The sequence below is a fragment of the Alteromonas sp. IB21 genome (assembly GCF_016405965.1).
GTDB lineage: Bacteria > Pseudomonadota > Gammaproteobacteria > Enterobacterales > Alteromonadaceae > Alteromonas.
In genome coordinates, this window is sequence record NZ_JAEFCD010000009.1 from 115,343 (window position 1) to 156,093 (window position 40,751).

The 40,751-nt window shown below is 44.2% G+C and carries 33 protein-coding genes; 15 read left to right on the top strand and 18 right to left on the bottom strand.

The window, feature by feature from the left end:
• Nucleotides 1-166: 166 nt before the first annotated feature.
• Nucleotides 167-1,105, bottom strand: coding sequence for a malate dehydrogenase (gene mdh, locus JC525_RS08385; RefSeq protein ID WP_159120450.1), 939 nt, complete (start codon nucleotides 1,103-1,105; stop codon nucleotides 167-169).
• Nucleotides 1,106-1,342: 237 nt separating this feature from the next.
• Here mdh and argR point away from each other — a divergent pair, with 237 nt between their 5' ends.
• Nucleotides 1,343-1,807, top strand: coding sequence for a transcriptional regulator ArgR (argR, locus tag JC525_RS08390; RefSeq protein ID WP_198815417.1), 465 nt, complete (start codon nucleotides 1,343-1,345; stop codon nucleotides 1,805-1,807).
• Between the two features lie 133 nt (nucleotides 1,808-1,940).
• Here the strand turns inward: argR and JC525_RS08395 are convergent, their stop codons facing one another.
• Together JC525_RS08395 and JC525_RS08400 are read right to left on the bottom strand one after the other, a co-directional pair.
• Complete coding sequence (locus tag JC525_RS08395; protein WP_105930398.1) at nucleotides 1,941-2,624, bottom strand: type 1 glutamine amidotransferase domain-containing protein; 684 nt, start codon at nucleotides 2,622-2,624, stop codon at nucleotides 1,941-1,943.
• Nucleotides 2,625-2,817: 193 nt separating this feature from the next.
• Nucleotides 2,818-5,991: a TonB-dependent receptor gene (locus JC525_RS08400; RefSeq protein ID WP_198815418.1), complete on the bottom strand. Its 3,174-nt coding sequence runs from the start codon at nucleotides 5,989-5,991 to the stop codon at nucleotides 2,818-2,820.
• Between the two features lie 382 nt (nucleotides 5,992-6,373).
• Between JC525_RS08400 and JC525_RS08405 the strand changes: the two genes are divergently transcribed.
• The 5 genes from JC525_RS08405 (at nucleotide 6,374) to JC525_RS08425 (ending at nucleotide 11,265) form a co-directional block, all read left to right on the top strand.
• The gene (locus JC525_RS08405) at nucleotides 6,374-7,267 is read left to right on the top strand and encodes a hypothetical protein (protein WP_198815419.1); all 894 of its coding nucleotides are present in this window, start codon (nucleotides 6,374-6,376) and stop codon (nucleotides 7,265-7,267) included.
• Complete coding sequence (locus JC525_RS08410) at nucleotides 7,267-8,220, top strand: hypothetical protein (protein ID WP_198815420.1); 954 nt, start codon at nucleotides 7,267-7,269, stop codon at nucleotides 8,218-8,220. Before JC525_RS08405 ends, JC525_RS08410 begins: the two co-directional genes overlap by 1 nt.
• 188 nt (nucleotides 8,221-8,408) lie before the next feature.
• Nucleotides 8,409-9,032, top strand: a complete 624-nt coding sequence (gene udk, locus JC525_RS08415) for a uridine kinase (protein WP_105930445.1) — start codon at nucleotides 8,409-8,411, stop codon at nucleotides 9,030-9,032.
• Between the two features lie 12 nt (nucleotides 9,033-9,044).
• Entirely contained in the window at nucleotides 9,045-10,256 is a 1,212-nt protein-coding gene (locus JC525_RS08420) for a NupC/NupG family nucleoside CNT transporter (RefSeq protein ID WP_120963514.1), read from the top strand.
• Between the two features lie 169 nt (nucleotides 10,257-10,425).
• Entirely contained in the window at nucleotides 10,426-11,265 is an 840-nt protein-coding gene (locus tag JC525_RS08425) for an isopenicillin N synthase family dioxygenase (protein WP_198815421.1), read from the top strand.
• A gap of 55 nt (nucleotides 11,266-11,320) precedes the next feature.
• Here the strand turns inward: JC525_RS08425 and JC525_RS08430 are convergent, their stop codons facing one another.
• Entirely contained in the window at nucleotides 11,321-12,478 is a 1,158-nt protein-coding gene (locus tag JC525_RS08430) for a tetratricopeptide repeat protein (RefSeq protein ID WP_198815422.1), read from the bottom strand.
• Nucleotides 12,479-12,762: 284 nt separating this feature from the next.
• On the opposite strand from JC525_RS08430, the gene JC525_RS08435 reads away from it, so the two are divergent.
• From JC525_RS08435 to JC525_RS08445, 3 genes are all read left to right on the top strand, one after another.
• On the top strand, nucleotides 12,763-13,269 hold the full coding sequence (locus JC525_RS08435; RefSeq protein ID WP_198815423.1) for a fasciclin domain-containing protein: 507 nt from the start codon (nucleotides 12,763-12,765) through the stop codon (nucleotides 13,267-13,269).
• 151 nt (nucleotides 13,270-13,420) lie between these two features.
• A complete protein-coding gene (locus JC525_RS08440; RefSeq protein WP_198815424.1) occupies nucleotides 13,421-13,840 on the top strand; it encodes an MAPEG family protein in 420 nt (139 codons plus the stop codon).
• A 118-nt stretch (nucleotides 13,841-13,958) separates the two neighbouring features.
• A complete protein-coding gene (locus JC525_RS08445) occupies nucleotides 13,959-14,900 on the top strand; it encodes a GGDEF domain-containing response regulator (protein ID WP_198815425.1) in 942 nt (313 codons plus the stop codon).
• A gap of 79 nt (nucleotides 14,901-14,979) precedes the next feature.
• Here the strand turns inward: JC525_RS08445 and JC525_RS08450 are convergent, their stop codons facing one another.
• The 4 genes from JC525_RS08450 to JC525_RS08465 form a co-directional block, all read right to left on the bottom strand.
• Nucleotides 14,980-15,660, bottom strand: coding sequence for a 3'-5' exonuclease (locus JC525_RS08450; RefSeq protein ID WP_198815426.1), 681 nt, complete (start codon nucleotides 15,658-15,660; stop codon nucleotides 14,980-14,982).
• 5 nt (nucleotides 15,661-15,665) lie between these two features.
• Nucleotides 15,666-17,507, bottom strand: a complete 1,842-nt coding sequence (locus JC525_RS08455; RefSeq protein WP_198815427.1) for a DUF294 nucleotidyltransferase-like domain-containing protein — start codon at nucleotides 17,505-17,507, stop codon at nucleotides 15,666-15,668.
• A 177-nt stretch (nucleotides 17,508-17,684) separates the two neighbouring features.
• Complete coding sequence (locus tag JC525_RS08460) at nucleotides 17,685-19,391, bottom strand: sodium:solute symporter family protein (RefSeq protein ID WP_159120440.1); 1,707 nt, start codon at nucleotides 19,389-19,391, stop codon at nucleotides 17,685-17,687.
• A 3-nt stretch (nucleotides 19,392-19,394) separates the two neighbouring features.
• A complete protein-coding gene (locus JC525_RS08465) occupies nucleotides 19,395-19,661 on the bottom strand; it encodes a DUF4212 domain-containing protein (protein ID WP_105930411.1) in 267 nt (88 codons plus the stop codon).
• 256 nt (nucleotides 19,662-19,917) lie between these two features.
• Between JC525_RS08465 and JC525_RS08470 the strand changes: the two genes are divergently transcribed.
• Entirely contained in the window at nucleotides 19,918-23,361 is a 3,444-nt protein-coding gene (locus JC525_RS08470) for a PAS domain-containing hybrid sensor histidine kinase/response regulator (protein WP_198815428.1), read from the top strand.
• 63 nt (nucleotides 23,362-23,424) lie between these two features.
• Here JC525_RS08470 and JC525_RS08475 read toward each other — a convergent pair whose 3' ends face one another.
• Nucleotides 23,425-24,048: a mechanosensitive ion channel family protein gene (locus tag JC525_RS08475; protein WP_198815429.1), complete on the bottom strand. Its 624-nt coding sequence runs from the start codon at nucleotides 24,046-24,048 to the stop codon at nucleotides 23,425-23,427.
• A gap of 273 nt (nucleotides 24,049-24,321) precedes the next feature.
• Between JC525_RS08475 and rimK the strand changes: the two genes are divergently transcribed.
• The 4 genes from rimK (at nucleotide 24,322) to JC525_RS08495 (ending at nucleotide 27,802) form a co-directional block, all read left to right on the top strand.
• Nucleotides 24,322-25,227: a 30S ribosomal protein S6--L-glutamate ligase gene (rimK, locus tag JC525_RS08480; RefSeq protein WP_198815430.1), complete on the top strand. Its 906-nt coding sequence runs from the start codon at nucleotides 24,322-24,324 to the stop codon at nucleotides 25,225-25,227.
• A gap of 46 nt (nucleotides 25,228-25,273) precedes the next feature.
• Complete coding sequence (locus JC525_RS08485; RefSeq protein ID WP_198815431.1) at nucleotides 25,274-26,305, top strand: succinylglutamate desuccinylase/aspartoacylase family protein; 1,032 nt, start codon at nucleotides 25,274-25,276, stop codon at nucleotides 26,303-26,305.
• A 17-nt stretch (nucleotides 26,306-26,322) separates the two neighbouring features.
• Complete coding sequence (locus tag JC525_RS08490) at nucleotides 26,323-26,757, top strand: ATP-dependent zinc protease family protein (protein WP_198815432.1); 435 nt, start codon at nucleotides 26,323-26,325, stop codon at nucleotides 26,755-26,757.
• Between the two features lie 91 nt (nucleotides 26,758-26,848).
• Nucleotides 26,849-27,802: an amino acid ABC transporter substrate-binding protein gene (locus tag JC525_RS08495; RefSeq protein WP_233095070.1), complete on the top strand. Its 954-nt coding sequence runs from the start codon at nucleotides 26,849-26,851 to the stop codon at nucleotides 27,800-27,802.
• Here JC525_RS08495 and JC525_RS08500 read toward each other — a convergent pair.
• Nucleotides 27,762-28,406, bottom strand: a complete 645-nt coding sequence (locus tag JC525_RS08500; RefSeq protein ID WP_198815434.1) for a response regulator transcription factor — start codon at nucleotides 28,404-28,406, stop codon at nucleotides 27,762-27,764. The two genes, JC525_RS08495 and JC525_RS08500, sit on opposite strands and share 41 nt — an antisense overlap.
• An 18-nt stretch (nucleotides 28,407-28,424) precedes the next feature.
• Nucleotides 28,425-30,371, bottom strand: a complete 1,947-nt coding sequence (gene acs, locus JC525_RS08505; protein ID WP_198815435.1) for an acetate--CoA ligase — start codon at nucleotides 30,369-30,371, stop codon at nucleotides 28,425-28,427.
• Between the two features lie 256 nt (nucleotides 30,372-30,627).
• Between acs and JC525_RS08510 the strand changes: the two genes are divergently transcribed.
• Nucleotides 30,628-31,791, top strand: a complete 1,164-nt coding sequence (locus JC525_RS08510) for a DcaP family trimeric outer membrane transporter (RefSeq protein ID WP_198815436.1) — start codon at nucleotides 30,628-30,630, stop codon at nucleotides 31,789-31,791.
• 123 nt (nucleotides 31,792-31,914) lie between these two features.
• On the opposite strand, the gene JC525_RS08515 is transcribed toward JC525_RS08510, so the two are convergent.
• The 7 genes from JC525_RS08515 to JC525_RS08540 form a co-directional block, all read right to left on the bottom strand.
• The gene (locus JC525_RS08515) at nucleotides 31,915-33,063 is read right to left on the bottom strand and encodes a Na/Pi symporter (RefSeq protein WP_198815437.1); all 1,149 of its coding nucleotides are present in this window, start codon (nucleotides 33,061-33,063) and stop codon (nucleotides 31,915-31,917) included.
• A gap of 195 nt (nucleotides 33,064-33,258) precedes the next feature.
• Nucleotides 33,259-34,311 (bottom strand): aldo/keto reductase, encoded by a 1,053-nt coding sequence (locus tag JC525_RS08520; RefSeq protein ID WP_198815438.1) that lies wholly within the window; start codon nucleotides 34,309-34,311, stop codon nucleotides 33,259-33,261.
• 204 nt (nucleotides 34,312-34,515) lie between these two features.
• A complete protein-coding gene (locus tag JC525_RS19895) occupies nucleotides 34,516-34,869 on the bottom strand; it encodes a hypothetical protein (RefSeq protein WP_233095071.1) in 354 nt (117 codons plus the stop codon).
• Nucleotides 34,869-35,432, bottom strand: a complete 564-nt coding sequence (locus tag JC525_RS19900) for a hypothetical protein (protein ID WP_233095072.1) — start codon at nucleotides 35,430-35,432, stop codon at nucleotides 34,869-34,871. Before JC525_RS19900 ends, JC525_RS19895 begins: the two co-directional genes overlap by 1 nt.
• A 290-nt stretch (nucleotides 35,433-35,722) precedes the next feature.
• Nucleotides 35,723-35,899: a hypothetical protein gene (locus JC525_RS08530; protein WP_198815439.1), complete on the bottom strand. Its 177-nt coding sequence runs from the start codon at nucleotides 35,897-35,899 to the stop codon at nucleotides 35,723-35,725.
• 281 nt (nucleotides 35,900-36,180) lie between these two features.
• A complete protein-coding gene (locus JC525_RS08535) occupies nucleotides 36,181-37,533 on the bottom strand; it encodes an alkaline phosphatase PhoX (RefSeq protein ID WP_198815440.1) in 1,353 nt (450 codons plus the stop codon).
• A gap of 173 nt (nucleotides 37,534-37,706) precedes the next feature.
• A complete protein-coding gene (locus JC525_RS08540) occupies nucleotides 37,707-40,265 on the bottom strand; it encodes a sensor domain-containing protein (RefSeq protein WP_198815441.1) in 2,559 nt (852 codons plus the stop codon).
• Between the last annotated feature and the right edge of the window lie 486 nt (nucleotides 40,266-40,751).

Below are 40,751 nucleotides of genomic sequence, written 5' to 3' on the forward strand. Positions count from 1 at the left end.
CTTACTTTTCCCCAATTAATGAGTTTGTCAAAGGTTGTTGGGTGACGTATTGAGTTGGGGGAAGTTTGATAAGTAGGCTCTCCACCGCAGGGATGCGGTGGCGAAGCCTACATGGACGTATTCACGGCGGGTCTGCGTTCAAAGTTCCGCCAATGATGTTATCCGATTAGCCGTTTACAAAATCAACGCCTAGCTTGATGTCGCCACGTAGGCCTTCAAGCATGTCGTTTTTCGCTTTTTCTTCAAATGCGCTTAGCTCGCCGTATGGCAAGATTTCTTCAACACCGTTTGCACCTAGGCGAACTGGGTGTGCGAAGAATGCTGCGTCGTCGCTGTCGTCAGTTTGTACGTAAGTGTACTCAACTACGTTTTCACCTTGCATTGCTGCAACTAGAGATAAACAGAAACGTGCTGCTGCTTGACCCATAGATAGGGTTGCAGAGCCGCCGCCAGCTTTAGCTTCAACAACTTCAGTACCCGCGTTTTGGATACGAGTAGTTAGGCTAGACACTTCTTCGTCAGTAAACTCAACGCCTTCAACTTGTGAAAGTAGAGGAAGGATAGTTGTACCAGAGTGACCACCGATTACCGGTACGTGCACTGAAGATACGTCTACACCTTTAAGTTCAGCAACAAAGGTTTCAGCGCGGATAACGTCAAGCGTAGTTACACCGAAAAGCTTGTTCTTGTCGTAAACGCCTTTTGCTTTTAGCGTTTCAGCTGCAATCGCAACAGTAGTGTTAACTGGGTTAGTGATGATACCAACACACGCGTTCGGGCAGTTATCAGCTACACCTTCAATTAGGTTTTTAACAATGCCGGCGTTGATGTTGAACAGATCAGAACGATCCATACCTGGCTTACGAGGCATACCTGCTGGAATAAGAACAACGTCTGCTCCAGTAAGTGCACCAGCAAGGTCATCTTTACCGTGACCGGTTACTTTTACCGCAGTGGGGATGTGGCTCAAGTCAACAGCAACACCAGGAACAACTGGCGCAACGTCGTAAAGCGCTAAATCTGAACCTGCTGGCAATTGTGTTTTCAACAACAAAGACAGCGCCTGACCAATACCGCCGGCAGCACCTAACACGGCTACTTTCATACCATTTCTCCTATGGGATTACTTCACGTATTTAAACGGAACGTCACACTAATGCAACGCGGGGGAAAACTCAATCACCGGATCGTCTTATTAACGTTATTTATGGCGATTTTTATTCGATATTCATTATCATGAATGATTATGCAAAGAAATTGCGCAAAGTCCACCTGTACGGCACAATATACGCATACTAAATATAATTCCTAACGATAACCCTCAGAAAAGAAAAGAGCGCTAATGGCAAACGCAAAACAAGAGCAACTCATCAAAGCTTTTAAAGAGATTCTCAAAGCGGAAAGTTACGGTTCGCAAGGCGAAATTGTAGATGCTTTGAAGTCACAAAGCTTTGACAATATCAGCCAGTCAAAAATTTCAAGAATGTTGAGCAAATTTGGTGCGGTAAGAACGCGTAATGCCCGCGGTGACATGGTTTATTGTCTTCCCCCTGAGTTGGGTATGCCAACGGCTAAAAGTCCGTTAAAACAGCTTGTACTAGACATTGTGCATAACAATGTAATGGTGATTATCAGAACGAGTCCAGGTGCTGCACAGCTAATCGCGCGCTTACTAGATTCTCTTAGCAAAAAAGACGGTGTATTGGGCACCATTGCCGGCGACGATACAATATTTATTGCCCCTGCCGATGTAGCTGAAATAGAAGAGTTAAGACAGCGGGTTGAAGACCTGTTTGAAAATGTCTAATTAGGCTGCTTTTGCTTATTAATGCGCCGCAAAGCTATATAAACTGAAAGCTTTTCGAACGAAATCTTTACGTCACTAGACAAAGAAACCGCATATAAAATGCGGTTCCTCAATTTTAGGGTTTGAGTACGTATTAAGACAGAAGCTTAATGAGCGCGTCTGCTGCTGGGCGTGACGATGGCGGATTTTGACCGGTAACCAACAGCCCATCTGTACAAACCTTCACAGCGAAATCATCTGCACTTTCATAATTGCCGCCTTTTTTCACTAACTCATCTTCGACAAGATAAGGCACTACATCAGTGAGTTCCATCGCGGCTTCTTCGCTATTTGAAAAACCGGTTACGGCTTTGCCGTCTACTAAATACTTGCCATCAGGGGTTTTTACATCCTTCAGCACGATTGGAGCGTGACAAACCGCTCCGACTGGCTTATTAGCGGCAATAGTCTCTTCAATCAATTTGATAGAGTGCGCATTATCTGAGAGGTCCCACAATGGTCCATGACCGCCAGGATAAAATACCGCGTCGAATTCTTCAGCACGAACATCTTCAAGTGGAATAGTTGACGCTATTGCACTACGTGCTAATTCATCTTTCGTGTATCGAATTGCATCATCTGTCATGGCATCGTCAGATAGACTGTTAGGGTCAATCGGAACCTGCCCTCCCATCGGCGAGGCCAATGTAATTGTGTAACCTTGGTCTTTAAATGCGTAATAAGGTGCGGCGAACTCCTCTAGCCACATACCTGTTTTCTCACCCGTGTCGCCCATAATTTCGTGAGACGTCATTACCATTAACATACGTTTTGACATAAGCCCTCCTTGCGAGCATTTAAAAAATGTAACGCCAATTAATTCGTGTGGTGGAGGGTCTTAGATCATAAAAGAAGAGAAGGATCGATTAGTAGCAAATGAGTGAGATAAATCGCGGGCATAAAAAAGTGCCACTTCCTGTTAAGGAGAGTGGCACCTAACACTACAACTTGTAGTTAATGTTTACTACTTCTTAGAAGCGGTAGTTAACACCTACGCGGATTTCCCAAAGAGATGGACCGCGAGATACGCTTTGATCTGGTCTTGAGAACGCACTGTACTCGTATTGACCTGCATCGTTGAAGTCAGCAGCAATAACTTCATCACCACCGAAGCTACCCTGACGGAAGTCGCCCCACTGGTCGTTGATTAAGTTAGTCAAGTTTTCAATTACGAAAAATGCGCTTGCTGTATGGCCTTCGTAGAAGCCAGGAAGTTCTTGAGATACACGTAGGTCAGCTTTAAACCACCAGTCTGCAGATTCACTGTTACGCTCAAGAATTTCACCGCGTTCGAAGCCATTATCTTCAACCCAACGGTTAAATGCAGCTTCAGCAACTTCAGCTGTTTGAAGTACATCACCATCACGGTTAGTTTGGTCTACAAACACTACGTTCGGGTCATTTACTTCAGGAATGTAAATAAGCTGACGAGCAAATACACCATCCCATGGGAATGCTGAGTTGTTGCTGTGAACATAAGAGAAAGGCTTACCTTCGTTAGCCGTTGCAAACAAGTTGAAACGCGTTGCATAACCGTCAAAGAACTCAGCAGTGTAGCCTAGAGATAAGTTAAAACGGTTGCCAACAGCGTAGTCAGACGTTGCTGCAGATGGATTGTTAGGATCGCTAGTTGCGAAGTTCGCGTAGTTCGAGAATGCAACTGCGCTTGTCATCGGGTTAGCATCTTCAGCATCAACATAAGCATATGATGCGGCCATGTCGAAACCATTATCCCACTCTTTGCTTACGCCAATTGAAAATACAAGCGAGCTACCGTCGTCACTTGAATCCACGTTACCAAGGATAAAGTCTGACGTCTCGTTACGGTCTGCGTCAATGCGCTCGTAAATTGGACGACCATCAAAACGGTTTTGACCTGAGTAAACGATGTTTGCGTCTCTAACAATCGCTGAGTCTTGGCGATCGGTGTAGATCATATCAGCATTAATTAGGTAGTCGTTCTCAGTTACGTAGGTGAAGCCTAACGCGTATTTCCACTCAGACGGAATTTCAAAGTCTGGGTCAGTTGCGTTAGTGTTACCGTCACCATCCGTTAGGCTAGTGTTTGCTACTTCGTCAAATAGATCTTGTGGTACGTCGAAGATTGGACGACCTTGGCCCGTTAGCGCTAAGTCAAACAATGAAGTAGTACCGCTTACGAAACCATCAATTTGTCTTTCACGTGTACCAATGTTCGTTACACCATCGTTAGAGTACGCATTTGAGATCCAAACGTTCGGGTTACCACCAGAGTAAAGACCTAAACCACCGCGTAGCTCTAAGCTTTCATTAACTGTGTAAGTAAAACCGAAACGCGGCTGAAGAAGGTCAATGCCGTCAACGTTAGCCGTGTTGGCAAAACCGTAACGCTCAGTGAAGTTTTCGTTCAAACGAGGTGTATCGTCAGAGCCGTATGTATCATAACGAAGACCTGCCATAATTTTTAGGTCGTCAGTTAGATAGAACTCGTCCTGTACATAGAACGTGGTTACGTCAAACGCAAAAGAAGCACCTGCATCAGCTGGGTTGTTCGTGCCCGCTGAGTTGTTGTAGTAAATACGGTCAACTAGGCCTGCTTCAAAGTCTTCTATGCTTCTGAAACGGTATTCACCTACCGTTTGCTGCATGAACAAGTTAAATACGTCAGTTTCTTCATATTCAACACCAGCTGTAACTTCGTGGTCACCCCAGAAATAAGTACCAGCAAGCTTGAAGTTAAACACTTCGTAGTTAAGGTCGTTAGACTGACGAGAATCATCAGGACCGATATAGATACGACCGCCGCCGTCTGTTTCGATTTGCGCTTCAGCAAAACCAGAAGCCGCGTCTAGTGACTGCTGACGATTATCTAGGTCAGTGTGACCGATACGAAGTTCTGTCGTAAAGTCGTCTGTCCAGTTTGAGTATAGTGAACCAACAATCGTAGTTAGCTCAGCGCCACGCTCGTAGAAGTGGTTGCTAAGAGAAAGGTTACTTGAACCACCATCTGACTGGCTTACGCTGAAACCGTCGTTCCAGTTGTATACTAATGAAGCACGGTGATCAGCATTAATGTTCCAGTCTAGTTTGATTAGAATCTTTTCATCTTCAACTGGTGCAGAACCTGGTGTGCCACCAACATCGTAGCCGTAAACGTTTTGCGCAATTTGTGATACGCGGTCGATGTCGTCTTGAGTTACACGGCCACCTAGCGCGTTATAATCATACAACTGAACGCCTTCAAGCTTCTCATATGCAGCAAAAAGGAAAAGGCTATCTTTAATTAGTGGAAGACCAACGTTGAACCCGTAACGTCTTTCAGTGTAGTTACCGTTGTCACGCTCTACGCTGTCAACTTCGTCGCCGCGGTAAGAGTCAGACGTAAAGTCATAGAAAACACCACCGTGAACTTCGTTTGTACCTGATTTGGTTACTGCGTTGATATTACACGCAGTGAAGCCGCCGTATTCTACGTCGAAAGGAGCAAGCTCAACCGCTACTTGTTGAATTGCATCGTAAGAGAAAGGCATACGCTCAGTTGGGAAGCCATTGCTGTTTAGACCAAAGTTGTCATTCATTCGAATACCATCTAGGGTCAAGCTGTTGTTACGCGGGCTCGCACCACCACAACTAATTGAGTCGTTGAAGCTTTCATCAACGAAAACTCGAGGGTCAACACGAACGATATCGCCGATGCTACGGTTAATAGCAGGAGTATTTTCTAGCGCTTCAAGATTAAATACCGTCTGTGGCCCCGTTGCGCCAAACGCTGTTGCAGCTAATGAACTACCGCTAACAGAGATAACTTCGATATCACTTGCATCTTCTAGAGTAAGGTTAACGCCAAATGGGTTACCTAGCTCTAGGAATACGCTGTCGATTGTGGTGTCTTGGTACTCGTCAGAATCAACAACAATTCTGTAAGGTCCACCAACGCGAAGACCGCGAAGGTTAAACGTACCGTTAGCACCCACAGTTACTTCACGGGCTGTACCAGTAGGTTCGTGAATTACTGTAACAGATGTTCCCGCAGCAGGTGCACCTGTAGGGGTAAGGATGCGGCCTTCCATTGCAGATGACGTTTCTTGCGCCATTGCAGTGGTCGACAAACCGATTGACAGCGCAACCGCAGCCGCGATGCGACTGAACTTAGCTGATGAGCTCATGTGTGTGTTTCCCTTATTTGTTTAAAATTCTTTTTTCGGCTAAAGACTGCACATAAATTACGCAGTGTGCTTGCATCTTAACCGGAACCCGATGAATTGTCGTCAAGGTTCATGTCATTTTTATTACACTTTTACATTTTTATTTAACAGCAATCGTACGAGAATACTGAGTTTGTAAATTTTTTCTTGACCACATGGTCAAGTTAATTTACTTGTTATTATTATTGCTGACCCGCTTCGATTTGCTGGGCCTATTCTTGACAGACGGGCAACTAATAAACAGCGTTTAATAAAAATCAGGTTTACTCATAAAAAACCTTTAATTTTCAATTTTTTAGCACATTAAAATAAACTTACCTATTGCAATAAATAACCTTAACTGATGAAATCACATTATAAATCGTTAATTCATTCGGTCGTTTTTTTGACTAATTTCAGAATTGTTGCTTCAGGAAAATGGATAATTTTTATTTTGGCCGCTGTTAGTTGTGGTTCGATAAACTATTTTCTAAATTCTGCATCGTATGGCGATATTGCGCCACAAACTGGTCATTACATAACCTGCAAGACTGGTCTTGAGGGTAACAATGATGTTTTTTCTGTTTATGTTACTGATGGCAGAATCGCAGAAATGGCAAGCATGCGTTTGTGTGATGATAAAATCATCAAGCGTCAATATGGCGAGGTCAAGGTAACTATCGGTCAAAGCGACTATGACACCTTCCGCTACATTAACCACGGTGTGGTTAACTTGGCGCTGGTAAAGAGTAATGTGGTTGATGCGTTTGGCGCAGATCAGATATATGGATTAACGAAACTAGCTTCCCATCCAGATTATTCAGCGTTTTTTATTGCCTTGAGAGAACGACCACAGCTGTCAAAGGAGTACTTGCTAGGAAAAAGCATTGGACTTTTAGATTATCCGAGCAGCCGTTCTGGCCACATTGTGCCGAAGACCGTGATACAAAACATAGGATTAAGTGACAGCAACGTAAACATTGTTTACTACAGTTCTCATCAAGAATTAAGGCGAGCATTACTCGCCGGAGAAATCGATATAATTTCGTCCTACTGGGCTGAAGAAGATAGTGAGAACTTTTCTAGAAACTATGCAACGCCACTTCAAGAGGATGTTAGCGGCATGCAATGGTACTTAAAAATGCTGACGCAAAACACGGATCTATTTTGCGCCATGCAAACGGTTGTAAACGAGATAGCGATGTCACATCCAAGGCCTTATTACAAGACGATTACACTTGAAGAAGGCTGTAACTAATGAGTAATAAACCTCTCAACTGGAAGCCAAAGCCTTTTACCTTTTTTATATTCTTCTCACTTTTTGTGTGTATACAGTGTGTGGCTCTCATTGCACAATACTGGTCTCATCAATCTTCAATTCATCAAGCAGTCGATAAGGTAGAACGAAGAATAAGCTTGGATAGCGCCTTTCTTGACGTAGGAAACCGCACGCTAAATACCCCCGTAAATCAATTTGCAATCATTAGGTATCTAAAAAAACTCAACAAGGCGCTCAAAGAAGGTGGTTATCCAGTCCTTGTAAAGAGTATTCAGACTGTTGAGGACGATAAAGAAGACTTTACATCTTACAGTTCTGTTATTAATGCTAAATTCGAGAACGCAGAACAAACGATTACCGCAGAAATTCGAGCCGTTGGAACGCTAAGTGCGCTCTCTTTTAGCTGGACTGCACTACTGTCGTCACTACTATTGACCCCTATTTTCAGTGTTTCAAATAAGGTTAAAAAGAAACCGACGTCGCTAGAAGAAGTGATTCCTCCTTCACCGAAGCTGGTAATTAATCTTCAGGAAAAAACAATTTCAAATGGTATCGACGATAAGGTTGTTACCCTGCAAAACAAGCCACTTTGCTTTTACACTGCACTGGTTAAATATTGCATTGAACATCCCGGTGTACCACTCCCCCCGCACAAAGATGTGCCAAGTGAACTACTAGCCCTTGCAAATAAGAGTTTCGGTCGCTTAATTGAACTTGGCCACACAAAACGTAAACGCCCAGATTTCAACGCAAATCTTGACAAGACGTTAAGCGAAATTAGAGCAGCTCTAGACGAAGTATTCTCTTCATTCAGCGAAGAGAAAGAAACGTATTACCCACCGCGGGCTCAGGGCGAGGGTTCTCGGTCTAAACAACACTCTTACGCAATACCGTCTATCAAGCAAGAGGATATAACAATCATTGGTAACTAACTAAAAACTGACCACTTGGAGAGCTTTTTGTCATTTTTTGCTAATTAAGTAAACAGCCTGCAATGCCTTGAAAATACAATAAAGTTCTAGCAAAGACCGATCCAAAAACAGATAACTTGTGAATATATCATTGATTCGCGAGGCCTAAACGCGTATCTTTGCACCAACAAAACCAGCTTTATAGTACTATGCAATCGCCACTTATTATTGCCATTTCTGGGGCTTCAGGCTCTGGGAAGTCTCTTTTTACAAAAAATTTGTTCAACGGCTTCAGTGCTCAGGGTCGTCCTGTTCAAGTGCTGCGTGAAGATCATTATTATCGTGCGCAAGACCATCTCCCGATGGAACAGCGCGAGAAAAATAATTACGATCACCCTAATGCCTTTGAACACGAACTACTAAAAGCACATCTGCAAGCTTTGCGCGAAGGTCAGCCGATTGATTATCCGCACTACTGCTATAAAACGCATACTCGATTACCTGAAACAGAACGCCTTAATCCGGCTCCTGTTATCATTCTCGAGGGTATTATGTTGTTGGCTCGAACAGATTTGCTCCCTCTTTATGACGTTAAGATTTTTATTGATACGCCTCTAGATATTTGTCTGATGCGCAGGATGATGCGTGACCTTAAAGAACGTGGTCGCAGTATCGAATCTGTTGCTAAACAGTACGAAGAGACTGTAAAGCCTATGTATCATCAATTTATCGAACCAAGCCGCTTCACTGCCGACGTAGTAGTGACGCAAGGTGGCAAAAACCAAATTGCATTAGATGTGATCAAATCACACATTCAGCAAGCGCTTCTTTAAGGGAACATTTCTATGGTAAGTTTACTGGGCATTGCAGTCCTTCTGGGTATTGCTTTTGCGTTATCATCAGCGAAACGCAGTATAAATTTGCGCACCGTAGGTGGCGCATTTGCTATTCAAGCATCCGTTGGCGCATTTGTCCTGTATTCTGAACCTGGAAAAGAGGTTCTGTTAGCTTCAACAGAGTTTGTTGCCAATATTATTGCTTATAGCCAAGATGGAATTAACTTTTTGTTTGGCCCTATTGGCGACAAATCTATAGCCTTTATATTTGCGTTCAATGTACTTCCGGTTATCGTATTTTTCTCCTCATTGATTGCGGTTCTTTATCATTTAAAAGTGATGAATATCGTTATAAAGATCATCGGGGGTGCGCTACAAAAGCTATTGGGAACAAGCAAATCGGAATCAATGTCTTCGGCCGCTAACATCTTTGTTGGGCAAACTGAAGCACCATTAGTCGTGCGTCCTTTTATCCCAAATATGACTACATCTGAGCTATTTGCAGTTATGGTGGGTGGATTGGCTTCTATTGCGGGCTCGGTAATGGCCGGATATGCTGGTATGGGTGTGGAGTTAAAATACCTACTTGCAGCAAGCTTTATGGCTGCTCCTGGAGGGTTGCTTATGGCAAAAATAATATTGCCAGAGACAAACACTGCCAGTATAGAATCTAAAAATGTGGAAGCGGAAGATACCGCTTACGCTAATGTGTTTGACGCTGCCGCCAGTGGCGCATCGTCAGGCATGCAGCTTGCGCTAAACGTGGGCGCAATGCTACTCGCTTTCATTGCACTTATAGCAATGCTCAACGGCCTTATAGGCTGGAGTGCAGGACTATTTGGCTATGAAAACGTAACGTTTGAAGGGATCCTGGGTTATGTACTTCAACCTCTTGCATGGGCAATCGGCGTCCCATGGGAAGAAGCACAACTTGCAGGCAGCTTTATTGGTCAGAAAATGGTGGTGAACGAATTCGTTGCCTACCTTAACTTCTTGGAAAACCAAGCACAGCTATCTGAAGCGTCTCAGGCCATTATCACCTTTGCTCTTTGTGGTTTTGCAAACTTCTCTTCTATCGCAATCTTGATGGGTGGAATTGGTGTAATGGCACCAACACGCAGAAATGAAATTGCGCGATTAGGATTAAAAGCAGTTATCGCAGCTACGCTATCTAATTTAATGAGTGCCGCATTGGCAGGCTTTTTCCTCTCTCTGGGTTAAAGATCATTAAATTAGACCAGATGGTCAAGAAAAAACTAGACTAACTAGTCAGGTTTCTGTAAATTACGCGCCAATTCATCGCGGGGTTGATTTATGTCAATTTCTGCGACTTTTTTCTGTAGCCCGTCTACCTTTATAATGCCGCAGTCAAAATATACGGGATAAAGTTATGCAATTAGTTGCTGTTGATTACCAAGCGGAAAACGCACAAGAAGAATTCGTGAAGTCACTTCGCGAGACGGGGTTCGGTGTTTTAAAAAATCACCCTATCCAACAGTCATTAGTTCAAGGTATTTACGACAATTGGCAGGGCTTCTTCGACAGTGAAGAGAAGAATGATTACCTGTACAACAAAGGTAAACAAGACGGATTTTTCCCTCAGAGCGTATCTGAGGTAGCTAAAGGCTTTACGAAAAAAGATATTAAAGAGTATTACCACTTCTATCCATGGGGTCAGTGCCCTGAAGCACTACGTCCTCAAATTTCTCAATATTATGAGGAAGCAAACACGCTAGCGAAAGAGCTGTTGGGTTGGATAGAAAAGCATTCTCCTTCAGAGGTGAGTGATAAGTACAGTCAACCGCTAGGCGAAATGATCAAAGATTCTGATCAAACCTTGCTACGTATACTGCACTACCCACCACTGAAAGGTGATGAAGAAGTAGACGCAATTCGCGCCGCTGCGCATGAAGATATTAACTTGATTACTATCTTACCTGCGGCTAACGAGCCAGGATTGCAAGTACAAGCTAAAGACGGTAGTTGGATTGACGTTCCTTGTGATTTCGGGAACTTAATTGTGAATATTGGCGACATGCTTCAAGAAGCATCAGGCGAATATTTCCCATCAACTACCCATAGGGTTGTAAACCCAGATGGTGCAGATATGACGAAATCTCGTATCTCGTTGCCACTGTTTTTACACCCAAGACCGGATGTTGTTCTTTCAGAACGTCATACTGCAGGGTCATACCTGCAAGAGCGCCTTCGTGAGCTGGGCGTTATATAAATTAAGTTCCTTTTGTAGTGTTATTCTTTTGCCGCAGCTAGTCTGCGGCTTTTTTTTACCTACTAGCTATCGCTGCAAGCTTTGAAGTATAGCGTTGCCTATCCTGCTCGTTGGGTGAATGCTTAACGGCCTGCTGTAAATAACGCTGGGCTTCACTCACATCCCCTAACTCATGATGTGCTTTCGCCATGCCAAAGAATAACTCATGACGGCTTTTATCGAGCCTTAGCCCTTTTTCGTAGTGGCTAATTGCTATCTCGATATCACCAGAATCGAATGCTTGTTCTCCCAAGATATAATGGTAAAAAGGATTGGTTTGGCGCTTTGTTTCTACCATTTGCGTAATGCGGGAAGCTTCAACGTCTCTGTCTTGATAAATATAAAGAATAGATAAATTTTCCCACGCTGTTAGGTTATCGTCATTAAGCGACAGCGCATGTTTATAGGCTATTTCTGCTTGTTCGTATTCATCGACCATGCGATACAACACGCCCAAGTTAACCCAGCTTTGCTGTAACTCTGGCGATAGCTTCGCCGCTGCGCGAAAATAACTGTAGGCTCGGGTGTAACTATTGGCCACCAGAGCGTCCGCTCCCTTATTGTTGTAGTACATTGATATCACTTTGTTAAGAGATACGGCGTTACGCGGAAAATAATTTCGTAACATCTGAGGGTCGAAATCGACATCAGCCCAAGCGCCGCCAAGGGATGCAACTACACTATCGTTAGGCACTGATACTCGCAAATTAATATGGCCGTTGAGCAGGCTATATCCGTCTCGACGCGTCCAGTATTCGGGGATATCTACCTCGTAGAATGTCGCATTGAGACCCACATGCTCAGCAAGAGCGTAAGTCATAATTGACAATGAAAGGCAATTTGCCGCGCGGTTGTGGAAAGTAGTATTCGCAGTAGTGTTTGCGCTGTTGCGATAAAGCATACCCTGATCAGCATGATCGAATATTGCCTTAACCAAGCCTTTCACATTCTTTTGTAAGATGCTCTTCTCATACACTGCTTTTTCCGCAAAGCGCTTTGCGTCTTCATCTAAGAAAAAAATCTCTTCAGGGGTTTCAATGGAAAACAAGCTGTATGTAGGGAACAGACTGTCATTAAGTAAGGTGGGCGCAGCGTCAGTCGTTTCTGTTTCAGTAGACTTACACGCCCCTATTATAAGACAAAGCATTAATAAGGCAGTTACTCGAGCATTCATTACAGGCACCTTTTTTGTGTACTCGATGCCATAAGTATAGCTCACCATCTGATTTTTACATTTTATTTACATCCTGACTTTTATATATTCGGCGCAAATCTTCATCTCGTGCTTTCCGAGGCGAAACAAGCCTTTTATAAGATTACGGAAAGTTAATTATCAATTATTACCTTTCTACCGTAACCATTGACAGTTCAGTAACGCTCGCTAGCTGAATGAAGTGGCAAGTAACTAGAGAGCACATAATTTAGTGTTAAATTTTGTAATCATGTATAGGAAATAGTATGAAAAAGTTAATTAGTGCGTTTGTCGTTATTCTTTTTAGTGCTTCAGTATTCGCTGGGCATCACAAAGATACTGAAAATATGGACATCGTAGATACCGCAGCTGGTAACAAAATGTTCTCAACCCTTGTCACCGCGGTAAAGGCAGCTGATTTAGTGTCGACGTTAAAAGGTGACGGCCCTTTCACAGTTTTTGCTCCTACTGATGAAGCATTTGCGGCCCTACCAGCTGGTACCGTTGAAATGTTGTTGAAGCCAGAAAACAAGCAAACGCTTGTTCAAATTCTCACTTACCACGTTGTAGCAGGTAAAGTGACGGCAGAAGACGTATCAACGCTTTCTAATGCAACAACGGTAGAAGGTAGTCAAGTAGACATCTCTGCGAAGATGGGCGACGTTATGATCAACAATGCGAAGGTAATTAAAGCGGATATCATGACAAGCAATGGCGTAATTCACGTGATTGATACTGTATTGTTGCCTGCTGAAGTAGCGGCTGCATTATAATACAAAGAAATTAAAAAAGACTCTGAAGCACTGATACGTCAGTGCTTCCGTTTTTTTAAACGCTCGATCCAATCCTTTATACTTCTCGTACAAATTCACTTACTAGATGCTAAACAAATTAAACGTTACAAAAGTCTGAAAAGGAGTTCTTATGTTTTCGGTATATACCTATAGCATTGCTGGTTTACTGGTTATTTGTTTGACCGTTTTTGTACAGAATATCGTGGCTGCGATTGCACATCGAAAACAGTCAACCTACATCCCGGGTAAAGTAAGCGAAGAGCTAAGTCACGACAGTTTTGTTTTTAGAAGTCACAGAACGTTTCATAATTCGTTAGAAAACGTGCATCAATTTACACTTCCCGCGCTGTTTTGTATTTTTTTAGGTGCGCCGACCAACATCTTGGCATCGCTCATTTGGTTGTATGCACTGTGCAGAATTATCCACATGGCCCTTTACTATGCTATTGCGACTGAAAAGAATCCTAGCCCGAGAAGCTATTTCTACATGATTGGTATGCTCTGCAACCTTGCCGTTTTCATTCTCGCCTTCTTCCAAGTGTTTACTTAAAATCATTTCGATAGACCAGAAGTAAATGTTGTTATATTCAACTTATGTTTAATCCACTTTTGAAGCTTACAGGAGTAATGTGTGGGGTAGATGGTTCCTCCCGCAGATAGGACTGAGTGTGTATAATAAACAGGTCGGCGAACGCACTTTAGATGATTGCACTGTGTTAATTGTCGACGACCAAGCGAGCAGCAGACTGGTGCTAGTAACGCTACTCGAAGATATGGTTTCTTGCGTTTCTGTAGCCTCAGGACAAGATGCGATCGATTATTGTAAATTTCGCACACCAGACTTAATTTTAATGGACGTATCTATGCCTGAACTAGATGGGCATGAGACAACGCTATTGTTAAGAAAAAAACCTTCCCTTGCTAACATTCCTATTATTTTTGTCACCTCTTCTAGCTCTGATGAAGAAGAAAATAAATGCTGGGATTCTGGATGTGTCGATTTCGTTTTAAAGCCAGTAAACGCATGCACCTTGCGCAATCGGGTAAAGTCACACCTAAACCACAAGTTAAGATATGATTTACTTGAAAAGCTTATCTACATTGACAAACTCACCGGCGCCTACAACCGACACTATCTAGATGACTATCTTCCGCGTTTAGTAAAAGATGGGCTCCGCAATGTTTGTCCTCTTGCCTTAGTCATATTCGATGTGGATTATTTCAAGTTATACAATGATATGTATGGGCACTTAGACGGAGATAGCTGTCTATGGAAGGTAAGCAAAACCATCAATGAAGCGCTGCTACGACCCATGGATAAGTTGGTAAGGATCGGGGGAGAAGAGTTTTTGGTAATATTGCCTAACACTGACTTAGAAGGTGCTAGGTTGGTGACAGAGCGCTTACTCACCACTGTCTACGATCTCAACCTACCTCACGCAGCCTCTGAATACGAACGCGTTACACTGAGTGCAGGGTTAGCGATTAAACATGCAGACGATAATAAAACCGTCGATTACGTTATGTTGGAAGCAGATAAAAATTTGTATTTGGCAAAAACAGGGGGACGAAACCGATTGAAGATGCCCTCTTTAACAAAAAGCTCGTAAGTGTTTTGCTCATCTCGGATGCATTAATTAACATTGATAGACACCACACGTTGCTAAACCGGTCCGCGATAAACGGGCCCTAGCCTAGCTGATAGCTTCCCACTGCTTTTGTATGTAAAAGCGTTTCTAACGTATCTTCCTGAGTAATGCCTAATTCATTCAATTGTGCAAAAAACAACTGCAAGGTGGCGAGGGCATCGTCCAGTGCATTATGAGCGGGAAATGCGGGTAAATCTAAACGCTGTCGGCATACGGTAAGTGTTGCGCTATTATTTGGTAGCACCTGATGTTGTTTGTTTAATTGGTACAATGCTAATTGCAGGGTGTCGATATAAGTGATCTCGATTTGAGGAAGTTGGCATTGCTTGAACGCAGAGTTTAGCGCCATAAGATCGAGTCTGGCGTTGTGAAAAAGTAAAATATTATCCTTAAATAACGAAGATACGGCAGCTAGCCCTTCTGCTATGTCTTCACCCTCTGACAGAATATCTTGCGTTAACCCATGAATGACTGGGCTTTGCCCCAAGTCCCCGTTTGTTTTAATAATATGATAGCCGCTAGAAGCAAGGGAAATGTGCCCTGCTCTACCCGCCACATAGCCAATTGATGTAATATGTGAACTGGCTGCCTCTAACGAAGTAAGCTCTAAATCTAGCGCTGCAAACGTGGTATCGCGGATATGTCTATCGCGTAGATAATACCTAAACTTATTTCTCTTAAAAATCGCCGACGTACAAGCGTGTATTAATTGCTTTATCATAGCGATTAGCTTATTCCGCCAGAAAACTTCATCACCATGGCTTGATTAGTTCGATCAATAGCCTTAAAAGCGGCTTTTAACTGATGCTTTTCTATCGAAGATAGCATAGATACCGACACTCTATTGTCCGTGACTTTGTTTTCTAACTGATGACGCCAGCGCAAGCGATTTAAGAAAAGCCAGATGTCTCTAAGGTTAGCTGCATCACGCTTAGAAAGCTGAGAATTTGATGAGAGCGCGTCCAAACGAGCGAGCGTATTAGGCAGCGATATGCCGTCTGCAAGGGCGTAAATACGGGCAATATTATTAATTAGTGCCACCGCTCTGGTTTTAAGATCAATAACGTCCTTTTCCTTGCGCTTGTCGTTTTTGGCTTTTTCATAAATAAATTTTTGAAACATCGATAAAGGAACCGATATTTCATTACTGTGTCTGGCCAAGGCTGCTAAAAACATATTTTGCTGCATTAAAGGGGCTCTGCGCTTTTGTAGCTGTTTAAATAAACTGACATCACCTGCTGCACATCGCACATCAAGAAAAATATTAAAATGCATAATGGCATCTTTTGTAGGCGCATTAACCCATTGCTTCGCCTCTTCCACTGCCTCATCTAGCGATAAGCGAAGCGTGGGGTTACTGGCCATAATATTACCATCACATAATTTTATACCGCATTTCGCAAGCCCGTTGCAGACATACTCTGCCATAGCAGCAAAGTAGTCTGCCTGAGACTCTGTAGGGCGATTTGCAAGCAATAAACCGTTATCTTGATCAGACCCCATAGTCTGATCTTCCCGGGCTTGAGAACCATAAACCAGCCACGAAAACATCATGGGTGCTTTGCCATTGTCCTGCTGAAAAAAACCGATCAACTTTCTGGTCATGATGTCTGTTGCCTGAGACAAAATTTTTCCCGCAATGTCATAATCGCCGGCTTTTTTTGCATGCGCCGAAAAATAATGAGGAAGCTGCCAAGATAAACGAGTTAATTCATATAAATTCTCTGCTTTGCTCAGTTCGCCGATAATAAAAAGAACGTTTCCTCGTTGGTGGCGAATAATATCACTTGCCGTAACCATACCTAATGGCACAAGCGACTGATGATCAATGACGGGTAAATGATGAATATTGCGTTCAGTCATTAACGCTAACGCATCGAATAATGTTCTGTTTCCCATTATTTGGGCAGGGTTAGGCGTCATTATGTGGTCAACCGACAACGACGTATCTAATGACGTGGCAACCACTCTTGATCTAAGATCCCGATCGGTCACAATGCCGATAAGTTTGTCTTCTTTAGTTACCAGTAAGGATGAAACTTTCTGCTCTGTCATCAGCTGAGCAGCCGCTGATATTGACGTTATTTCCTCCACCGAAACGGGCGATTTTTCGATAACATCTGAAAGACCTTTATACAACCACATGGAATTGGTATCAGATATCGCATGATTTTGCAGGGCATTATTTCGAAGTCCATCAAAGAAATGGCGTATCGCGGTATCTTCAAATAATGGCTCAATCACGGCAGCATCAAAACGATAAACTAACCCCGGACTATCCACGCTAATATTTAAGGAAAATGGACGTTTTTCCATGATGCTAGCATAGCCGAAGTAATCCCCTTCACTTAGATGACGTAGGGGCGCATCTGAATCCTGCACAGAAAATTGACCACTTTGAATTAAGAAAAGCGCCGGAGCACCTTGCTGAAGTTCAGCAACAATATCAGCCGTCACGTAGATTAAATCTGCGTGTTTAACTAATTGCAGCTTCTGTTCGCTATCGAGGGTATCAAGCGGCGCCGACGTATTCAGAAAGTCTTCAACTTGTTTAGCCATTGCAGTCATAGAAATCGTCCAGTGATAGGGTTTGTTCGCCTTCGCTGTGTAAATTTTAGCCCACATACACAACAAAAATGAGCTCGTCCCTCAAAAAAACAAAAAACAAAAGAAAAAACCAACCTATTCACGTTCGCCAATAGGTTGGTTTCATTTTGCTATCGCCTATCTTTAGGCTGTATCAGGTTAGTGAGCTGATGCTTCACCTGCACCTTTTGGATAGCGAATGCTTTCTACTAGCTCTTGAATTTCTTCAGGCGCTTCATCGGTAGCTTTGAACACTAGGAAAGCCACGATAAAGTTAACCATCATACCTAGCGTTCCGATGCCTTCTGGCGAAATACCGAACCACCAGTTGTCAGGGGTGTTAGCTGCAGGGTTTACAAACTTGAAGTAAATGATGTAAGCCGCAGTAAACGCGATACCTGATATCATTCCCGCAATGGCACCTTTGTCGTTCATGCGCTTGCTGAAGATACCCATGATGATTGCCGGGAAGAAGCTCGATGCCGCCAAACCGAAGGCAAAGGCCACGACCTGCGCAACAAAGCCGGGCGGATTGATACCGAAGTAGCCTGCAATAACAATTGCAACCCCCGCCGCTAAACGTGCGTACATCAACTCTGCTTTATCGGTAATATTTGGCATAAAGTTTCGTTTCAACAGATCGTGAGACACGGATGTTGAAATAACTAACAATAAGCCCGCAGAGGTAGACAAGGCTGCTGCCACACCACCCGCTGCTACTAGTGCAATTACCCAAGCTGGTAGGTTAGCAATTTCAGGGTTAGCCAATACCATGATGTCGCGGTCAACTTTCATTTCGTTGCGCTCATCACCCGAATAGAACATCTTGCCGTCGCCATTTTTATCTTCATAAACGATAAGGCCGGTTTGTTCCCAATTTTTAATCCACGACGGCGCTTCTTCATAGCTTGTGCCTGTCATCTCTGGGCCATTAATGGTTTCAATCATATTTACGCGAGCAAATGCAGCAAGAGAAGGTGCTGTTGTATATAAGATTGCAATGAACGCCAGTGCATAACCTGCTGATTTACGCGCATCATGTACCTTAGGTACGGTAAAGAAGCGAACGATTACGTGAGGAAGACCCGCTGTACCCACCATTAGTGCAAAGGTAATGAAGAATACGTCTATGGTACTTTTGGTGCCCGATGTGTATTCGTTAAATCCGAGTTCGACGGATAAATTATCGAGTTTTTGCAGCAGGTGCATCCCCGACCCGTCGGCGAGCGTTGCTCCAAAGCCTGTTTGCGGCAGGATGTGACCTGTGACCATCATTGATATAAATACCGCTGGTACGATATAGGCAAAGATCATTACGCAATACTGCGCTACCTGTGTATAGGTAATACCTTTCATGCCACCAAGCACTGTGTAGAAGAACACAATAACCATACCGATGACTACGCCGGTTACAATATCTACTTCTAAGAAGCGGCTGAATACTACGCCCACGCCACGCATTTGGCCGGCAACATAGGTGAAGCAAACAAAAATTGCACAGAATACGGCAACCGTACGTGCAGTTTGAGAGTAGTAACGATCTCCGATAAAATCAGGCACCGTGAATTTGCCGAATTTACGCAAGTAAGGCGCTAAACATAAGGCTAGCAATACGTAACCGCCAGTCCACCCCATTAGGTAAACCGCGCCGTCATACCCCATAAAAGAGATGAGACCTGCCATCGAAATAAACGATGCAGCCGACATCCAGTCAGCGGCAGTAGCCATACCATTCATGACCGGAGGCACACCGCCACCAGCTACGTAGAAGTCATTGGTAGATCCTGCACGAGCCCAAATTGCAATTGCGATATATAGCGCAAATGATGCGCCAACGATAATAAACGTTAATGTTTGAACGTCCATGATTTACTCCTCATCTACGCCGTAGCGTTTATCCATGGCGTTCATCTTCGCCATATAGACAAAGATCAATGCAACAAATACATAAATTGAGCCCTGTTGTGCAAACCAGAAGCCTAATTTAAAGCCAAAAAATTGGATTTCATTTAAGATATCGACAAAAATAATGCCGGCGCCGAATGATACGATAAACCAAACGACTAGCAGTTTAGCGAGTAGAGCGAGGTTTTCGCTCCAATACGCTTTCTTGTCCTCTTCGTTTCTAAATGCCATTGTTTCACCCTCACATCAGGTTAATTGATTGTTATGTTTTTACATATTCCTAACGCCCGGCTTTGTTAACGTTATTGCTACTTAATTGGTAGTTGACTAAAGACAATCACCAGCAGCAAAGTCAAGCACTTAGGAGCTTGCGTATTACTCTAGACCTGGAAGGTGAAATTCAAAATGAGACCATGGTCGTAGGTAGACTATGGTCGAAATGATTATAATAACAACAAAGTTGTTAAAACCTCGTTAAAGGAATCTTATGGTTTTTGGTTGGGTCACACTTGCAGTTTTGTATCTCTTCTTGCTTTTTTCACTAGCAAGTTGGGGAGAAAAAAATTCACCCACCGCGCGAGCGCTGACGTCTCATCCCGCGATTTATTCTTTAGCCCTTGCCATCTATTGCACCGCTTGGACGTTCTTTGGCATGGTAGGCCAAGCAAGCAGGGATACGTGGATTTACCTTCCCATCATGCTGGGGCCTATCCTCGTCTACGTTTTAGGTTACAAGTTTATTTATAAGCTTACGTTCGTCAGCAAGAAGCAACATATTACAACCATTTCTGATTTCATTGCTTCGCGCTACGGTAAACGTCAAACGGTGGCGCTAGTGGTTACGCTTATCGCGCTACTTGCCACTATTCCCTATATTGCGCTTCAGTTAAAGGCAGTAGGCGCCACCTTTCAATTACTGACGCAGCAACCAAACAGTAACGGCATTATCATTGCCGCAACGGGATTTATCGCAGCCTTTGCCATTTATTTTGGTACACGACGAACTGATGTTACCGAGTATCGTCGTGGTTTAATGCTGGCCATTGCTTTTGAATCGACAATAAAATTACTGGCGTTGGTTCTTGTTGCCATTGTTGGTTACAGCGCGTGGAAACGCACTCAAACTGGGCCATTTTTTGAAAGTTTCACTAACGAAATCGCCTTAGCCCAATTTGGCTCGTTTAGCTTTATCGCACAGACCATCATGGCAGCAGCAGCTATCGTCTGCTTGCCAAGACAATTTCACGTGGCGATTATCGACAACTTGAGCTTAGGGCACTTGCGAACCGCGCGCTGGCTCTTCCCCTTATACCTTGCGGTGATTTCCGCAGTGATCCCTATCATTGCCATTGCCGGTAAATCGATATTTGCAGGCCAAGGCATAGAGCCCGACTCTTATGTGTTGTCGTTGGCAATGTTTTCAGAATCAGCTCTGCTCCAAGTTATTGTATTTGTAGGCGGCCTTTCTGCAGCGACAGCCATGATCATCGTAGCAACACTAACCCTTAGCACCATGCTGACCAACGATGTCATCCTTCCTCGCATTTTGGCTTTTACGGGAAATACCGACGACAAGAAAGATATATCGAAAAAAATTCGTTTAATTCGAAGGGTAGTCATTGCCTTTATCTTGCTGATGGCATTTTTGTACCATCAACAAATGACCAGTAGCCGCTCTCTCCATTCTATCGGGTTAATTGCATTCTCTCTGGTTATTCAGCTGATGCCTGCTATTGTTGGCGGGCTTTACTGGAAGCGGGCGCATGCGCACGGCGTGTATGCTGGCCTAATGGTAGGCTTGGTCATCTGGGTGCTATGGCTAGTACTTCCTATCGTGAGTGAACAGGTTTCCCAGATGGAACAAAACGAGCTAATCAGCCAAGGGGCGATGATCAGCTTGGCGGCAAACAGTTTTGTTTATATTCTTTTTTCACATTTCGCGCCTCAACGTCTTATCGACCGAATACAGGCTGAAGCCTTTGTTTCCCCTGCCATCACTGGAAACAACACCGTTAAAACGCAAGCTATTAGTGTTACCGTGTCCGACCTTGTCACCTTGCTTTCAACCTTCATGGGTACAGGTCGTTGTGAACAACTACTTGGACAATACCAACAGTTAAATCACTGCAACCTCGACCACGACAGCACACCAGACGAGTCGTTTTTATCTTTTTGTGAGCGTGCGCTAGGTGGCGTGATAGGGGCATCGAGTGCAAAGGTACTGTTAGACAGTGCTCTGCGTGGTAAAAAAATGGACTTTACCGAAGTGATTAACTTCTTCGACGATACCACCCAGGCCATGCAATTTAACATGACCGCGCTGTTAACCTCACTTGAGAATATGGACCAAGGTATTAGCGTTGTTGATAAACATTTAAATCTGGTGGCCTGGAATAAGCGATATGCCAATCTCTATCCCTACCCTGATAACCTGCTGGCTGTAGGTACGCCTATCGAAAAACTCATTCGATACAATGCTGCTCAGGGAGAATTTGGTACCGATAATGTGGATGACGAAGTTGAAAAGCGCTTAAGCCATTTACGCTCAGGTATGCCACACCGCTTTACTCGTCAGCGTAAAGACGGTCGCGTTATCGAAATGGTGGGCAACCCTCTGCCTGGGGGAGGCTTCGTAACAAGCTTTAACGATATAACCGGCCACGTAGAAATTCAGCAGGCACTTGAAGAATCGAACATTGACCTTGAAGCTAGAATTAAAAAGCGTACAGAAGAGGTGCATTCAATAAACGCCGAACTGCGTCTTGAAATTGAGCGACGCTCCGAAGCTGAAAAGGAACTGATAAGAGCGCGAAAAGCGGCTGAAGACGCCAATGCTAGCAAAACTCGCTTTCTTGCTCTTGCCAGTCACGATGTGTTGCAACCACTGAACGCTGCAAAGCTTTATGTCAGCGCGTTAGAAGAACAAGAGCTTCCAGAATCAGCCCACGCCATTATTCAGAAGCTCGGGCATAGCGTTACCTCGAGCGAAACGCTTATTGGCACACTGTTAGATATTGCACGCTTAGACCAGGGTGAGATGAAACCGGACTTTGAATCTATTGATGTTCGCGCTCTTCTTTCTCCTCTGGTAGACGAGATGGCAATGCGAGCAAAAGAGAAAGGGTTGGGTTTTAAAGCCATAGTACGCCCATGCTGGGTGAGAGCCGACAAGACTTATCTTTATCGAATAGCGCAAAACTTACTATCAAATGCCGTGAAATATACAGAAAGTGGAAGAGTACTGTTTGCCGTAAAACCGATTAACAATACCGTTCATTTCAAAATACTCGACACCGGAATTGGTATATCGAGTGATAAAAAAGACAGCATTTTCGGTGATTTCTTTCGCGCAAATGAGAGCAAAGAGCACGGTATCGGACTTGGTTTGGGCGTGGTGCGCCGATTAAGTTTACAGCTAGATAGCGATATACAAGTAAAGTCGCGAATAGGGAAAGGTAGCTGCTTCACATTCTCTCTTGCGAAAGCTGAATCTAAAGTGGTGTCTAGCGAAACAACCAAACCGCGCTCCACAACATTTACCGGCATGGATGTGCTTTGTGTGGACGACCAGAGAGAAAACCTAGACGCAATGCAAACCTTATTACGAAAATGGGGAATTAACGTTGTGCTCGCTAACAACTGGGATGACGCTCTTAAAGTGTGTGAGACCATTCAGCCCCAAATTCTGCTCATGGATTATCAACTCAGTCACGATAGTGAGAAAAACGGCCTGGCACTTATTGAAGAGATTAGACATAGGTTAAATGTAGTAATGCCGGCTGCGTTGATCACAGCAACGCCAGATGAAAGCTTAGTCACCCAGTGTAAAGCCCAAGGAGTTAATTTCTTGGCTAAACCACTTAAACCGGCAAAGTTAAGGGCCCTACTACAGAGCATGACCCGCTATATCAGGGAAGCGAAAAACGTGTAGTGCTACTTAACGTTATCTTGGCCTTATTTTTTTGGCTGCTCCATTACAACAACGCGAAACCGGCTAAAGCAACTCCTCAAGGGGCTTGTTTTCGTCGGTTTTCGTTACTGGCGATTCAACACTCGATTTAGCCACTACTTTACCCATGGTTCCCCATTTCTGTTTGGGGTTGAGTAACACGGGTCGTGTGAGGATTAAATTATTGGGGTACATCAAGGTTTCACGGTCAGCGGTAACTAATCGGGTGCTGAACGGCCCTAAATCGGCGATTACGCCCTCAATGTAGTTATCGCCATCGAGAATACGCACGTAATTGCCTCTGCGATAGGCAACGTTAGTCAGTAAAATGAAATACGCAGTGATATTGCTGATAAGCGACCAGCTTGCAAAAAGTGCGACGCCTGTTACCGTAATAATAGACGTTGAAAGCACCAATAAACCTGAGAAATCAATGCCCCATGCAAGCAACAGCAAAGCAACGGTAACGGTGGCCACAATTACCCGTGCGGCGAATAAACCTTTTAGCGCGCTGCTCGACTTCAGCTTCGATTTTTCAATATTGGTTTCTAATTTTGGCAGAAGCTTGCGAGACATTGCTAAATAAAATAGTAAAGCCAGACCACTCCACACGACATTTGACTGGTACTGAATCAACCACGCCAAAAACGTATGCCACCACTCGTTCATCAACCTCAACCCTCTCTCATTTTTAATTCTAGCAAACTAAATTTTCAGACCTTTACGACCTGAGTTCCTGCGCCCTACCATGCTAACGTGAATAAAAGGCGAGTTCATGCATTAAAAGCAATCGCCACAACAAGAAATATTCGTAAGACTCTCTTTACCACATACATTAGTATGCGCGCAAAAATGACTTGTCTAATTCAAATTCGCGTTCTAACGTGTTAAAAGACATGTCGATTAGACGACAAACAAAACACAAACTACAGGCTTTTTATAATGCGCATTGCAATACTTTCCAGAAATCCTCGTCTTTACTCTACTTCACGCTTAGTCGAAGCTGGTCAGGCTCGCGGGCATGAAGTTGACGTTATTGACACCATGCATTGCTACATGGATATCACTAGTGCGCGGCCCTCTGTAAGATACCACGGGAAAAAACTGCCTTACTACGATGCCGTTATCCCTCGAATAGGCGCTTCAGTGAGTTTTTACGGCACCTCAGTCGTGCGTCAGTTTGAAATGATGGGCACTTACAGCCTTAACGAGTCAGTGGCGATAAGCCGTTCGCGAGACAAGCTTCGCTCTCTGCAGCTTCTTTCGCGCAAAGGCATTGGCATGCCGAGAACGGGTTTTGCCCACCACCCAGATAAAATTGATGATGTTATCAAAACCGTGGGAGGCGCCCCTGTAGTGATAAAACTACTTGAAGGCACCCAGGGTATCGGCGTTGTACTAGCCGATACACAAAAAGCGGCAGAATCTATTATTGAAGCCTTTATGGGGCTAAACGCGAGTATTCTGGTCCAAGAATTCATCAAAGAAGCGGGCGGCGCGGATATTCGCTGTTTCGTAGTTGGCGGAAAAGTTGTGGCAGCAATGAAGCGCCAAGCGGCGCCGGGAGAGTTCCGCTCTAACCTTCACCGAGGCGGCCAGGCAAGTCTGGTACGCTTAAGCCCTGCCGAACGTAAAACGGCAGTAGATGCGGCAAAAACAATGGGCCTAAACTGCTGTGGCGTAGACATTCTTCGCTCAAATAATGGCCCTGTGGTAATGGAAGTAAATTCATCTCCTGGTTTGGAAGGTATCGAGAAAGCGACTCATAAAGATGTGGCAAGTATGATCATTGAGTTTATCGAAAAAAGCGCTGAGCCGCATAAAACGAAAACCCGTGGCAGAGGCTAGCCCTGTTAACTATTGCTATTAAAAAACCTAGATATGGGAAACGTTAGTGGTAAATAATGTTTTAACAATCGGGGGTGTAAACATTGCACCTGGCGAAACGAAAAAAATTGAGTTGGAAATGCCGCCGTTATACACGGCGACCAATATGAGCATCCCTGTTTATGTGAAACGAGGCAAGCGGCCTGGACCGATTATGTTTGTCAGCGCCGCCATTCACGGTGACGAACTCAATGGAATCGAAATTGTGGGACGACTTATCCGCTCAAAAGCGATAGAGCGTTTAAGGGGAACACTTATTGCGGTGCCAATGGTTAACGTTTACGGTGTTCTCAACCAATCTCGTTATCTACCTGATAGGCGTGATCTAAATCGCAGTTTTCCAGGCAGCAAAAAAGGCTCTTTGGCGGGGCGCTTGGCAAATTTATTTTTCAAGGAAGTCGTGAGTAAATGTGATGTCGGCATCGACCTACATACAGGTGCCATTCACAGAAGCAACCTACCTCAAGTTCGCGCAGATTTAGACGACGCAGAAGTACTTGAAATGGCGAAAGCATTTGGTGTTCCCGTACTTTTGAACGCGGAATTACGGGATGGCTCCTTGCGAGAGGCGGCAAGCGAAAGCGGCGTTAAAATATTGCTTTATGAAGCGGGGCAAGCATTGCGTTACGACGAGTTTTCCATTCGTGCAGGCGTGAGAGGTATCATAAACACCATGCGCCACTTGGGCATGCTTAATAAAAGCCGAAGTAAAGGGCATAACATTGAGCGTTTTATTGCCAGACAAAGTGGCTGGGTAAGAGCGCCTGAAAGCGGCTTTGTTACGCACTTAGCCCAGCTGGGCGATCACGTCGAGAAAGGCGACAAGCTTGCTATTATTGCAGACCCTTTTGGTAATTATCTAGACAGTTTAGAAAGCCCTGCAGAAGGCGTAGTAATTGGTAAACAGAATATACCGCTAACGCAAGAAGGCGAGGCGGTTTATCACATTGCGTACTTCTCAGAACCCGATACGGTTGCAGAACACGTAGAACTATTACAGGATAATTTATTGCCACCAGAGCAGCACCCTATTTCATAAAAATGGTAGAGAAACTGATGAACAATAAGAAAATTGTCGGTGCAGTAGAACTGTGCGATTTACCTAAACTCGCGATTACCGATTTAAATGTGCGTGTGGACACAGGGGCGGCAACCTCTTCACTACATGTAGATAATATCGAAGAATTTGAGCAAGACGGTGAGCTGTGGATTAAATTTGACATCCATCCCGATATCCATAATGTGGATCGCGTCGTGCGAAGAGAAGCGCGCGTAGAAGGTCAGAAACGAGTAAAAAGTTCAACCGCTACACGCGAGAGGCGATATGTGATAATTACGCCTATAATAATGGATGGTTATCAGTGGGATATTCAATTAACCCTTACTGATCGGTCCGAAATGACTTATCTCATGTTGCTTGGACGTGAGGCGATGAGCGGGCAGTTTATCGTGGACCCTGAATATGATTTTCTACTTACCGGGAAAGATTAGTAGTCAAAAGCTCGGCTAAAGGCAGTCATAAGGCATCTTCCTATAAGGCGTGCGTTAATCGCATGAAATAAAACATATGGTAAGGGCAAAAATGTTAGTCGCAGTGTTACTACTGATAAGCGTATTCTCATTTTCCAGTGCTTACGCAACAGAACCAGCATTTGTAAAAGAGAGTAAAGAGTTACCTCACACCCTGATCCGTTTACCCAATATTCATCCTGGAAGGGATAGCGTATACGCGTATGCCAAGGCACTGCTGACTGAAGCGCTTCTTGTGACAGAATCTCAATACGGTACCTTTGACATTATTGTTAGTGGCCAAGAGTCGGCGCAGGAGCGCCAATTGCGTAGCCTTGAACACAACCTTTTAGATGTGACGTGGAGCGTTACTTCAATTGAGCGGGAACGACAGTTCCTCCCTATTCGCATACCAATAATGGCCGGTTTGTTTGGAAAGCGAGCGCTTCTTGTTAAAAAGGGAGATACGCGCCTTAAGGACGTCAAAACCCTTGAAGAACTCAAATCGTTTAGAGCAGTTCTAGGCTATGACTGGCCTGACACAAAAATCTTTCGCGCTAATGACCTGCCGGTTTTAGAAACCACCTATCGCGCTTCTTTTCGTATTGTCTCTGAGGGGTTTGCAGACATATTTCCGCGCAGTGTCATGGAAATTCAAGAAGAGCTCGAAGATAAAACCCTCTCTCGCGGACTTGTTATTGATGACAACCTTATTATTTCTTATCCAAGCCCTATATTCTTCTTTGTGAGAAGCGATAATACCGCGTTGGCCAACCGTATTACTGAAGGCTTACTGATGATGTTTGAATCAGGAAGGTTTCAAGCACTTCTGCTCTCTCAGGATAACTTTCGACAAGGTGTGTCAATGTTAGAAGGCCGAACTGAAATTAAAATTCAAAACCCGCTGTTGAGTGAACCCAGTCGTATTGCTCTTGAAAAGTTTCTCCCTGAGTTTTCCGCGACCCAAACACTGCAGCAATTCAGCCCTAGTGAGCCGGTGGCTCCAGTTCAAGTTGAGAAGCTATAAGTACAGCCTGAGTTCGGTTGTTAATACCAAGCTTTTTGAAGATTGCGGTCACATGCGCTTTCACTGTCGCTTCCGCTATATCTAAATTGAAGCCTATCTGTTTATTTAACAATCCATCCCGCATGTAACATAAGACTTTGTATTGGGAAGGTGTTAGCGACGCTACTTTATCTGCAAGCTCAGAGAACGCTTCATCAACTTCATCAACATTTTCACTGAGATTATCAGGTACCCAGACATCGCCATCTAAAATTGCTTCCACGGCATTCGCAATATCCTGGGCACTTGCAGTTTTAGGAATAAAGCCAAGCGCCCCAACGCTGATAATTTTTGAAATAAGTGTGCTGTCTTCTGTACCTGAAACCACGGCAACAGGAAGTTCTGGGAAGAGCTTTCGAATGTGCAACAGACCAAACAAATCATTGCTCCCTGGCATATGCAAATCCAATAGCAATAAGTCGATATCCTCTTTGCTGAGGATATCGACGGTAGTAGGTAAATCGCCAGCCTCCTTGAGGGTTAAGGCTGGCAGAGACAATGACAAAGCCCCTCTCAGTGCATCGCGATACAGCGGATGATCATCAGCGATCAGAAGAGTTATCATTGTCTATGTCCTTAATGCTTACTTATTTAGACGTTCCTCTATCAGTGTATCAACAACCGACGGATCCGCCAATGTAGATGTGTCACCTAATTGCTCATGCTCATTGGCAGCAATCTTACGTAATATTCGACGCATGATTTTGCCAGAGCGGGTTTTAGGCAAACCATTAGACCACTGAATCATATCAGGGGTGGCGATAGGGCTTAACTCTTGACGTACCCAGGCTTTAAGCTCTTTAGTTAGCGCTTCGTCAGCCTCAACACCTTCATTAGGCGTGACGTAAACGTAAATCCCCTGCCCTTTGATATCATGAGGGTACCCGACTACTGCCGCTTCTGCGACTTTAGGATGGGCGACCAGCGCGCTTTCAATTTCGGCGGTACCTAGGCGATGCCCTGATACGTTCAGTACATCATCTACACGCCCTGTGATCCAATAGTAACCGTCTTCATCACAGCGCGCGCCGTCACCGGTAAAATAAACGCCTTTGTACGCACTAAAGTAAGTGTTTATAAAGCGCTGATGATCACCGTAAACGGTGCGAGCTTGGCTTGGCCAACTGTCTTTTATAACTAGATTGCCCTCTGCAGCACCTTCCAATTCATTGCCATCGGCATCGAATAAGGCAGGCTGAATACCAAAAAATGGACGACTTGCTGACCCTGGTTTTAGCTCCGTAGCACCTGGAAGAGGTAAAATCATGTGCCCCCCCGTTTCGGTTTGCCACCAAGTATCAATGATAGGGCAGCGACCCTTACCGATAACACGGTGATACCACTCCCACGCTTCTGGATTAATTGGCTCACCGACGGTACCGAGTAAACGTAGGGATGACAAATCACACCCTTCTGCTGGCACATCACCATGAGCCATAAGCGCGCGAATTGCCGTTGGCGCGGTATAAAGGCTGTTTACTTTATATTTTTCAACTACCTGCGCAATACGTTTTACATCAGGATAGGTAGGTACGCCTTCAAAAAATACCTGAGATGCAGCGTTCACCATAGGTCCATACACCATATAGCTATGACCTGTGATCCAGCCCACATCAGCCGTACACCAATAAACGTCATCGTCTTTGTAATCAAATGCGTATTTAAACGTCATTGCAGAATAAAGCAGGTAGCCACCGGTTGTATGAACAACGCCTTTAGGTGTGCCCGTTGAGCCCGACGTATAAAGAATAAATAGCGGGTCCTCAGCGTTCATAACCTCAGGTTCACACTGACCTGACATATCCTCGATAGCATCATGCCACCATACATCATGCTCTTCGTTCCAATCTACATCGCCACCCGTTAGCTTGTGAACTAAAACATGAGTAATCGATGGGCACGCGCCGTTCGATAGAGCTTTATCCACATTCGCTTTTAGTGGAATACTTCTGCCCGCACGACGACCTTCATCAGCGGTAATAACCACTTTAGCACTGCTGTCGTTAATGCGATCAGCAATCGCATTTGGTGAGAAACCACCAAATATAACCGAATGCACAGCGCCGATTCGGGCACACGCTAGCATAGCGTACGCCGCCTCTGGCACCATCGGCATGTAAATAGCGACACGATCACCCTTTTCAACACCCATTCCTTTAAGCGCGTTAGCTAATTTACACACTTCATAATGCACTTGTTGATAAGTGATATCTTGACTATCTTCTGGAGAGTCGCCTTCCCAATGGAAGGCAACTTTAGTGGCGTTGTTAGCCAAGTGGCGGTCGATACAGTTGTAACTAGCGTTTAGTTCACCGTCTTCGAACCACTTAATTGAGACATCATTTTCACCGAAAAACGTGTTTTTGATCTTCGTAGGTTTTTGATACCACTCAAGAATAGACGAATGTTCTGCCCAAAACGCTTCTGGTGCTTCTACTGACTGCTTATACATCGCGTCATATTGCGATGCATTGAGGTGGGTAGACTGAAGAATGTTCTCAGGTACAGGATAAGTCTTGCTGGCGCTCATAAGGATTGCCTCCAATATCAATAATGTAAAATTCTTGTTGTATGATGAAACACTCTAGCCATTCAAGCACAAAGCAAAATGAGACTTTGGTCTTAGCAGCACCCTACTTAGGTGCTAGACGTCAGGTATTACGAAAAAGTATTACGACTATGGTCTTATGCGACCATAGGCGTATTTAATTTTTAGATAATACGTACACAATCAGTAATGTTAACGTTGAATTTACATTTATTTAACCACTTTTGGAACAGACACGATGAAAGCTAAAATAAAAAATACGGCTACGGCGGTAGCGCTGTGCCTGGCAGCATCTAGCGGTGCTGCACAAGCAGCAACGATCGGCGATACAAGTGTGAAATTCACAGGCTATGTGAAAGTTGACGCAATGGTCAGTGACTACTCAGACGGCACTATTGCATCGGGTAGCGTTGGCCGAGACTTTTACATTCCTTCACTAACCCCTGTTGGTGGCGTTGACGAAGATCCACAGTTTGATGCGCATATTCGAACTTCACGATTCCGCTTTGCAACGTCTACGCCGACAGCAGAAGGCGATACAATAAACGGTGTATTCGAACTTGACTTCGTTGTTACCAGCGGCGGTGATGAGCGTATTAGTAACTCTTACGTACCACGTGTTCGTCACGCCTATATAACGTACAAAAACTGGTTGGTAGGCCAAACCTGGACCACGTTTATGGATGTAGGTGCACTCCCAGAATCACTCGACTTTATTGGTACGACCGACGGCATAACGTTTGGTCGCCAAGTCATGTTGAGATATACCAACGGCGGCCTTCAAATTGCACTAGAAAACCCGGAATCAACCATAACGCCTTTTGGTGGCGGCGGCCGTATCACCAGTGACGACAACACCATGCCTGATTTAATCGCAGCATATACGTCAAAACAAGACTGGGGTTATGTAAAGGTAGCGGGGTTAGTGAGACAGCTTTCTTATGACAATGCCGCGGGCATTGATGCTGACGAAACCAGCTTTGGTGTGTCAGTAACAGGTAAATACAACCTGTCAAACGGCGATGATATCCGTTTCACATTTAATACGGGTAGCGGTCTTGGCCGATATTCTGCTCTTAATGCGGTAAATGGCGCAGTTCTTAACGAAAGCGGTGACCTCGAAGCTATTGATTCAACAGGCTACGGCATTGCATATCGCCACAAGTGGAGCGATAAGGCGCGCAGTAGCATTATGTTCTCGGCCTTTGAAGCTGACAATGATGTATCGCTAACTGGCTTGGCTACAACCGAAAGCACATACAGCACACGTGTGAACTACCTATATTCGCCAACTAAGGCATTAACGGTAGGTGCCGAATACGCTTTCGCAAAACGAGAAGTTGAATCAGGCCTTGAAGGCGACATGAACCGCTTCCAAGTCTCAGCGAAATACGCGTTCTAAGAAAATATACGACGTGATAAATAACCGGCGCTTCTTGAATAAGAAGCGCCGGTTTTCTATATCTGATAAGTGAAAAGCTACGCCTACCTACACACAAAACCCGCTTTTTTAGCGCTAGAAATACTAAATTGTAGTGAAGATAATACCCAACGGAACGACAAAGAAGAGCCCACCGACATAGGCTGCGCCATACACTTTCCTCTCCGCTGCCAAAACGGATAGCTGATACGACAAGTTAATGGGAATATTTCGCAGCACAGGAATACCGTAAATGAGCGTTACGCCGAGTACATTATAAATAAGATGTACCAGCGCAATTTGCAGAGCGAACCCACTATTTACACCCACTACCCCTAGAGCAGCAATTAACGCTGTGATACAGGTTCCGATGTTAGCCCCAAGGGTAAAAGGGTATATCTCACGTGCTTTCAAAACGCCAGCACCAACCAAAGGCACCATCAGCGACGTTGTGGTAGATGATGACTGCACCAGAACCGTCATTAAAGCGCCAGATGTAATTCCAGATATGGGGCCTTGCCCAATGCTTTTATGTAATAAGTCCTTAGCTTTGCCTACCATAAGCGATTTCATGATCTTCCCCATGTAGGTGATTGAAACCATGATAAGTGCAATGCCCAGAAGGATTTTAACGATCCCCGGATAAACCGATGGCAAAAACTGAAGCGAGTGAGACACTAAGTCTGTCACAGGTTGTGTAGCCGCTTTGATAGGATTAAACCCACTTACCCCTAACGCCTCTCCCGTATGAATAAGCGCTACAATTTGACCACTTAGATACTCTAGAATGCCAAACGCCATCTCAAGCGGTAGAAATATGAGCACCGATAACACATTGAAAAAGTCGTGGATGGTAGCGGCATTAAAAGCCCGCTGAAACTCTTCTTTTTTTGCAACGTGCCCAAGGCTTACCAGTGTATTCGTGATACTGGTTCCAATATTGGCGCCCATCATCATGGGCACGGCAATGGTAATAGGTAGCCCACCAGCAACCATTCCAACAATAATCGAGGTAACCGTGCTTGAAGACTGAATTAAAGCGGTAGAGACCATGCCGATAATCAACCCCATGATAGGGTTAGAAGCAAAGTTGAAGAGCTCTCGCGCTTGCTCGCCCGCCGCATATTTGAAACCGCTGCCAATCATACTGACGGCCAGTAGCATGACATAAACAAGTAAAATAAGAAGAAGCCATCGTTGCCAGTTGTTGTTTTTCTCTACGGTACTGGCTGAAATTATCTGTGGGTCAATCATTTAATAATGGGTACGAGTTATAACAGAAAGCCCCATAGTATTACGACCGTGTGACACAAAAATGACGGGAAACGCCCGCCACTTTTGCGAAAAGATTTGCTTAAAAGATTCGAGCTCCTTGACTTGCACTACGACAGTTTGTAGCGGTCTTGAACCACCTAGACAACAAAAATGAAGACCGAACCTTATACGGGCCTAAAAGCCCAGAGGATATTGGCGCAGTACGTCGTGAATATCCTTCAACGTCTCTTGAGACAAATCTATATCAAACGCTTCAATATTTTCTTTCAACTGAGGCATTGTCGTTGCCCCTATGATAGTAGAAGTGACACCGGGTACCTGTTTACACCAGGCCAAAGCAAGTTGAGAGGGCGTCACGCCGGCTTTTTCAGCAATTTTAATGTATTTGGCAGTGGCAGCTTGCGCAGGCGGTTTGTCTCTGAATAATCCCATACGCTGAGCTAATGTCCATCGGCTCCCTTCCGGGCGCGCACCGTTTTGATATTTACCACTTAGCATACCCGTGGCCAGTGGCGACCATGGTAAGTAGGCTATATTTTCAAGCTCGCACATTTCAATGAGATACGGCCAATCTTTCGCGTGAAGTAGGCTGAACTCGTTTTGAATAGAGACAGGCAAAGGCATGTCAAGCTCTTTGCAGAGCATAAGAAAAGCGTGAACTCCCCAAGGCGTATCATCCGACAGCCCCCAGTGCCTAATTTTTCCTTCATCAAGGGCGCGTTTGATCCCCATTAGGATATCTCGCATACCGTCGAGTTCTTTCTCACGATCGGTTTTTGTTGGATTTGCGCCATCAGGCCAATGTTTACCGAAGTGAGGGGTAACCCTGTTAGGCCAGTGAAGTTGATAAACGTCTATATAATCTGTATTCAAACGTTCCAACGAGTACGTTAACGCGTTGGCAATCGCACCAGAAGTAATTGGCCCCGCATTGCGAATGTATTTAAGCCCACTGCCAGCGATTTTGGTCATCAGTATGATGTCTTTACGCTTAGACGCGTTGCGTGATAGCCAATTTCCAATAACACGCTCTGTGTCTCCATAGGTATCAACGTTTGGCGGTACTGGATACATTTCTGCGGTATCAATGAAATTTACGCCTTTGTCTAGCGCAAAGGCCAACTGCTCGTCAGCGTCTTGCTGAGTATTTTGAATGCCCCAAGTCATAGTGCCTAAACATATGTCTGACACTTGTAAATCGCTCGTTCCCAAACGGTTAAACTTCATTTTACTTATACCTTATTAATGCAATAGCGAGCTGATCGCTTGGTGCAAAAAAGTCACCACTAGGTGCTATGATGCTTTTTTATTGGCCAACTCGGCTTCAACACTGGCTAATCGCGCCTCAATATTTCGTTTAGACTCGACCATCTCGTTTGCCAGTTCAGCAAGTGATTTTAATTCTGCAAACCCTAACTTTCTGGTATCAATTTATTGATACTGACGCCTGCAGCGATAAAAGAAAGTAAGAACGTTAACAAAAGCCTGATAAAAAGTCGCAAAACTCTTGATTAAAACCAGAATTAATACGACAGATGTGAGCGCGGTAATGCCTAATCTATATATACGCACTTGAGGTTCGTGTTGTTCAATAAGAGGTTGAAGTGCGCTATCAACACTTTTCAGTTGGTTTTCAACCTTATGCGCGCTTTGTCTAAACTCACCCCGTAGTCCATCGTTATGAGTTAAACCGAACGTTATGTAGTTGTTCACTAACGCCGAGAGCGCAGACTGATATCGTTGAAGCGTCACATTCAGATTTTGCTCACCTTCGAACATCGCCACTAAGCGGGCGCTGAGCTCTTCAATTTCTCGGGCATAAACCTTTCTTGCGTTATTTGAAAGTTGCGTGTTGCAAGCTGCAAATCACCAAATAGCTCACGTGTTGCTGAACTATTGACTTCAGTCTCAGTTAATTGATTCTCTAGGCTAGTGATTTCGCTGCGGATGCCACTATTTAACGTTAACCCGACCTCTCGCTGTAGTGCCACAACCGCCTGAAACTTTTCTCTGTAGGTTTCTATCGAATCAGACAAACTCTCCACATCTGTAATTGGTAGCTGATACTGACTGAACATAGGCACCAAACTATCTAGCCGAGTATTGAACGAAACGGCTTGCTCAGAAAATTTTATAAAATAGGCTTCGTCTAACCTTAGCAGAAGGTCTTTTTCATGCCTGCGCATTTGAAGTAGGTCTTGTCCCATACGCAAAAGTGCGTCTCGCTGCTGATTAAGACTTATGAGACGCTGTGTAAAATAATGCTGACTGGCCACCAGTATCCCCATGCCGATAACACAGATTAACGTCATCAATACTAATCGAGATTTTATTGAATCGAACTTCATGGAGAAATCCTTCTAAAAGGATAGAAAATGCAAATTTTAGTAAAAACTAAACCCCACACTTGCTATACAAATAGCACGTTTAATATAGGCACAAAAAATGACGGTTTTAATTAAACCTTCGTAGAAAACTAATACTCGTTTCCATAACCTTGTTGTTTGCAATTATAAACACCACCGATAAGTGCGCGATTCTGGCGAGTTAGCGCACCTATGATTTACGTCTAGGTAAGCATGCTAGCAGCAACGCTGCCTAATACGGATTGAGCTAAGGTTAACTCTCTTTTAAGATCTCATAGCTGCACGCCCACATGAAGGTTGGAAAGAGATTTAGGGGCTTTTACTTCTACACATACTTGATCGCCATAATAATTGTCAGCGTAATTACACTGTATCTTTAATGGTTGATTTGGGGTGGAAGCTACACGTTGGCTGTTCGTCGTTGTTAGTTTATGTAGTAATGCGTTCATTTCGCTCTCCTTGTTAAGTTGAGAGCATTATCATTAATTGAACAAAACTATTAAAACGAGTTAAAACGATTCATATGATTAACTTATTAGATTATAAAGAATCACCTTAATCGGAAAAAGATGTGAAAGTAGCGTAGAGAATGCCAATAGAAAGTGCAGGGCCTTAGCGGAGTAATGGATTAACGGGTTAATTTGGCTAGAGCGCTAGGTACACGAATTCGAAAGTAACTGCGCCACTTTTAGATAAGGAGAATGCGTGGCGCCGCTGTAGGAGATACAAGTTAGCCTTTCAACCACGGTCCTGTGATGGCTAAGGTTTTCGTCGGAGAGTATAGGTTTACGAAAAGCGTATTGCCGTCGGGCGAAAAGCACGCACCAGCGAGCTCAGTTTGAGCATGTAGTTTAGCAAAGTTATACACTTCGCCACTTGGCGTGACACCGCGCAAATGATTATCGACGATGTCGGTGTATTGGTCTTCACATACCAGCAAATGTCCGTTTGGACATACTGTTAGGTTATCGCCGAAGTTATACAGGCTTTTATCTGCGCTTTCTAAAAACAGTTGCAGTTTGTCTTGTTTACCATTTTCGGAAGGAACAAGTTTCATTACCTGACCTAGCTGCTTTTGCCCGCCATTGGTACAGCAAAAATACAGCTCATCTTCTCCCCAGTGTATACCCTCACCACGAGCAAATAAGGCAGCGCCTTTTTCATGGCCTCGCATGCGTAAGTCATCATTCGGGCTTTCTGGATTGTCTAACGCTATCCACTCAACGTCAAACCACGTCGCTGCAGGCATGGTTGTAGCACGCCAGTTACGGGTATCGAACTGAGGTTTACCTTTTACTACTAAGGCCTCCAGTTGACCGCCAGCAGCCAAGTTTCCATATTCGTTAGGCACAAACCGATAAAGCAAGCTATCGCCTCTATCTTCGGTTAGATAAACAATGCCGGTTTTAGGGTCAACACACGCGGCTTCATGATTAAAGCGGCCCATGGCTTTGAGCGGTTTAGCTTCAATCAGCGAATCAGCATCTGCTGGCACTTCAAATATATAGCCATGGTCGTTATTAACCACATCGCCATTAGGGCCATGTGGACGGTCTACCGACTCTTCACACGTAAGCCACGTGCCCCAAGGGGTTATGCCGCCAGAGCAGTTTCGTACCGTTCCAGCTAAGCTGATAAACTCTCGCTCTACCTTTTGCGTACTTAGATCATACACAATGGTTGTAGTGCCGCCGGGTAAAGCTACACCATCAGCGTAATTGTCGTAGGCGAGTTCACTGGTATGTTGTTGAATAGACGCAGGCTGAGCACTCAAATGTTTGGGATGCAGTTCGTGGTTACGTACAAGCGCTACTTTGTTACTGCTGCCGTTGATAGGTAAGCAACCCATACCGTCGGCCCTGTCCGGAACGTGCATCCCATCAGACATCACATTGCCAAGACTTGAGATAACCCTATAACTAAAACCCTTAGGTAAATCGAGCAGCTTTTGAGGGTCGGGTGAAAGCGCTCCATAACCTTCGCTTATCAGCATAGACGCCAAATTCGACGTCTTACCAAAAGCACTGGTTGCAAGACCACCAAATGCCAAAGAGCCCATTATAAATTGACGTCGTGTAATCATAAAAATCTCTAACTGCGTTAAAAGTAATTATTATCGTCAGATATTGTTACACTATAACAACATGGCCTATTCAAACTGGCAAGCGTGCCATTCTTGAAAGCGATAAACAGCGGATAAAACACGCTTAAGACTGGGTAATACTGTAAACGGTAATCGCAAACATTTTCTTAAATCTAAGGAAGTGTTGTGTTTTGCTTAAGGTCTGCCCAATGGGATTCCGGCTCTGGACGTGAAAAGTAATAGCCTTGAAATTTATCACAGCCTTTACCTTTCAGATAGTTTAACTGCTCTACACTCTCCACACCTTCTGCAATGCAGGTCACATTAAGCGCTTTTGCCATTTCGATTATTGCATCAACAATCTGCGCCCCTTTTCCATCAAAATCTTTACCTATGTCATCCACAAAATATTTATCTATTTTGAGTTCACTAATAGGAAGCACTTTCAGGTATGCGAGGCTGGAATAGCCCGTACCGAAATCATCAATTGAAAAACGAAAGCCGAATTTCGCCAGTTCAAGCATGGTTTCCTTAACCAGCTCAATATCTACGACTAAAGCGGTTTCTGTTAACTCTAGCATTAACCTATGAGGTGGAATGCCGAATTGATTTACGCGAGAAAGTAGCGTATTGACAAAGTCTGGCATAACAATTTGTCTAGCACTGATGTTAATCGCAATAGTCGTATTTAAGCCGGCCTTTACAAAGTTACTCATCACGTTCAGCGTTTTTCGTAAAACAATGTCGCCTATTTCGCAGATAGCATAGCTCTCTTCTGCGATAGGAATAAATTCACTTGGGCTTACTTGCCCCAGGTCCTTCGAGTACCATCGAACCAGCGCTTCGAAGGACGATATTGTTCCTTCATGGGTGACTTGGGGTTGAAGCACGACAGATAATTCATCATGATCAATCGCTTGTTTGAGCTTGGATTTTATATCTAAGTAACGATCAAACTCTTTAAAACCATCTTCTGATATATGGCATAGTCCAAATGGTGCTGACCGTTTTGCCCTTTTAACAGCCTGTTCAATTACATTGATGATCGACTCGAAGCTTTGGCCTTGTGGGCTAAAAATAGCGCTTCCTAGTGAAGCGGTCAGAGACCATTTCAGTGAATTTATAACAATATCGAAATGACGTGGATTGAGCAGTGCACTTTCCACCAAGCTAGAATCAAACTTGTGGAGCTCTTCTTTTCTGTAGGTTTTCTTCGACAACACGACAAAACTATCGCCACCGTACTTAAATATCTCATAATCATGACCGATGACGAAGAGCAACTGCTCGGCGACTTTTCTTATGGCATAGTTTCCGTTACCAAAGCCGAACCGCGTGTTAACTTGCGCCATATTATCGATATCTAGCAACAAGATGTGTATATATTCTTGATTCATTGATGCGCGCAGCATCAAATCTTTAAAACGTTGATGAAACCACTGTTGATTTCGAAGGTGTGTAACAGGGTCAGTATAAGCGAGGTTATAGATTGTATCTTGCGCTTCTATGCGTTCACTAATATCTCTAATAACACCTATAAAGCCCTTCTCACCCAGATCGCTACTTTCAGACAATGACAGCTCCATCTGAAAGATATCGCCATTCTTTCGCTTAGCAGGGAGCTGACGGCCTACACCGATAATTTTGCCTACTCCAGATTCCATATAATTACGCATATAATAAGCATGGTTAGAGGCGTAAGGCTCTGGCATTAATACCTCAACGGATTGAGCGAGTAACTCGCCTCGGGTGTAACCAAACATTTTAAGCGCAACGTCGTTACAGTGTGTAATCGTGCCCTTCGTATCAATACTAAATACGGCATCATTAATATTATTCAAAATACTTTGAATTTTCTTAGCCCGGTCTGCACTGAGAATTAGCGCAGTTTTATATTCAGTAATATCTTCGAATGCACCAAAAAGACGCTTAACAGCGCCGTTTTTGTAAAGCTCAGCCTTCCCAGAAGCTCTTACCCATCTAACAGAACCGGATGAATCGATAATTTGGCATTGAATGTCATAAGGGCACTGCTTATAGCGTAAATTTTCGAAGGCGAGTGTGAGCTCGGCAAGATAATCAGGCGCAATAAAATTGAGTGCTTTTTGTATGTTTATCTCACTATCAATGGGTAAATCGTGAATTCGATAGGTTTCCGGTGACCATATCAACTTTTCAGTTTCGGGGTAGAATTCCCAAGACCCCGTGTGCGACATACGACTTATCTCATCAATAAGCGACAAGTTATGGGCGGTTTTTGTCGCAAAAAAGTCTTTTTGAAGCTGCGTAGAAAACAGCTTGGCCTGAAGTGAAAAAACTTGTAGCCACTCAGAGATGTCTTTTTTCGGCGTTTTAAACACAGCGACGAGAACGCCAATATCACGACGTTTTTCGTTAAAAAGCCCGGCGCCTAAATACCCTTCGGCGTTAAGCGCCTTAAGGGTTTGATCTTCGGAAAAATGGACACAAACGTCTGACTCATAACCACACGGCCCTGTTATTAAGACGCTTTCACAAGGAGAGCCTTTCAGCTCGTATTCCATTTGTGGAATCGATGAGTTATGCGATAACCCTATCAACACAGAAATACTATGTGCTTTTTTGACACCTAAAAAAAGATAGTCAGCCTGCAGTAACTCGTTGAACTCTATTAAGTCTTGCTCATAGGCACTGCGATTTTCCAAGATAATCGCACTGAACTCCGATTCGTTTAAAACTGACTCGAATGACATTGCTTTATAAAACCTTAATGTAAGACTAAACCGAAGCTTGCCACTTCGCACTAACTAAAGAAAGGCATGGCAATGATAAATTTAAGATTTATCAATACCTAAGCTTAGCTAAACTTTCGATTAAAGCTACCCACTAGCCTTATCAATGTTAAACAACTGCTCGCTAAATCCCGCCAAAGAATGAATGCGGTGCAGGAGCCGCTAACACAAAAGATAGGATGGGTTTACGGCGTGTTTCTTCCTTCTCCCGCAAACTTCTTCCTATGCCGATTAAGTAGGGAGTGAGTGTATGCCCTCTGAAACCCCACACCGCAGGGATGCGGTGTAGGAGCTCTTACATAAAGCACGGATGGGTTCACGGCGTGTTTTTGATGGGGCTTTACTCCCGAATTTCTAAATCGCAGGCATAAAAAAAGCGCACCTAAGTGCGCTTTTTTGGCTTGTGTTGCTAAGTCTAGATTAGTCTAGGATCTTAGATACAACACC

Excerpts from the sequence above, each read along its gene's own strand:
- mdh (WP_159120450.1), bottom strand. The coding sequence starts at position 1,105 with ATGAAAGTAGCCGTGTTAGGTGCTGCCGGCGGTATTGGTCAGGCGCTG.
- argR (WP_198815417.1), top strand. The coding sequence starts at position 1,343 with ATGGCAAACGCAAAACAAGAGCAACTCATCAAAGCTTTTAAAGAGATT.
- JC525_RS08395 (WP_105930398.1), bottom strand. The coding sequence starts at position 2,624 with ATGTCAAAACGTATGTTAATGGTAATGACGTCTCACGAAATTATGGGC.
- JC525_RS08400 (WP_198815418.1), bottom strand. The coding sequence starts at position 5,991 with ATGAGCTCATCAGCTAAGTTCAGTCGCATCGCGGCTGCGGTTGCGCTG.
- JC525_RS08405 (WP_198815419.1), top strand. The coding sequence starts at position 6,374 with ATGAAATCACATTATAAATCGTTAATTCATTCGGTCGTTTTTTTGACT.
- JC525_RS08410 (WP_198815420.1), top strand. The coding sequence starts at position 7,267 with ATGAGTAATAAACCTCTCAACTGGAAGCCAAAGCCTTTTACCTTTTTT.
- udk (WP_105930445.1), top strand. The coding sequence starts at position 8,409 with ATGCAATCGCCACTTATTATTGCCATTTCTGGGGCTTCAGGCTCTGGG.
- JC525_RS08420 (WP_120963514.1), top strand. The coding sequence starts at position 9,045 with ATGGTAAGTTTACTGGGCATTGCAGTCCTTCTGGGTATTGCTTTTGCG.
- JC525_RS08425 (WP_198815421.1), top strand. The coding sequence starts at position 10,426 with ATGCAATTAGTTGCTGTTGATTACCAAGCGGAAAACGCACAAGAAGAA.
- JC525_RS08430 (WP_198815422.1), bottom strand. The coding sequence starts at position 12,478 with ATGAATGCTCGAGTAACTGCCTTATTAATGCTTTGTCTTATAATAGGG.
- JC525_RS08435 (WP_198815423.1), top strand. The coding sequence starts at position 12,763 with ATGAAAAAGTTAATTAGTGCGTTTGTCGTTATTCTTTTTAGTGCTTCA.
- JC525_RS08440 (WP_198815424.1), top strand. The coding sequence starts at position 13,421 with ATGTTTTCGGTATATACCTATAGCATTGCTGGTTTACTGGTTATTTGT.
- JC525_RS08450 (WP_198815426.1), bottom strand. The coding sequence starts at position 15,660 with ATGATAAAGCAATTAATACACGCTTGTACGTCGGCGATTTTTAAGAGA.
- JC525_RS08455 (WP_198815427.1), bottom strand. The coding sequence starts at position 17,507 with ATGACTGCAATGGCTAAACAAGTTGAAGACTTTCTGAATACGTCGGCG.
- JC525_RS08460 (WP_159120440.1), bottom strand. The coding sequence starts at position 19,391 with ATGGACGTTCAAACATTAACGTTTATTATCGTTGGCGCATCATTTGCG.
- JC525_RS08465 (WP_105930411.1), bottom strand. The coding sequence starts at position 19,661 with ATGGCATTTAGAAACGAAGAGGACAAGAAAGCGTATTGGAGCGAAAAC.
- JC525_RS08470 (WP_198815428.1), top strand. The coding sequence starts at position 19,918 with ATGGTTTTTGGTTGGGTCACACTTGCAGTTTTGTATCTCTTCTTGCTT.
- JC525_RS08475 (WP_198815429.1), bottom strand. The coding sequence starts at position 24,048 with ATGAACGAGTGGTGGCATACGTTTTTGGCGTGGTTGATTCAGTACCAG.
- rimK (WP_198815430.1), top strand. The coding sequence starts at position 24,322 with ATGCGCATTGCAATACTTTCCAGAAATCCTCGTCTTTACTCTACTTCA.
- JC525_RS08490 (WP_198815432.1), top strand. The coding sequence starts at position 26,323 with ATGAACAATAAGAAAATTGTCGGTGCAGTAGAACTGTGCGATTTACCT.
- JC525_RS08495 (WP_233095070.1), top strand. The coding sequence starts at position 26,849 with ATGTTAGTCGCAGTGTTACTACTGATAAGCGTATTCTCATTTTCCAGT.
- JC525_RS08500 (WP_198815434.1), bottom strand. The coding sequence starts at position 28,406 with ATGATAACTCTTCTGATCGCTGATGATCATCCGCTGTATCGCGATGCA.
- acs (WP_198815435.1), bottom strand. The coding sequence starts at position 30,371 with ATGAGCGCCAGCAAGACTTATCCTGTACCTGAGAACATTCTTCAGTCT.
- JC525_RS08510 (WP_198815436.1), top strand. The coding sequence starts at position 30,628 with ATGAAAGCTAAAATAAAAAATACGGCTACGGCGGTAGCGCTGTGCCTG.
- JC525_RS08515 (WP_198815437.1), bottom strand. The coding sequence starts at position 33,063 with ATGATTGACCCACAGATAATTTCAGCCAGTACCGTAGAGAAAAACAAC.
- JC525_RS08520 (WP_198815438.1), bottom strand. The coding sequence starts at position 34,311 with ATGAAGTTTAACCGTTTGGGAACGAGCGATTTACAAGTGTCAGACATA.
- JC525_RS19900 (WP_233095072.1), bottom strand. The coding sequence starts at position 35,432 with ATGAAGTTCGATTCAATAAAATCTCGATTAGTATTGATGACGTTAATC.
- JC525_RS08530 (WP_198815439.1), bottom strand. The coding sequence starts at position 35,899 with ATGAACGCATTACTACATAAACTAACAACGACGAACAGCCAACGTGTA.
- JC525_RS08535 (WP_198815440.1), bottom strand. The coding sequence starts at position 37,533 with ATGATTACACGACGTCAATTTATAATGGGCTCTTTGGCATTTGGTGGT.
- JC525_RS08540 (WP_198815441.1), bottom strand. The coding sequence starts at position 40,265 with ATGTCATTCGAGTCAGTTTTAAACGAATCGGAGTTCAGTGCGATTATC.